The following is a 57072-nucleotide window of genomic DNA, read 5'->3' as shown; positions in this document are numbered from 1 at the left end:
TTGAAATCAAAACGAATTTTCCAGACAGTTATGTACTGGTGATGAATCCGACGGAGGATTTTGAAACAGCACGACGTTTCAGAATTGCACTCGGTGTCTCATCGCTAGAATGGCTCGCCCTAAACAGTAAACAGCTGCAGGGAATCGAGTTACATTTGAAGATCAACGTCGGGATGAATCGTTTTGGTGTCAGTTCGCTTCAAGAGGCGGAAGCTGTTCTTGCGCTTGCGCAAGCAGATTCGCTCGCTTTAACAGGTTTATATACACACTTTCCGCTTGCCGATGAGCCGGATGCGGATCACGATGGACAAGTCGAACGTTTCGTCGCCATTGCCGATGTGTTACGAAAGCGCCATACGTTTACGTATATGCACTCGGAAAACAGTGCGACGATCGTCAAACACGATCCGCGTCTCGCATTTTGTAACTATGTCCGCCCTGGCATCTTCTTATTCGGCTATTCACCGATTGAAAAGATGGACTGGCTCGTTCCTTCGCTACGGATGACGACGGAGGTCGTTGAAATTCGCGAAATTGGACCGGGTGAGCATGTGGGATACGGGACGAACTTTACGAGTACAGAACCGATGCGGATTGCTATCTTACCCGTCGGATATGGAGACGGTGTAGTCCGTGGGCGTGCCGCGTTGCCTGTTCATATTAAAGAAAAACCTTATCCGGTCATCAATAAATTATTCATGAGTCATACGTTCGTCGCTGTCGATGGGACGATTGAGGTCGGAGACGAGGTCGTGCTATACGGGGATGGCGTTGAAATTGACGATATCACCCGGACAGGAGCAGCGAACAATTCAGAGCAGATGTGTGCCCGGTCTTGGCGTTTGACGCATCAGTATCTATAAGGAGGAACTTATTATGTATGGAAGTCAATACCTGACAGAAGAAAACAATATGTTGCACATCGATGGTGTCGCAGCGACCGATCTTGCAGCACAGTACGGAACACCGTTGTATGTGATGGCAGAGCGGGAGCTGACGGATCGATTAGAGACCGTCCGGGAACACTTCCTTGATAAGTATCCGAACACGTATGCTTCCTTCGCCTCAAAAGCACTGACTGTCAGTGCCGTATATGAACAAGTCGTTCGTCATGGTCTTGGAATCGATGTCGTCACAGGCGGGGAACTCTTCATCGCCCGTCAATCCGGGGTTCCAGCAGAACGAATCTATTTCCATGGTTCGAATAAATCAACGGCTGATCTTCAGTATGCCGTCGAGGAAGGAGTCGGACGGATTGTCATCGATCACTTTGCAGAGATTGCACAACTGGAATCGATTGCGGCACAAGCCGGTCAAACGGTTCATGTCCTGATTCGGATCGTCCCACAAGTCATCGGTGGGGCACATGCAAAAATCCAGACAGGTGGTGTCGATACGAAATTCGGTTTCTCGACGCATGCGTCAGATTACTTGGACGCAATCGAAGCGATTTTAGCATCGGAACATCTGTCGTTACTCGGCATCCATTGTCATGTCGGTTCGCAAATCCAAGATCCGTCACTGTTCGAACAGACGGCTCGGACGATGATGGGCTTCGTCGAAACGATTCGTGCGCATCATGGCTTCACAGTCAGCGAAGTTAATGTTGGCGGTGGCTTCGGTATTGCCTATACACAGGACGATCATCCGCTTGATTTTGAAGCGACGATTGCACGCGTCATGGATGTCATCGAGACGGAAACGGAGCGACTCGGCATCGAACGTCCGCGCATCGGGATCGAGCCAGGGCGCTGGGTCGTTGCGAATGCAGGAACGACACTGTATACGGTCGGGGCAATCAAAGAGATCGAAGGCGTCCGAACATATCTTTCGGTCGATGGCGGAATGACAGATAACATTCGCCCAGCACTTTACGGTGCGGTGTATGAAACGGTCATCGCTAACCGGATGAGTGGCGAAACGACCGAAGTGACGGTCGTTGGAGCAGCTTGTGAATCAGGGGATCTCGTCGCTGAAAAAGCACAGTTGGTTACACCGAACGGTGGCGATACACTTGCTGTCTTTGGGACAGGAGCGTATAACTTTTCGATGGCAAGCAACTACAACCAGTTCTTACGTCCGGCACTCATTTTCGTTCGGGACGGGGAATCCCGTGAAGTCGTCCGTCGACAAACGTATGCGGATTTGATTCAGTGTGATCTTGGGATCAACGGTGTCCGATCAGAGTCATAAGAGGTGCGGGGTCAAACGAAAGGACAAAAAAACCGACGCTATCGCGCCGATTTCATGCATGCGATCTAAAGCGATTCTTCTCTTGAATAGAGAGGGATCGTTTTTTTTGTTGTGATCAGCAGATTCAGTTTGGAATTTTTAAGACTTGTCCAATGAGCAATAGGTTCGGATTCGTAATGTTGTTTGCCTGCATCAATGCTGTGACGGTGACACCATATCGTGTCGCAATCGAGTAAAGTGTATCACCGGCTTTAACCGTATAAGTCGTTGTTGGAATTTTCAAGACTTGACCGACGTTCAACAGATTCCAGTTCGTGATGTTATTCGCACTCGCGAGGGCAGAGACCGAGACGTTGTATTTGCGGGCGATGGAATAGAGTGTATCGCCAGCTTTGACGGTATACGTCGTACCGGTTGAAGTCGGTGACCGTAACAGTTCTGAAATCGTGACGAACGAATAGCCTTTTGCTTTTAGTTTTGAAATCATCGTCGGCAAGGCGGTCGGTGTTCCTTTCGCACCAGCACCGGTATGCATCAGAATAATCGATCCGGGAACGACTTTTGGTAATACACGATCCAAGATGGCTGTTGAAGAGATGCCTTTCCAATCCGTCGTATCAATATTCCATTGAATCGTTTTCGTATAACCTGCCGCCCCAACGGCACTCAATACGTTACTATTACTTGCACCGAACGGCGCTCGGAAAATTGGTTTCGTCGTTTTTCCGGTCAAGGACCGGATGAGAGATTCTGTTCGGGATAATTCACTCGTCATCTGGCTTGCTGTTAAGGTCGTAAAATCCGGATGCGAATACGAGTGATTGCCGATTTGGTGTGTAGGAGAGGCAGTTGTGATGTTCTTGATCGATTGAGGATGATTGTTTGCACCACTGCCTGTCAAAAAGAAAGTCGCTTTCACTTGGTTATTTTTCAAGATGCTTAAGATTTTTGCAATGTTCGTCCCATCTGAACCGTCATCAAACGTCAATGCGACGACTTTTTGTGTCGTCGTTCCTTTCGTGACGAACGTAGAGCTCGCCGCATTAACCTGTGAAGGAATCGAAAGTGGACTAAGGAGAAGTAATCCGATCATCATGATGGTAGGTTTCTTGATGTTCATCGTCTAGTACCTCCTTCATCAAAAACATGCTTTACAAGTACTCTTTATTAAGGTATTCCCTTTATTTTAAAAAAAGAACTAAGAAATTCCCGTTTTGCAAAGAAATAAAACTAAATTACAGAAAATTTGTTTAAACCGTAATCTTTTTGGGAAACCATAATATATGGAAATAGTAAAAAGGAGTGAGAAGGAATGATCGAATTCAAAAACGTCGGTAAGCAGTTTAAGGACAATGTCGTCTTGAAAGGCTTATCGCTCGAGATTCAAAAGGGTGAACTCGTTGTTTTCATCGGACCAAGTGGCTGTGGGAAAACGACGTCACTTAAGATGATCAATCGACTGATCGAACCTTCTTCAGGCACGATTTTGGTCAACGGGAAGGACATCATGAAGACGGACACGATCGAATTAAGACGTCATATGGGATATGTCATTCAGCAAACCGGCTTGTTCCCTCACATGACGGTCCGGGAAAACATTCAATTGATTGCTGGGCTTGAGGGGAAGAACCACGATGAGATGGATCAACGGACAGAACAACTGTTGACGATGGTCGGGCTTGATCCAAAGCAATTCATCGATCGTTATCCAAGCGAACTCAGTGGTGGGCAGCAACAGCGTGTTGGTTTCGCACGAGCTTTAATGAATGATCCTGATGTCATTTTGATGGATGAGCCGTTCAGTGCACTCGATCCCGTTACCCGTAACGATCTACAGGAAGAACTTTTTAACTTGCAGGAAGAAGTGAAAAAGACGATCGTTTTCGTCACCCATGATATGGATGAAGCGATCAAGTTAGCGGATCGGATATGTATCATGCGTGATGGGGAAATCGTCCAGTTCGATACTCCAGAAGAAATCTTGCGTCATCCAAAAGATGAATATGTCGAATCGTTCATCGGAAAAAATAAAATCTGGAGTAGTCCAGAATTCATCAAGGCAGAAGATATCATGATCGAGGACCCAGTTTCAATCAGTGGCAAACGGACGTTGTTGCAGGGAATTGAAATCATGCGTGGACGCAAAGTCGACAGCCTGTTGATCACCGATCGTGACCGCGTCTTACAAGGGCTGATTAAGTTGAAGAACATCCAGACGATTCCGGATAAGAGCCAACGGATTGAAGAAGTGATGGAGGGCGAAATCATCGCCGTCAATGAACACGATTCATTACTCGATGTTCTTGAAGTCATGAATCAGGAAGAGACTGGTTATCTACCAGTAACGGATGCAACAGGAAAACTCAGAGGGTTGATTACACGTAGTAGCTTACTTTCCGTCTTGAGTGAGCAATTCATTCATGAGGAGGAAGTCCAATGAACGGATTCTTTGATTATGTAAAAAATAATACCGATCAGATCGGTGATTTATTGCTAGAGCACTTACAGCTGACAGTCTTTGCCGTCGTCATCGCGGTCGTTCTCGGGATTCCGATCGGGATCCTGATCACCCGTTACCAAAAGTTCGCGAAACCTGTCCTTGCGCTGACGAGTGTCGTGCAAGCCGTTCCGAGTCTTGCCTTACTTGGTTTCTTGATTCCGTTCATTGGTATCGGATCGACACCAGCGATCATCATGGTCGTGCTTTATTCACTCTTGCCAATCGTTAAAAATACGTACACGGGTCTGTCGAGCATTCCAGGGGACACGCTCGAAGCAGCTAAAGGAATTGGTTTAACGGATCGGCAAATCCTCAGTAAGGTTCAGATTCCACTTGCCTTGCCGATCATGATGGCAGGGATTCGAATTTCAGCCGTTACAGCTGTTGGTTTAATGACGATCTCAGCATTCATCGGTGCCGGTGGTCTTGGTTACCTCGTCTTCTCAGGTATTCAAACAGTTGATAATAACCAGATTCTTGCCGGAGCAATTCCAGCCGGTATTTTAGCACTCGTCATCGACTTCGTCGTCAGTCGGATTGAATACTCCGTGGCGCCAAATGGGATTCCACTTGCAGATGGTCGGATCAAGAATAAGGCACGGAAGCGTCGTAAGGCGATGCCAGCTGGACGTAAGATCGCGATTGCAAGTATCGTCTTCTTATTAATCGGTGGAACGGTCGCTTACTCTTTCCTCAAGGAAGATAAGATCGTCATCGGATCGAAGAACTTTACGGAACAATTGATTCTCGGAAATATGTTAGCGGATTTAATCGAAGATAAAACGGATTTGGAAGTCGAACGTCAATTGAACCTCGGGGGGACGAAAGTCGCTTACGGGGCGCTTGAAAAAGGGGAAATTGACGCGTATGTCGAGTACACAGGTACTTTATTGATCGACGTGCTCAAGCAAGACGTTGAGACGGATCCGGAAACGGTCTATGCAAAAGTCGGGAAGATGATTCCTGAGAAAAGTCAGGTCGACGTCCTGGACCCAATCGGTTTCAACAATACGTATGCCCTTGCTATGACGAAAGAAGATATCGAAAAATATGACTTGAAGACGGTATCAGATATGTCAAAAGTCAGTGATCGTTTGATTCTCGGATCAACAATCGAATTTGCGAACCGAGAAGATGGTTATCTTGGTCTGAAGAAAAAGTATCCAGATATGAAGTTCCAAGATGTACAACCCGTCGATGGAGGACTCCGTTATACAGCACTGACAAATGGTCGAACGAACGTCATCGATAGCTTCTCAACAGATGGTTTGTTACAAAAATTCGATTTAACAGTGCTAGAAGACGATAAAAAATTCTTCCCACCATACTATGCGGTACCGCTTGTTCGTCAAGAAACACTTGAAGAACATCCGGAGCTGAAAAAAGTCCTCAACACGTTAAAAGATAAAATTACGGATGAGAAGATGCAAGAATTGAATTACAAAGCAGATGTCGAGAAACAGCGTCCTGAAAAAGTCGCGCGTGATTTCTTGATCGAAGAAGGATTAATTTCAAAATAAACAGATAGAGCCGAGGCGGGAATCCGCTTCGGCTCTTTTTGTATGCGCGCTGACGCGCTATATCGTTTTGGAAAATACGTAATCAAGTGATTAAATTATTTTTTGATGCGACTAGCGAGCCAAGCGCGAACAGTGCGTTGCTGAATCATACACGTTCTTCCTCTCGGTTTAATGTTCCAAGGCGGTGCTCGGCATCTTTAACGATACGTGCTTGGATCTCGACTGTCAACCAATCCGTTTCCGATTCGGGTAACGTCGGCAAACCGTAACTTGGGTTATTCGTAGATGAAAACAAATCAGACATGATGCGTTCTTCGTATACTGGAATCATATAAAATCCCCTCTCTGTGTCTTGATTCATCTCTTACACCTTTAGTGTACGAAAGAATTGTAAAGACGGAAGAGGGGAGGTGTTAAGAACCCGTGAACTTTGTAAACGTTCTCACAAACTTGTCAAATCCTCTGTGATGGCTTCACAACTGTCAGCATACTGCTGCCCTCGTTTCACGTATTTTCGGACTGTTCGTTCCATGATGAATCGATCATGGTCACTGATATCCCGGACGATTTTTGCAGGAACCCCCATGACCATCGCGCCGGCAGGTACCTTCATTTTTGGCGGCACAAGACTCCCTGCAGCAACGAATGCCCCTTCTCCGATTTCGGCTTCATCGAGGATCGTCGCCGACATTCCGATTAACGCTCCTTTTCGAATGATTCCGCCGTGAATCATCGCCATATGACCAATCGTCACTTCATCTTCAATGATGGTCGGATACCCTTCATACTGATGAATCATCGAACCATCTTGGATGTTGACGCGTTCCCCGATGTGAATCGGACCTTCATCTCCCCGGATGACCGTATTGAACCAGACAGATGAGTCTTTTCCGATCGTGACCTCTCCGATGACTTTAGATCCGTCCGCTAAATAAACGGATGGATCGATGTTTGGAACAAGTGAACCGACACTATATTTCATGCGTTTTTCCCCCTCAGACATTAAATCGATACTCTTTCATCTTGACGTTACAAAAAATAAATTGCAACAGCTTCCAAACTAATTGTAAGATGGTAAAAATACGCTTACAACAGGAGGAGACAGGATGGAACAAACAGTGCGTGAACGATTGATCGCGATTGCTGCAAAAAAAGAGAAAGCAGCCGTCGTCTATCAGAATATTTCAGTCATTGATGTCATGACACGTGAGACATATACAGCAGATGTAGCGATTGATTCAGGTTATATTGCTGCTGTCGGAGAGGGGTATGAGGGAATCGAGAATCGTCCGGGAGAAGGACTTTTCATCGCGCCAAGTTTCGTTGATGCCCACGTCCATATTGAATCATCGATGGTGCCACCGAGTGAGTATGAACAAGCGATTTTACCGTTAGGTGTCACGACGATCATCGCCGATCCGCATGAGATCGCGAATGTCAAAGGAGCAGAAGGATTATCCTTCATGCTAGACGATGCTGAAGGTCTCGCGCTTGATGTCCGGATGATGCTACCGAGCTGCGTACCGGCGACTTCGTTTGAACACGCGGGAGCATCACTTGATGCGGCGGCACTTGCACCGTTCGTCAATCATCCTGGTGTCCATGGTTTAGGAGAAGTCATGGATTATCCAGCGGTCGAACGAGCCGATCGCGATATGCTCCAAAAAATTAAACAGATCGAAGACGCAGGAAAACTGGTCGATGGTCATGCTGCGGGACTTGGACCACGCGAAATTAACATTTATGGTGTCGCCGGAATTCGAACGGATCATGAATCTGTCAGTAAGGAAGATGCGATCGCCCGAGCGCGTCGTGGTCTGTATGTCGAAGTGCGGGAAGGATCAGCTGCCCGAAACTTGAAGGAAGTACTCGATGCCGTGACAGAGAGCAACGCGAGCCGTTTCCTCTTCTGTACGGACGATAAACATTTGGATGATACGTTACGAGAAGGAACGATCGACTATAATATCCGCTATGCGATTCGTCATGGGATTAAACGTGAGACAGCGTATGCGATGGCATCGTTGCATGCGACGAACGCGTATCGTTTAGACGATCGTGGAGCTATCGTGCCGGGACGCCGGGCGGACTTCGTCCTGTTATCCGATGCCGATAACGTCGTGATTGACGAGGTTTATATTCAAGGTGAGTGTGTCGCACGAGCAGGAAAAACGACCCGAACAGTACGGCGCGCGCATGTTCCAGAATCGTTACGAGGTGCATTGAATACAAAACCGATTACGCCGGAAGTATTTGCGCTGCCACTTGAATCAGCACGGGCGCATGTGATCGGAGTCATTCCAAAAAGCATCGTCACGGAACATCTGGTTCTCGATGTTCCACTTCAAGACGGACATTTCGTGCCTGTACCGGAGCAGGATCTTTTGAAGATCGCTGTCATTGAACGGCATCACGGCACATCCTTCTCGGCAGTCGGTATCGTCAAAGGTTTCAAGATGAAACGCGGAGCGATTGCGGCGACTGTTGCCCATGATTCGCACAACCTCGTCATCGTTGGCGCGTCGGATGAGGAAATGCAACTGGCTGCGGAACGTCTCGTCCAAGCGGGTGGGGGAGTCATTGCCGTCAATGGGCAAGAGGTACTTGCTGAGTTACCGCTTGAAATCGCTGGACTGATGACGAATCGTCCCTTCCAAGAAGTTGGAGATACACTCGAAGCATTGAATGATGCCCTCGATGTGTTAGAGGCGGATCGTTCCTTTAATCCCTATTTGACGATGTCATTCCTTTGCTTACCGGTCATTCCGGAGTTAAAGCTGACCGACAGTGGATTATTCGACGTAAAACACTTTCAGCATATTTCAGTACAAGCAGATTGATGTCCGTCGCGAGTCTGAGTCTCATTCCGGGACTCAGACCGTTTTTCTGTCAATCAAGTTACGTTAAAATCAAAAAAAGTCACTTTACAAAACGGTTAGAAATCCTTAATGAAACTTAATAGTTTGGATATTGAATCATTTTGAAAAGCTTGTTATAGTAGGTTCTATATCATTTGTGAGAAACCTCACTTTCTATGAAACTTTTATCTAGAAGGATCGTAGAAAATAGTAGGACAACAAGATTAGAAAGGAGATCATCATTATGGATAAGACTTATTTTGAAGGGCATGAAGCTTTGATTGCCGATGTCTATCGTTCATTCACGCGTCAGTTCCATGCGTTACCAACACATCGACGAACGAAACGTCAGTTGCGAAATCTTGCATTCTCCGTCATTCGTCAAGCTCGACCGACGTATGAGGAACGCACCGTTCTTTATGCTTACTTCGCTGAATTCTTCCGAGCAGTTGAGGAAGGACAGGATGAAGAGATTGCTTTTTATAAACAAATTGCACAGTAAAGACCCCCGATGGCTCCGTCAGAAGGGGTCTTTGTTGTTTTCTGAGAATCACGTCTGGAAATAAAAAAACAAGTAGGGAACGAGGTCCGCTACTTGTTCATCAATGTTTTAAAGGGTTATTTTACTTCCATCCATTTAAAGCTCATATCGGCACCGAATGGGTGACGGTATAATTTATCAATGTTTGTACGTTGTAAGTAAGCTTCCCCTTTTTGGTAGATTGGTGCGATGGCATAGTCTTCTGTCAACAGCATTTTTTCAGCTTCTTGCATGTCCGACCAACGTTTCGCTTCATCTGCTTGTTGTTTTGCTCCCTTGATGAGATCATCGAATTTTTTGTTCGAGTATTCCATTCGGTTGAAGCTTCCATCCGTTAACCACATATCGAGGAACGTCATTGGATCCTGGTAGTCAGGTCCCCAACCAGCAGCAGAGATATCATAATCTCCCTTCGATTCGAGTTCGAGGAAGTTCTTGAACGGTTGTTGTTTGATTTTGATCGTCAAACCAGGCAGGTGCTTCTCAAGATCTCCTTTTAAGTACTCAGAAACCTTTTTGAAGGCATCTTCATCTCGTGAGAGCATGCTGAGTTCGACTGTCTTCACACCGAGTTCTTTCAAGCCAGCATCCCAAGCTTTTTTCGCAGCGTCAGCATCGTAGCTTTGTAGATCCGGATACTTCGCGCGGAAGTCTTCCCCATCTGGTGTAAACGTGAAGTCTTTCGCGACGATGAAGTTTGCAGGTTTTGATCCGTCATTTAGGATGACATCTGTAATCCCTTGTTTTTCAAAACCAAGCGCGAGCGCTTTTCGAATGTTTTTGTTTTTCAATGCTTTATTCTTTTGGTTAAAGCGAAGGAAGTTGATCCGAGCATCTGGACGCGTCTTGTAATCATCTGATTTTTCGTACTGCGAAACGAATTCAGACGTAATTGGTGCAAAATCGACTTCTTTCGCTTCGAACAGGTTGACGCCAGTTGAGATTTCTTTGACGACCTTGACATCGATTTTGTCCATCTTAACATTCGCTTTATCCCAGTAATCTGGATTTTTCTTGTATGTCCAACCAGCATTCGCTTGCCATTTATCGAGGACGAAAGGTCCGTTGAAGACCATTGTATCAACACTTGTCGCGAACTTATCGCCTTTATCTTCGACGAATGATTGTTTTAATGGTAAGTACGTCGGGAAACTCGTCAAACCAAGGAAGTAAGGTGCTGGAGCTTCAAGTTGGACTTCAAGTGTCTGATCGTCGACTTTCTTGACGCCCAGTTCATCAAGTTCAGCGTCTCCAGCCATGATTTTGTTGGCATTTTTTAAATCTTGTAGAATGTACGCGTATTCTGCTGCTGTCTCTGGATTGAGTGCACGTTTCCAAGCATAGATGAAATCATCTGCTGTGACGGCTGATCCATCTGACCACTTCGCATCTTTACGCAGTTTGAACGTATATGTTTTTTTATCGTCCGACACTTCAACGCTTTCTGCGATTCCAGGTGTCGGTTTGTTATCTCCATCAAGACGATACAGCCCTTCGAAGACGTTGTTCGTGACGATGATGGAAGTCGAGTCTGTCGTTTTCGTCGGATCTAACTGAGGTACATCCGTCGTCGAAACGAGTGTGACTTCCTTTTTCTTGTTTTTCGAATCTGATCCGCTTGTGTTTTCGTCATTTCCTTGCCCGCATGCAGCGACAGCAAGAAGCGCGATGCTGGAAAGTCCAGCAAAAGCGATTTTCGATGGTTTATTCATGGAACGATGACCCCCCGAGAGTTAGTGTTAAATATTTCAGAAAAATGTGAACATATTGTTAATTTAAGTGAAAGTGATTAAAAATGCAACATAAATTTTCTGACAATTCTCATTGATCAAGGTCTATATCCTCAAGTCCAAGCGATTTCAAATAGTCATAAAGTAGGAATAAGGTCAACGCATGAGGGGAATACATTCGTAACGTCAATCGAACGGGATCACCACGTAAACGCATATTCGTAATACGTACACCTTTACGCTCAAGAGCAAGAACGATGTCTGTCGGATCAAGTCCAGAAGGAAGTAAAAGATGCGCAACGAGGACATTTGCTTCGAACCGACTATTGTTGATACGACCCATCATCCGAGTTAAGCCTTCCAGTAAGAGGAAGAGAAAGAGAACGAGAAAAATCGACTCCCAGATGAAACCTGCACCGACAGCGATCCCAATCCCACTTGCACTCCAAATAATAGCGGCAGTCGTCAGTCCGCTGACGATATCATGTGGTCGACGTAAGATGACACCAGCGCCAATAAAACCGATTCCGGTTATGATTTGGGCGACGAGACGCATCGGATCCATCTGAACATTCGTCGCCATGTCGTGGTAGAGTAAGACCGATTTGATGGAAACGATGGTTAACAGACAACTGATCAGGGTAATTACGAGGCTAGTGCGTATACCAACCGGTTTATTTTTGATTTCACGCTCGAATCCGATGAAAATTCCAAGTGTGGCGGCTAATAGGAGTTTTAGGAGGTCTTCGAGCTGAAATACATGGATCCAGTTCATTCGTCTCAAATCCTTTCTTTACTTTAAAAGGTGATTTGTTATAATGACTTTTGTGTCTTTCGAATGAATATACGTAAGATGTAATAGATATACGAAAAAGGAAGTGTCTCATCATGAATCAGCAAAAAATCGGGTTCTTTGCGCTCGCTGCAATGGTCATCGGTTCCATGGTCGGTGGAGGAGCTTTTAACCTTCCTGGTGCAATGGCCCAAAGTGCAAGTGCAGGACCTATCCTCATTGGATGGAGTATCACGGGGATTGGGATGATCATGCTAGCGCTAGTATTCCAGCATCTCGCAAATAGTAAACCAGAGCTCGAAGGCGGCATCTATGCCTATGCGCGTGAAGGATTCGGACGTTTCGTCGGTTTTAACAGTGCTTGGGGATACTGGGTATCGGCGTGGATTGGAACGGTTGCGAATATCACGCTCGTGTTTAATGCGATTAGTTATTTCTTCCCGATTTTCGCAGCAGAAAATCGAATATTCCTCCTTTTGATGAGTGTGGTCGTCATTTGGGGATTGTTCTGGCTCGTCTCGAGCGGAATCAAGGAAGCGACGCTCGTCAATCTGATTACAACGATCGCAAAGCTTGTCCCAATCTTGATTTTCATTCTTCTAGTAGGAATTGCCTTTAATATCAAAACGTTTAATCTGGATATTTGGGGAGAGGGAACAGAACTCGGTTCGATCTTTGATCAAGTAAAAGGAACGATGCTCGTCACGCTATGGGCGTTCGTCGGTATTGAGGGTGCTGTCGTCTTATCAAGCCGTGCCAAAAACCGAAGTGATGTCGGGAAAGCGACAGTAACAGGACTTGTTGGCGTGTTAGTCATCTATATCTTGATTTCCGTTTTATCACTCGGAGTGCTTAGTCAAGAACAACTAGCTGGATTAAAAGAACCGACGATGGCATATGTATTAGAGGCAGCGATTGGACCAATCGGTGCGACGATCATCATGATCGGTTTGATTATCTCACTATCCGGTGCACTTCTCGGATGGACGATTCTCGCATCGGAGATTTCGTATCTCGTTGCAAAAGACGGCGCATTTCCGAAAGCATTCGCAAAAACGAACCGGAAAGGTGCTCCAGTCGGTGCGCTGTTGATTACACAAATCGCGACACAGGTCGTCGCAGGAATCGCGCTTTTCTCAGCGCAAACCTATCTTGTCCTGTCGAGTATCGCTGGGATTTGTGCGTTATTACCATATTTATTATCAGCGTTGTATAGCATTCGGATATCGCGCGAAGAGCGCAATCAGAAAATGTTGCTTTTCTCCATCATCGCATCTGCGTATTCGATTTGGCTCGTCTATGCGTCGGGTATCTGGTACATCGTCATCGCGGCATTAGTCTATGCTCCAGGGATTCTCGCGTATGCGTTAGCAGAGCGAGAACAGCAACGGACGGGCATGTCACGTTATGAGTGGATTGCCAGCATGGTCCTTGTTGTATTAGCAGGAGTAGCCGTTTACGGAATGGTCGTCGGGGAAATTCAATTGTAAGAAACGCTATGAAAAAGAAGTCACGGTGGTTTTCATCCACCGTGACTTCTTTTTTGATTAAGGTGTTAAAAATCTTTTTTCGACATCCTGTACGGATAGAGGTTCAGAGAAGATGAATCCTTGCATGTGCTGACACGATGTCGTTTTTAGATAATTTAACGCGTGTTCTGTCTCAACACCTTCAGCGACAAGATTCAACTCTAGATTGTGACCAAGTTGAATGATGGAATCGAGCAAGGCGTGGTCATTTGTCGCCAGACCATCAATGAATACTTTATCAATTTTTAATTCGTCGATTGGAAAAGCACTGAGATACTGCAAAGAAGAATAACCGGTACCGAAATCATCGATCGATAAACGGAAGCCGAGCGACTTGATGAGGTGCATGCGTTCGACTGTTCGTTGCGTCTGGAGAATCGCGATATTTTCCGTCATCTCCAAAGTAATCGAAGATGGCGATACCAATCGTTCTGTTACGATGTGTTGTAATGTACGAATGAAGGAGTCGCTTTGGAACTGATGCGGTGAGATATTGATTGCCATCGTCAGTTTAGGGTCAATTGTCTGTTGCCACTTCGCGAGCTGTTCACAAGCTTCAATGATGACCCAGTTATTAATTGGTGTGATTAGTGAAGCTTCCTCAGCGAGTGGGATGAACTCATCTGGTGGAATACTCCCGAGGGCCGTGTGATTCCAGCGTAATAAAGCTTCGAAGCCTTTAACGGCTTGTGTCTGAAGTTCAATGATTGGTTGATAAGCAAGATAAAGGGATTGATCTTCGAGTGCTGTGAAAAGGGAGCGCTCGAGTTGGATTTTCCGTGTGAATTGTGTATCCATCTCGTGCGTTAAATACTGAATCGTTCCAGTACCAATCGATTTTCCCGCATACAGAGCTGTTTCCGACCGGCGATATAAATCTTCAAGTGTTTTGGCTTCGGATGGATAGACAGTGATTCCGAATGTACAAGAAACAATCAATGAGTGACCATTGATATAATAAGGCCGTTGCAGTGCTTGTTGTAATTTCCGAGCATATTGGAAGAGCAGATTGCTCGAAGGCGCAGGTAGTAAGACACCGAATAGATCACTCGTCGGATGAAAAGCGAGTATGCCTGTCGTGTGTTGCAAAAGGCGTGTTGCCATTGCTTGAAGTAGTTGATCACCGACATGTGTTCCAAACGAATCGTTGATAACTTTAAAACGGTCGATATCGAACAAAATGAGTGCAATCGGATCATGCGACGCAGCAGAGCGGAATAAGGCTTCACCTTCGCGTAAAAATCCACGTTTATTCAATAGGTGTGTCATCTCGTGATGGTGCACTAAAAAATCAAGTTCTTCTTCAAGTGCTGTTGTTTCCGTGATGTCGTTCCCGATGAACAAATGTTGGAAGCGAACACCGTTCGCATCATAGATTGGAATGAGCGTCGCTTGTAGATGTTTTCGTTCGCCAGTTTGCGAAGTGAGGCTAAGGCGACCAGACCAGGCTTTTCGTTCACGAAGTTGTGCACGAATCTCCGAAACGACGGAACTGGATTTATCTAAAATGAGTGACCAAGGCTGGTTGAGAAGCATCTCAGAGCAATATCCTGTCACATCGATGAGTTGATCATTCACGTACGTGATCGTTCCTCGTGCATCGAAGACGGCGACAGAAGCAATCTGATCGAATGCATGACGCAAATCTATCAACCCTTGGAAGAGTGGTTTCATGTTCGTTTGTTGCTCAGCTGAAGGTAAACAGCAAACAAAGGCGGCAATAACGGTTCCTGTATCATCAAGTAAAGGAGATAAAAGAAGTGTTGACGTTACAGAAGTGCCCGTCTTATGCAACAAGGAGGCATTCGGTAATTGGACAGATTGACGGCGCTCCAAGAAGGCATGCCAAATCTGTTGGCTGAATGCTATGTCTTCCCGTTCGAGAAGTGGGACGATCTGGCCAACGATTTCCTGTTGTGTCCAGCCCCATTGCTGTGCGGCTAGCTCATTCCAAGAGCGGATGGTCAAGTCAGTATTCAATATGAAAGCGGGTAAAGGGAATTCTTGAATGACGACTTCATAGGAATCAATGGTCGAACGGTCCATTACGTGCGCACGCTCCTTTATAATGAAAAGAGATGACGGTTCACTTGTCTTGTCTTTTCCCAATATATTCAATTCTTACGCATTATAATCCTTTCGCTCGATTACTTTTTAGATGAAGATTCTTTGAAAGAATCTGCTATAATAATAATGAAAGCGTTTTCTGAAGAGTTATGAGGGGGAATTTCGATGAATCAAACAGAGAAAATCATTCAACAGACAGAACAGTTCGGAGCACATAACTACCATCCACTCCCGATCGTCATCTCAGAGGCGGAGAGTGTCTTCGTCACGGACCCTGAAGGACGTCGTTATATGGATATGTTGAGTGCCTATTCAGCCGTTAACCAGGGACATCGTCATCCAAAGATCATTGAGGCTCTAAAACGTCAGGCAGACAAGATTACATTGACATCACGTGCCTTTCACAATGATCAACTGGGCTTTTTCTATGAAAAAGTAGCACAATTGACGGGTAAAGACATGGTGTTACCGATGAACACGGGTGCGGAAGCTGTCGAGACAGCAGTGAAAGCAGCACGACGCTGGGCATATGAAGTCAAACAAATCCCAGGTGATGCTGAAATCATCGTTTGCGAAGGAAACTTCCACGGTCGGACGATGACAGCCGTCTCGATGTCGACGGAAGCAGAATACCAACGTGGATTTGGACCGCTTCTTCCTGGAATCAAGACGATTCCATACGGCGATCTTGAGGCATTAAAACAGGCGATCACTGAGAATACAGCGGCATTCATCTTGGAACCAATTCAAGGCGAGGCAGGCATCTTAATTCCTTACGATGGTTTCTTAAAAGACGCACAAGAAGTTTGTCGTGCGCAGAATGTTCTGCTCGTATCGGATGAGATTCAGTCTGGACTCGGTCGTTCCGGTAAATGGTTTGCTTCTGATTGGGACGAGGTAACACCAGACATGTACATTCTTGGTAAAGCATTGGGTGGTGGTGTATTCCCAATCTCGTGTGTTGCCGCGAATAAAGATGTCCTTTCTGTCTTCAATCCAGGTTCACACGGCTCGACGTTTGGTGGCAATCCACTTGCGTGTGCCGTCTCGATTGCTTCACTTGAAGTATTAGAAGACGAAAAGTTACCGGAACGTTCACTTGAACTCGGTACGTACTTCATGGAGAAATTAAAACAAATCAACAACCCGATGATCAAAGAAGTACGTGGTCGTGGATTATTCATTGGTGTTGAGTTGACAGAAGCAGCGCGACCATATTGCGAAGCGTTGAAAGAAAAAGGCTTACTCTGTAAAGAAACGCATGAGACAGTCATTCGCTTTGCACCACCGCTCGTCATTACAAAAGAAGAGTTGGACTGGGCATTCGAACGGATCGAACAAGTATTAGGTGTCTCCGTCGCGCAATAAATAAAAGAATAGAATCAGGTTGGACAACAGTGAACAGACCGTTCACTGTTGTTTTTGTTTAGGAAAGTGCCGATTTTAATTAAGGAAAAGTTTGAAAATCAGTGACAAGGGAACAATCAACTATCGCAAAAAAAACTTTTAAATGGGGGTAATGGTTATGTCAAACAACAGTGGTCTCAATAAAAAAGTGGATGGTCTCGTCGATAAAGTAGCAGGTAAAGCGAAAGAAGCGCTTGGGAAAGCAACAGGCGATAAATCAACAGAACGCGAAGGTAAAAAAGATCAAGTAAAAGGCGAAGCGAAGAAAACAGTCGGTAACGTCCAACAAAATTTCGAAGATACGAATCGTCGTTAAGACAGTTGTAAATGAATAGAAAAAACCGGACTAGAAGGTTACTCTAGTCCGGTTTTTAGTGTCTGCTATAATGAATTTTTATATCAATAAAAAAAGATAATGAATAATTTGTATAAAGGTCTAGTCATTTAGATATTTATATGGAATAATTAAAAACGTAAAAGCGTTTACATTGTTCTGTCATTATCGTTTTATTCAGGAAAGGGTGAAAGGTATGTTGCAGTTTCTACAACGAATTGGTAAAGCCTTGATGCTACCAATCGCAGTATTACCGGCTGCGGGGATCGTACTCCGGTTAGGTTCGGCGGATATGCTTGATATTCCGTTGATGGTAGCAGCAGGAGGGGCTATTTTTGATAACCTTCCACTGATTTTTGCCATTGGTGTCGCGATTGGTCTATCGATCGATGCGAGTGGGGCAGCGGGTCTTGCCGGGGCCATTGGGTATCTCGTCTTAAAGAATGGCGTCGACTCGATGAACAAGGATTATTCCAGCGCACAGATTCAGGCGAAGTATGATGCGATCGCTGCGATCGTCAATGATTCCTCGACCAAGGTCGACGGAGCGACACTTGGTTCGATCGCGAATCAGGCGACACTCGGTTCGACCGTTAATATGGCGGTATTCGGTGGAATCATCGCGGGTATCGTCGCAGGACTTCTATACAATCGGTTCTATAACATTAAGTTACCGGATTGGTTAGCATTCTTTGGTGGTCGTCGTTTCGTTCCAATCATTACATCAGCGGTCATGCTTGTACTTGCTTTCATCTTTGGTTATGTCTGGCCGTTCATCGAGCAAGGCATCAACGGTGCTGGTGAATGGATGGTTGGTCTTGGTGCAGGAGGCGCTGCTCTGTTTGGATTCTTTAACCGTCTCTTGATTCCTGTCGGCTTACACCACGTCTTAAATAATATTTTCTGGTTCGTCTTCGGTTCATATGAAAAAGCAGATGGTACGGTCGCGAACGGTGACATCGCGCGCTTCTTCGCTGGAGATCCGACAGCTGGGATTTATCAAGCGGGCTTCTTCCCAATCATGATGTTCGCCTTACCGGCTGCAGCTTTTGCGATTGTCATGGCTGCGCGTAAGGAAAATCGAAAAGCAGTTGCTGGAGCGATGATTGGTCTTGGACTGACGTCCTTCTTGACAGGTATCACGGAACCAATCGAGTTCTCGTTCATGTTCTTATCACCTGTTTTATATGTCATTCATGCGGTTTTAACAGGTCTATCGATGGCCATCGTTAACTTACTAGGTATTTTACATGGCTTCTCCTTCTCGGCTGGTTTCATTGATTATGCCTTGAACTTCGGTATTGCCACAAAACCATTACTTCTCATCCCGGTTGGTCTCGCGTTCGCGGTCGTCTACTACTTCCTGTTCTACTTCATGATCACGAAATTTGATCTGAAGACACCAGGTCGTGAAGATGAATCGCTCGTCACAGACAAGGGAGTCGTTCTAACAGATTCAGACGATAAATATGAGCAACAAGCAGCTCAAATTTTTGCCGGATTGAAAGGAACAGAAAATGTCACGTCGATTGATAACTGTGCGACACGTTTACGTCTTCAAGTCAAAGATCCAAGCATCATTGACGAAGCGGCGATTAAAGCGGCTGGAGCAAAAGGTGTCATGAAGATGGGCGCGACCAGCGTGCAAATCATCATTGGAACAGACGTCGAATTCGTTGCGGATGCGATGAAGCGACAGAAGTAAAGAAAAAACGACCTTTCCTGAACTCAGGAAAGGTCGTTTTGTTGTACGTTCGCAACAGGTGCTGTTTTGCTTGAGCGATAGATTGGATAAAAAATTCCGATCAAGATGATGACGATCCCAATCCATTGGGAACTCATCAGATGTTCTCCTAAAATTAAGACGGAACAGATGACTGCTGTCGGTAGTTCAGCCGCTCCGAGCAAAGAAACGCTTGCTGGAGACAGATGAGGGGCGCCTGCAGCAAATAAGAGCGGTGGTAAAATCAATGCGAACAGACCGAGCGGAATCGCGTATAACAGAAGTCCATTTTCGAAGTTCGCAGACGACAAGAATGTCGTCGGTGGATACATGGTCATGACGAAAGCAAGACCACCTGTCATCATATAAAAACTTTTCTTGATGACGGGTAAATGATTGGCGATGCGTCCACTAGCGAGTAAGAAAATGGAAAAGCTGACAGCTGCTCCAAGACCGAATAATGTTCCACGTAAATCGAGTGGACTCGAGTAAGCGGCACTCGCAAGAATGGCTCCGCCAATTAGTAGAATCGCGGACAGAAAGTGCGCACGACTGGGTAAACGTCTGAATGCGAGCGCATCGATGATGACACCAATCCAAGTGAATTGGAATAAGAGAATGATCGCAACGGATGCGGATACAGTCTGAAGACTTTGATAGTACAGATAACCGGTTGTACCACTTGAGATACCGATCAGCATGAGCAGACCAGCTGTCTTGAGATCGAGACGAAGATTTTTCGTAAATAAGGCAAGTCCGAAAATCATGAGCCACCCGAAGAAAAATTGACTACCTGAAACGGCTGCTGAGTTGAATCCAGCGGCATAAGCGAGTTTGACGATCGTTGAGAGGACACCATAACTGATAGCGCCAATCAGAACGAATAAGGTTGCTTTTGAACGATGCATGAATAAATTCCCTCCATTTTTAATAAAAACCACACAAAAAAGGTTGCAACAGGGCCTTGTCCAGGTTTTTTGGACAGGGTTTGGTTGCAACCTGTGTGATTTATTGAGTTGATGTGTCGAGCAAACGATACAGCCGGGTTTTCGTTTGATTATACTGAACGGTCAGCGCATTCCACTTCTTTAATGACGCGGTAGCTTTCCGTGTTAAACGATTTAAATCCGCTGTTGACTCATCAATCTTAACGAAATCCGGTTTTTTCGTCAAGCGTGAAAGCACTTTCTTTTCAGCGTCCATCGCTTGTCGATACGTTTTCGAGAACGTTTGAAATGTCTGCTCGCGTTCCTTGATGATTGTCACTAAGGCAGTTCCTTCTGTTTTTGCTTTACCATCAAGTTTGTTGACAGCATCTTTCAATTCTTCAAGATCGAGTGCAGCGTACGTTTCCTTACGTAACGTTTCTTCTTGTTTCAATAAAGCAAGCCGTTCGTCATTTAAGGCTTCTAATTCCTCTCGTTCATTTTGAGAGCGTTTGATTTCTTCAGCACCTGCATCAAGAACGGCTTGGTACGTATTAACTGAAATTTCATCCTTACGAGCACGTTGATCAGCTAGCGTGAATGCCTTCTCTTCACCTTTCACTTGTTGCTCTAGCTGTTCATGAAGAGAGGCTGGTGAATCGTTGGAACAGGCAGCGAGTCCAAAGCTCGACAGGAACAGTACTGCTACGAATGTTTTTTTCATCTGGATAGTAACTCCTTATAAATTCGAGTGTTGCGCGAAGTTGTACGGAATATGGAAATCTTCATCATAAATCGCGAATTGATAGCCTTTTTTCTGAAGTCCGGCAACAATGGCTGGAAGTGCTTTGATGGCTTGTGGTTGTTCATGTAAGAGAATGATTTCAAACGGACGCTCTGCTCGCCGAATGACCGTATTCGCTACTTCTTTTGCACTATCTTTGTAATACCAGTCCATTGAATCGATTGACCAGTCCCACACGCGGAAGTCTGCTGAATGAATGGCAGATGCCATTTTTTTCGTGATGCCTGGATCAGAGCCATAAGGTGGTCGTGTCAAATGTGGTGTTAGCTTCGTCAACTCATGGATTTTCTTCTGAACACTTTGCATCTCTGAGACATACTTTCCTTTTTCGTACAATGTATCGTAATCGTGTGTTTCCCCGTGTAATCCGATATAGTGTCCAGCTTTAGCAGCAGCTTTGACTTCTTGCGGAAAAGCATCTATTTGTGTTCCGAGATAAAAGAAAGTGGCACGAGTCTGAAGTTGATCCAATGTTTGAAGTAAGTCCGGTGTTAATGCGGATGGACCATCCTCGAATGTTAAATAAGCGACTTTTTTCGTCACACCATTCCATTTTTCCACGCGTGCTTTTTCCATATTGACGACAGGGACTTCAGTAATGGATTTACCTGTCGTAATGGATTGTTGTTCAGGAGTAAATACGTATCGGTAAGCGACATATCCCCCAACTCCGAGAAAAACAAGGGTGAGAAGTAAGAAAAACCGAGGGAAAAACTTTCTTTTTTTTGTACGCGGTCGTGGACCGAGTTCGCTAGCATGGCTTGAGGTAAATGGATCCATCGTTGTCTGTCGCTCCTTTTGTCAAAAATATCATATACAGATAATGTAACATTCTGACTGTTTCTTTTGTAACAAACAGATGACAAAAAGATGACGGAAAATCGATTTTTCTAAAAAATATCGATTTATTTAGAAAGAGTTTGCAAGAAATAAAAAAACAACCACTAAGTAAGTGATTGTTTCATGTATTATTTAGTGTTCTGTTACAGCACACTCATCGCATTCCGTTTGATAGGATTCACATTGTTCATCCATCTCTTTTCCGCAATGGGCACACGTTTTGACGGGAAGCTCACGATAGAATGCAGCAGATGCTTCTTGGTAAAGGGGTTGTTCCATGTGTTTTTCCTCCTTCAAAAATAAACGCAATGGTCTTTTTTCTTGTTTTTATTGTATTAGTACAGAAGTTTAATGTCAACTATTGTTTTATAACAGTAAATTCGTTTGAAGTATTGATAGAGGACAATAAAAAAGAGACATGCTACGATATCTAAGTAATCTGATAATAATAAGGGGGATTTACACATGACACAGGCAACACTTGATACAATGCGTGTCTTAACAGAAAGACGTTCGGTTCGTCATTACGACGAAACGTTCAAACTTTCAAAACAGGAAGTGGAAGAACTATTAGAATGGACGACAGCGGCGCCGAGTGCTTGGAATTTGCAACACTGGCATTTCACGGTCTTCCATTCAGAAGAATCGAAGCAACAGCTTGCACCGATCGCATACAATCAGCCGGCTATCACTTCGGCTTCAGCAGTCATTGCGATCTTAGGTGATGTTCAAGCTAATCGAAACTACAATCCGGTGTACGGTCCAGCAGTAGAAGCAGGTGGCATGACAGAGGATTTATTTGATTCGATCAAGGCACAGGTAGAAGGCGCTTATCAAAGTGAAGCCTATGGGCGCGATGCGGCAATGTCGAATGCGAGCCTTGCTGCGATGCAATTGATGCTTGCGGCAGAAGCGCGTGGATTATCAACACTCGCAATGGGTGGATTCGATCATCAACGTTTTGCGGAAACGTTCATCACCGAGTCACGGTATGTACCGGTCATGTTGATTGCTGTCGGAAAAGCGGTTGAAGATGCGAAAAAGCGTCCGGCACTACGTTTACCGATTGATCAAGTATCGACCTTCCTGTAAGTCATTCAAAATGGAGGAAGCGGGGTTCAATTCCTCCATTTTAATTTTTTTATTTTTTTTCAGAAAAAGACTTGTCAGCCTTTTAGTTTCTTGATATATTAATACATGTCCTAGCAAGTACATAATGTACTGCAAACATGATTCTGTAGCTCAGCTGGGAGAGCGCTACCTTGACAGGGTAGAGGTCGCTGGTTCGAGCCCAGTCAGAATCATACCGAAAGCCCGCTTTTCCTTTATAGGAAAAGCGGGCTTTTTTTATTATTTCTTTATCTCATCCTCTGTGACCCATTTATGGTTTTTCACCATCTCTCCACCGTCCGTCGGTTCATAGTTCACCATGTAGACCGTCGTTTCCTTTACTTCATCAATCGTCGCTTTTGCTCCATCCATACCTTTCATATGATCCGCTTTGACAGTTGTTTCATCACCAACTTGCAGTGGCTTAGTTGGAACAGGATCGAGTTCTTCCTGAATGACCCATTTATGATTTTTCACCATCTTTCCACCAGTAGTCGGTTTGTAACTGATCGCATAGACGACGGTGTCGTAAGCTCCCGCAATCGTTGCTTTAGCTCCGTCCATACCGTCCATATGATCCGTCGTCAACGTGATGTTGCTTCCTTTCGGATAAGTCGGATCACTGGCTTCCTTTAAACCGGATGGTAGCTTTCCGTCGCTCGAATGCATCATATCTCCATGAGACATATCGTGTGAGTCACTATTACTTCCATCGTTATTGGTGGATCCACATGCACCGAGCCAAAGCGTAGAACTAAGAGCAAGTGCGGTTAATGTCAATGATTTTTTCATATAAAACCCTCCTGAAGTCACTAGTCTTCTTTACTATACCCAGCGTATATGCAAATCGTGTGCAGATGAGGTGACAGTTTCGTTTGCCTGCGTCGATCGCGTTTTTTTTAGCTATACTAAAAGTGGAGAGAAAAAGGAGGAATCGTCATGCGTCGTATTTCATACTCAGTCGGAGGGATCGTGCTTGCGGCATTTTTAATTTGTGGCAGTGTGTTGTTTGGGACATTGTATTATCAGTTGTCTCAAACACGAACGCAGGAAGTAGTAGACGGTTTACTGAACCGAGGAAATACACACCGTGATGTCCTTGTCGATTCCTACGACCAAACGACGATGCGCCATGTCAGCATGATGGAAGCAGATTCATCGTTTACTGTGGTGATCACTGATGCAGATGGAAAACAACTCGAAGCGTCACGACCTTTGTCGAATGAGATGAAGAGCATGTTAGAGCATACGGATTTTGATTACCGTCAACAAGGAAAAATCGTGACGATGCGTGACTTTTTAATGACGGACAGTCCCATCACCATTGACGGGGAACATCGTGGTCATGTATTCATGTTCGCTTCTAAAGCAATCGTAGATCACGTACTTGATCCGTTGAAACAGCAGTTTCTCCAAGTGGGTCTGCTAGCGCTTTTATTAGCAGGTGCGGCAAGCATTTGGACGACCCGACTCATTTCTCGTCCGTTGATTCAGATGGAAAAAGCGACAGCACGCCTATTGGATGGGGAAGGTGGAGAGTTGCCGATTGATCGAAAAGATGAACTGGGACAATTGGCGCGTTCGATTCAGCAATTAAAACAAGATCTCGATTTTTTGAATCGGGAACGATCCGAATTTTTAGCAACCGTATCTCATGAACTACGAACACCATTGACATATATAAAGGGATACGCGGATATTCTCGAACGCCAAACGTTGACGCCGGATGAGCAACAACGCTACATTACGATCATTCGAGAAGAAAGTCAGCAAATGAATGAATGGATTGAGCAATTGTTTTGGCTAGCACGAATTGACGCCAATGCTTTTATGATGGAGCGAAAACCTGTCGATGTCGAAGACTTGATTCATCAAGTGATACGATTGATGCGTCCAGACATCGAACAAGAAAATGTTTCGTTCGAGATAGAAGGTGAGCGATTAGAAGTGATGGGTGACGCTCAGCAGCTCCGTCAGATGATCGTGAATATCATTGAAAATGCACGGCGACATACGACGTCGGGAAAAATTATCGTTCGTTATGGTGTCAACGCAGTAGGGGCTTTCATTCAAATCGAAGATACAGGAGAAGGGATCGCTGCAGAATCTTTACCTCATGTAACGAAACGGCTCTACCGAACGGAAGCATCTCGTTCTCGAAAACATGGAGGAACTGGAATCGGACTCTCCATCGTTGAAGCAATTGCTCAGACACATGGAGCAGAATTGAACATCAAGAGTCAACTTGGACATGGAACACAAGTGACACTGCAGTGGAAGGAGAAATAAAATGCCGCATGTATTGATCGTAGATGATGAACCAAGAATGCTTGAACTGCTCAAACTGTATATTCAGCCGTATGGGTACACGTGTCAGCTTGTGGATTCTGCGAAACAAGCTCTTGAGCTCTGCCGTCAGCACGTATTCGACCTGATTTTATTAGATGTCATGATGCCGGATATGGATGGCTGGACATGTTGTCGTCTCATTCGAGAACATTCTAACATCCCGATCTTGATGGTTACGGCTCGGAATCAACGGGAAGACATCATTCGGACACGGGAAGTGGGGGCGAATGATTACATATCAAAACCGATTCAAGAAGGGGAACTGATCGGGCGAATGGAAGTTTTATTACAGCAACAGTATGATGGTCTATCCTATGACCGGGAAAGCTATCGTTGTAGTTACCTCCAACAAAAGATTTCGTTAACGAAAACGGAATTTGAGTTGTTAGGTGTATTTTTAGATTCTCCACGACGTGTTTGGACACGGGATCAGCTGACAACAATATTATGGGGAGCGGAAGCGTCTGTAGACGAGCGGACGATCGACTCGCATATCAGACATTTAAGAGAAAAACTACGTGTTTGCGGTTTTCCGATTGAACAGCATCTCGAAACAGTTCGCGGAATCGGATACCGCTGGACACACCAATAAAGGGGAAAATCAAAACATGACGACACTCTATTTCGTACGGCACGCACACTCGACATATTCACCAGATGAACGGAAGCGGCCACTTTCCGATGCAGGACAGGCAGATGCGATACGTTTACTTGAAACGTTTCAAGAAATTCCAATCGACAGGTTCTACAGCAGTCCGTATCAACGGGCAATCGAGACGATTGCACCGCTCGCGAAGGCACGTCAACAACCAATCATTGAGGTAGAGGAACTACGAGAGCGATTGTTAGCACCGGGAGAGCTTGACGATTTTCAAGCAGCGGTCACATATGTATGGCAACATCCGAATGAAAATCCGTATGGAGGCGAAACGAACAACGAAGCGTCACAACGCATTCGGCAATTCATCGACGAACTAGTGGAGAAGCATCCTGACGAAACAGTCGTTCTTGGAACACACGGAAACATCATGGTGTTACTCTTAGAAACATTTGATCCGACGTTTGATTACGCATTTTGGAAATCCTTACCGATGCCAGCCGTATGTCGAATGGATGTGAGATCAGGAGAAAAAGCGGACATTCATGTCGTACCACTTTTGACGAATACAAAGTAAAAAAAGAGACGGAACTGATGAGTGAATCAGTTTCCGTCTCTTTTGTAATTGGAGAAATGTTAAGGCGTAGGAACGGCACCTTCATGTTTTCGGATCAAATCCGCTGTTAATTGACCAGACAAGGTGACCATCGGTACACCGCCGCCTGGGTGTGTCGAACCACCGACGAAATAAAGTCCTTCGTACAAGTCACTCTTCGATGGAATCTTGAATCCACCATTTTTCTTCCGATCGGCTGCGACACCATAAATCGATCCACCGTTTGGACCGTATAATTCCTTCAAATCTTCTGGGGTGAAGCGATATTCAAACTCGATTGATTCACGAAGTCCGTGAAGTCCCATCCGCTCCAGTTTATCGAGAACGACTTCGCGGTACGCATCCCAGTCGACCTCACCTTTTTGAAGTGTTAGCGGTGGAACATGCGTTAAGACGAATAAGTTATCCTTCCCTTCAGGAGCTTGGGAAGCGTCGGATTTTGACGAGACACCAACGTAAATCGTCGGATCCTCAGGAGGGGTACCTTCTTTGAACATTTGGGCGAATTCACGCTCTGGATTTTCCGAGAAAAAGAAATTATGATGCGCTAGCCCGCGATACTCGCGATTTACACCGAGCAGCAGGACAAGACCTGAAACGGAAGGAGCGAACGACGCCTGTAATTTTTTGGCCTGCTTCCGGGCTTTTTTCTCCGGTACGATCCGTTCATAAGTCGGAATGACCTCGAGATTTGAGACGACGATATCGGCTGCATGAAACGTTCCGTTTGATAAGACGCCAACCGCTTTTTTATTTTCAAGGACGATTTGTTCAACGGGTGAGTTGAGATGAACCGTGACACGGAGCTCATCAAGCAACCGTTTCATGGCACGCGCGATTTGGTACATGCCGCCTTTGACATAATAGATGCCGAGTCCCATTTGAACGTAAATCATCTGATTGAAGACAGCAGGTGCTTGATAAGGGTTGGAACCAACATACATGACCATATAGTTGAACAGCTGTTCGAGATATGGATCATTAAGATGTTTCTTTGTTCCGGTCGCGACGGTATTCATAGGATCCATCTTTAATAAATCAGACATCGTATGGTATTTTTTTAAGTCCTTTAAATCTTCGAGACTGTATTTATAAAAACTATCGAGGCACAAGTCGTACATTTGTTTGGAGTACCGGAACAATTCGACGAAATCAGCTCGTGACGAGACTTGTTCGACTTCTTCAAGCATTCCAGGTAAGTCACCTTTGACATCGATTTTTGTTCCATCCTCAAAGAATGTACGCCATTGCGGTTCAATGCGCTCGATTTCTAAGTAATCATCCAAGTTACGATGAACGCTTGAGAAGAGTTGTTCGAGCACCCAAGGCATCGTTAAGATGGAAGGACCGGTATCGAAAGTAAATCCCTTTCCACTACGTTGATTCAGTTTCCCTCCGACGTTTGCATTCTTTTCAAGCATCGTGACTGCATAACCATCTCCAGCCAAACGAATGGCGGCAGACATACCAGCAAGACCTGCTCCAATGACAATTGCGCGTTTCTTCAAATGAATCACTTCTCCTTTTAGTAGATGAATGGAATCAATCGCTTTCGTTTCGCAGCCCATACCGTATAGGCAGGTCCAAAACCTTTCGTTAACATCGCTTCCTCGATTCGAATCCGGTAAAGCAAGAAAAAGAACATCAGAAGTCCAGAGAGAACAAAAAGTCCGGACTGACCGGTGAAGAGGGGGAAGCTCATCGTAATCAATAACAATCCACTATATAATGGGTGACGTAAAAAGCGGTAAGGACCACTGCTGACGAGCTGATCACCAGATGCCACGACGACATGACGTGTGAATTGTTGTTTTAAGTGAAGAATTCCCCACAGACGTAAGGAAACGCCACACCACAACAGAATGCATGAAGAGATGCGCATGAATGTAGAAACTCCCTCATTCGCAAAGAGGAAAGCGCAGACGATCGTTCCGCTTAGGACAAGGAAAATCAAATAAAAACTAACTTGTTCTGCTGCGCCTGACTTGGACTCAGAGCGATTCCGGAAACGAATCATCTCACCGATCCAACAGATGCTACCGATACTGAAGATCCATTCCCAAAGTGACACGTACGCTACTCCTTTCTGCATCAGAATCATGTTTCGAAAACGCATACATCGTTATTTACCCATTGTAATTCGTCCTTAAGCTACATTTAGAAAACTTCAGAAATACTTCATTTTCATGACAAGCATTCCGAAAGAACCCTGTTTGAAAAAAAGAATGGTATTCTAATCTAAAATATGGATGCAGGTTAGAACATGCATAAAGGAGATATACGATTCATGAAATACATCACGACATTCATCACGACGTTGACATTAACAGCGGCCTGTACGTCAGTGTATATACCAACGGTCGAAGCATCGACTTCTACTTATCGGCAAGCAAAGACATCCCTTCATTTGCGTAAGGGAGCATCGATTGATCAACCGAGTCTTGCCGTCATTCCGACGGGGATCTATGTGACGGAACTTTCAAAAGTCGGTACGTGGTCAAAAGTACAATATGGTACGAAGATTGGTTATGCGAGTACGAAGTATCTACTAACGGATGAACAAATCGGTGGAAAACGGATCGGTAAGACCCTCATCGCGAATAAGAACTTAGCGCTCCGCTCGACGTACGCTCCTGGTGAGAATCAACAAGCAAGAGCAGCGTTTGAGAAAATGCGTGTAGCGGCTAAAAAAGCGGGGATTACGCTCGTTGCGTTTAGTACATATCGCTCCTATGCCTATCAAAAAACGTTGTTTGATAAATACGTTGCGCGTGATGGATATGAGAAGGCGAGTACGTATAGTGCGGAACCTGGGAAAAGTGAACACCAAACAGGTCTTGCGTTTGATATCGGAGGCGCTGATTCAACAAAATACGCCACGTTTAGCTTTTCAAAAACAAAAGAGGCAAAATGGTTGTTTGCGAATGCTCACCGCTACGGTTTCCATCTCCGCTATCCATCTGGTAAAGAATCTTGGACGGGTTATACATATGAGAGCTGGCACTATCGGTATGTCGGAGCAACGCTTGCCGCTCGTCTAAAACTCAGTGGATTGACGATGGAGGAGTATTTCCACCTCGCACCATGGAAACCAGTAAAGGTTTCGACTCCTTAAAAACATGGTAAATAGAGGATGTTGGCTTAGTCGGTTATTCGTCTCAGGTGAAAGAGGTGGAACGAATGGCAAAAAAAGATGCGAAACATCACATCATGACGTTTACGTTCAAAGAAGAAGCGACATCCTATCAAGTGTTCAGTGAATTGAAGAAATATCATGCGCGAGGTCAAGTCGATTTCGAACAGATTGCCGTCATCAAGCGAAATGAGAATGGTGCTTTTTCGTTTGAAGATGCTGTGGACCTAAGTGGATCGAATCGCGCCGTCAAAGGTTCATTGATCGGAATGGCCGTTGGTATCTTAGGTGGACCATTCGGCATCTTACTTGGTTCGATGACGGGTATGCTGATTGGTGGATCAAAAGACATGAAGGAAAATCAAGAAATCCAAGAAACATTCAAACGAACACTCGGTGTCATTCCGCCTGGACAAACAGGAATCATCGCGATCGGTGAAGAGTTTGAGCCATCCGTCCTCGACGGATTAGTGGCGCAACATGATGGTACGTTGGAACGAACGGATGAACAGTTAGAGTCGTAAGGTCTTATAGAATGAAAAGGAGCCTATCGCTTGGATCGCGATAGGCTCCTTTTCATGTGCATTTACTTAGTCGTACGTTCTTTTTTTGCTTTTTTGAAGAAGAACAATTCATAGACGACAGGAACGATGATGAGTGTTAACAACGTAGAGGTCGTTAATCCACCGATGACCGTCAAGGCAAGACCTTTTGAGATCAATGTTCCTGAAGAAGTGGTTAATGCGAGTGGTACCAATGCCATGATTGTTGCAAATGCGGTCATCAGGATTGGGCGTAATCGCGTTTTACCAGCTTCAATTAATGATTCGCGAATCGGCATACCACGTCCGACGTTTTGACCGATGCGGTCGACGAGAACGATTGCGTTCGTGGTGACGATTCCGATCAACATCAGGAAGCCGATCATGACACTGACAGACAATGGTTCATTCGCAAGGAAGAGCGTGACGAGTGAACCGATTGGAACAAAGATCAGAGAAGACAAGATGATGAATGGAATCCGAGCTTTTCCGAACGTAATCAACATTGTCAGGTAAACAAGTCCGATGGCAACGACGATCGCAATTCCAAGTGATTGGAAGATTTCAACCGTATCGTCATTTCCGCCACCACTTGTCAATGAGACACCGTCTGGTAAATCGATTTTTTCGACGTCAGCTTTTACGGCATTCGATACGTTTTGAACGTCGTCTCCTTTGACTTGTCCAGATACGCGAGCATATACTTTTCCGTCGAGTTTCTGAATCGATGTGAAAGTCTCGACTTCATTGACGTTCGCGACATCTTTCAAAGCGACAGGACCGTTTGCTGAGAAGAGTTGGACGTCTTCGAGATCTTCTTTCGAGACGAGCCCTTCTTCATAAGATAATTGTACGTCTTGATCCTTATTGTCAAGATTGAGCGTTCCGACCGTGACAGGCTTCGTTTGATCGTTGACGGTACCGAGAATCTGGAAGCCAGATAGTCCGCGATCACTTGCTTTCTCAGGATCGATTTCTACAAGATACTGCTTTTGTTTTTCGCTGAAGTTGTTCGTGATATATTTCAAATCATTATTTTTCGACATGTTATCCTCGACGAGTTTTGCCGCCTCTTGAAGAGCTTCGAGGTCGTTCGAGAACAAGTCGACATCGACGTTGTTATTCGACGGAGGACCACCTGTTGATAGTTCAGCCACACTGATTTTGACATCGACGTTTTCATCTTGAGCGATGTCTTCCATCTGTGTTTCAAGTGACTTGATCGTTTTTTCGACGTTTACACCGTCTTTTAGATTCAAGAAGTAACTTGCTTTATTATCGAGACGTAAGCCTGTCGTGAAGTCACGCGCTCCGACAGAAGTCGTCACGTCAGCAATGGCTTTTTCTTTATCAAACATTTTTTCCATCTCAAACGAGACGTCACTTGTTTTTTCAAGTGATGTAGCAGCAGGAAGTTCAAGCGATGCCGTCAAGGTCTTCGATGCTTCGTTCGGAATGAACGTAAAGCCGAGACGCGGTACGATCGCTAGGGAACCACCGAGAAGGACAAACGATACGACCAAGATGATCGCCTTGTGCGAGAGTGATTTTTCAATCAGCTTGCCATACCACCGTTGAAGAACTCCTTCTTTTTCTTCCGCTGGTACCTTCTTGAATGCAAACTTCGCGAGAATCGGTACGATCGTGATTGCCACAAGTAGTGAAGCAAGTAATGAGAAAATAATCGTCAAAGCGAACGGTAAGAAGAACTTACCAGTAATGCCACCGACAAATCCAATCGGCAGGAAGACGACGACGGTCGTCAGCGTCGATGACGTGATTGCTTTTAGAATCTCTTTTGTCGATTGTTCGATGATCTCATCCGTCATACCGGATTCGGATTTTCGGACGCGTCGGAAGATGTTCTCGATGACAACGATACTATCATCGACGACACGACCGACTGCAACAGCCATCCCACCAAGTGTCATGATGTTCAGGGAGATATCTTGCCAGTTCAAGAAGATAGCAGCGATGAGTAATGATAATGGAATCGAGACGATGGCGATGATCGTCGCGCGGAGGTTCCGTAAGAACAAGAGTACAGCGAGTGATGCGAAGAGTGCACCAAGTAATCCTTCTTTGACGAGTGTCGCAACGGACTCCTCGATATCCTTCGCTGAATCGATTCCAATCGTATAGTCGACTTGATCGTCATATTTATTGAGGATCTTCGTGACTTCATCTGCGATTTCGACTGTATTGGCATCTTGTTTTTTCGTGATTGCCATCGATAAGGAATCTTTTAAGTCGTAACGTGTTTTTTCACTTTGTTGCGAGACGGCTTCGATTTTTGCGATATCCTCTAGGCGAATCGGTTCTGCAGGTTCAGACGCCTGATCTGCAGCTGCTCCACCTGTTGTACTTGGTGGACCTTGCGTTGCACCTTGTGGTGGACCGCCAGCAGATGAACCACCTGTTTGACCGTTACTTGATGAACTAGTCGCACCTGCAGCAGGTGTCAATTGTAGATTTTTTAGTTTATCTAGATTTTCTAGTTTTTCCTCAACGCGAATCGGAATTTTCGAATCGTTTTCTGATAGCTGACCAGATGGGAACGAGACATACTTTCCATTGATTTGTTCCTTGATGCTCGAGAGCGAGAGACCCGCTTCCGTCGCTTTCTCCTTATCGACGGTGATTTGAACGAGATCATCCTTATAGCCACCAACGGAGACGCTGTTGATTCCTGGAATCTTATTAAGTTCAGGTTCGATATCTTCCTTTAGGATTTTTTCGATGTCTTTACCATCCTTACTAAAGAAAGAGATGTTATAGATCGGGAACGATCCAAAGGACAGACGATTCAATTTCGTCGTTGCTTCCTCCGGTAGATTCGCATCTTGGATTGCAGCATCGATTTGTTGTTCGACCTTATCCATATCGGTATCGAACGGGAATTCGATGTTTAAGATACCGATACTTTCATAAGAAGAACTCGTTAGCTTGGTAGCCCCTTCAATTCCTTTAAGGGAAGTTTCAAGCTTTGAGACAACTTGTTTATCGACATCGTCAGGAGATGCACCAGGGTAAACCGCTTCGATTGAAATCTGAGGAAACTCGATTTCTGGGAACTGATCGACTTTTAATTGTGAGAAGGAATACACGCCTCCTAAAATCAATAGGATTGCAATGATGAAGACAGCAACCGAGTTCTTCAAACTAAATCGGGTTAAAAAGTTCATATGAACGCTCCTTTCTTTTATATGTGCTTATTTACATAGTAGAGGACACTCATAGAACCCGCAACTTTAAAACTGTTTTTATTTAAAAAGATCTTTTTGAAAAAAGATGAATTTTTTTGTTAAAAAGGCTTTACACTTTTCGATATGCTGCTATAATAAAAACATACCCAGTAACAACACAGCATGATTCTGTAGCTCAGCTGGGAGAGCGCTACCTTGACAGGGTAGAGGTCGCTGGTTCGAGCCCAGTCAGAATCATACCGAAATCGTTCCTTTTCGAAGGAGCGATTTTTTTGCGTTAAAAAACTATTCCCGAAATCAATCAGGAATAGTTGGAAGGGAGGTAAATTGTTTTATTGAATTTCGAGGTGAAGATCGCCACGCTTCGTCCACCCTGCGACGGTCGTCAATCGATAGAAGACGAGCGTCAAGACGCCAGGTAGAACGACACCAGTCAAGAAGAAGACGAGGAACGCCTGAGGACCTTGGTTGACGAAGATATTGAGTGGGGCAATCATCGAATTTAATCCAAGTCCTGCGAGTTCGTACGGTACTTTCAAAGAGAGAAGAAGCGTCGCGACAGGAGCTGAAATCATCGCTGCGAGAAACGGTGCAACGACAAGACGTGGATTTTTAACGATATTCGGGAATTGTACTTTAGGTGTTACAAAGAATGAAGCAATCAAACCACCTGGATCCGTCTGACGATATGCCATCAACGTAAAGCCGACGAATTGAGCGGAACAGCCAATGAGCGCAGCGGCACTTGCTACAGGATCAAGTTGCAAAGCGATAGCCAGTGCAGCGGACGAAGCAGGAGACATCAATAAGACACTAAAGATGAGTGCAATGACAAGAGATGTAGCAATAGGAGAAGACTCGACTGAAGCCGTGATCATGGCACTGAATTTTGTAAGGAGTGGTGTCGTGACGGCAGCAGCACCGATTCCAGTCACGCCACCAGCAAGGACAGCACTCATCGGGATCACCATCATGTCAAATTTCGTTTTTCCAGTCATGCGTTTTCCGACGTATACAGCGACAGCAGCTGCGAGTAACGCACTGATTGGCTGACCGGGTACAAGAACGAGTCCAGAAGCAGTCGATTGAAGAGCGGCACCACCAATCGTCGCTGCGATCATTGCGCTGAACAGGACAAGTGTGTTTCCTCCGAGCTGAAAGGCAATACCGGCACCAAGCGCAGGGGCGAGTAGGACTTTTGCGACACCACCAATCGTCAGTAGCATTTGGATATGTAGAAGATTTCCGAGCGTCTCAATCAGGAGTCCGACACCGAGTGTTACAAGAACGGCATTTGCCATTCCAGCTGATACTTTTACCATTCGATCCATCGCATATTCTTTCAACGTTGTCATCCTCTCTATCTATCTCTATTTTTTGCCATGAAAAAAGCCTATCCGTTTTTGGGATAGGCGCCACTCATTCTGTGCGGGCGCCTCATTCGATGCATCGAAAGAAGGGCCCAAAAATCATTTCCGTTTCATCATCGGAAAAGTTTTCGGTCCCTCATGCATAGAATAATCAGTCGTCCAACTTGGTTAAATGGCTGTTGCGTCGGAATCATTCGATCGTGCCCCTCTCTGTGAATTTTTCTAAGCCTAACACGCTCTTGAATAATAATCAATATTTTCTGACAATTTATTTTTTCCTGAAATCTGACAGGAATTCACGGTATCATCGGGAAATCCTAATTTAACAACAATGGAGGCGTTTACATGAAAGTGATGCTTTTTACAGATATTCATGGCAATGCATCAGCATTACGTGCGGTATTGTCCTATCTTAATCAACAACCAGATATCGATGCCGTCTATTGTCTCGGTGATCTTGTCGGCATTGGACCAGAGCATAATGAAGTCATTGATCTATTGAAGCAACGACCTGATATTCAAACGATTTCTGGGAATCATGATGAATGTGTCCTTGCTTTAATCCATGGGGAGAACTATCCCGATAGTTACCGCCATGCGAAAGAGCACCACCAATGGATTGCGGATACGTTGACGCAAGAAAATCAAAAGTATTTGGAACGATTACCGCGTGTCTTAAATATCATGCATCAGGAACAAACGATGCACCTGACGCACTATGCTTATGCCGACCAGACGAAGAAGATTGGTGAAGAGCCGTTAAAGCAAGCGGTGGATGGAACGAAAGAAAACTTATCCGTCCTGTTTGCTGGAAGTGAGGCGCGGATCATTGGATTCGGTCATCATCATCCAGCGCAACAAGTCGAGACAGAGCAAACGCTCTTTATTAATCCAGGTGCACTTGGATGTCAGGAAACAGCTATTGCTCCAGTAGCAATTATCGATTGGAAGAAGGATCAAGTCCGTTCAGAAATCCTGAAGCTTCCATATGATGATCGACCATTTTTAGACGTCCTCAATACGACGGAGATGCCGGAACGTGAGTTGATGCGCCGTCTCTTCTTCGGTAGTAGGACATGAAAAAACCTTCATGAGTAGTTCATGAAGGAAGTCGATTAAGCAGATAGCTTCGTCGTAATTGAGATGAGGCACACGACAATCAGTAACACGATACCGATGTTTCGTTTCAATGGATGGCGTGACCAGTAAAAGAATAGCGCAAGGACAGGGGCCACAAAAAAGGCAACGATGAGACTGATCAATGTTGCAAGAAATAATACAAACATCCAAAGCTTGCTAGTAGTCCGATATACCTGCCACATGTCGTAGAGCGACATGAGTGTATAGGCGAGTAACACGAAGATGATTCCGGTCGATAAACTCAAAGCGATCATCACTCCATTCCCTATTTAGTATAAGGGAAAGAGTGAGAATGATTACACGACTTGAAGTAAAAAACATGACGAATCGATGAACGTACGATTAGACGCTGTAGCGAAAAAAGAAAGGAGAGGGCATCTATGTCAGACATCTATCGCCGTTTTTTTCTATTTCCGGATATTTTGATCATGCTCGTACTACTGATTGGAATAAGTAGTTATACCATTGCTCAGCCGTTTCATTGGTCGATTTTACTGTTCTTTTGTCTTGGACTGATCGTCTTTAGTTTCAGTGAATACCTGACGCATCGTTTTTTGTTCCATTTACCACCGCCTAAAAATATGCTTGGACGAAAGTTGTTGAAGCGACTTCATTACGATCATCATGCGCATCCGAATGAACTGCATCTGTTGTTTTTACCGGTCTGGTATTCCTTGCCGAATCTTGGTTTCTTTGCGGCTCTGACCTATCTTCTGACGCAATCTGTCGTTTCGACAGCTGCAGCCGCGAGTGGATTGATCGTCATGTTGCTTGTGTATGAATGGAAACATTACGTGGCACACGTTCCGCTGAAACCCAGAACACGCTTTGGAAAATGGATGAAAAAGACGCATCTATTACATCATTTCAAAAATGAACACTATTGGTTTGGTGTATCAAATCCGATGGGGGACTGGTTGTTTGGCACTTTGAAAGATGAGAAAACAGTTACTTCTAGTCAAACGGCACGGAATTTAGAAAAAAATCGAGAATATGAAAAACCGCCAATCAGCTGATCGGCGGTTTTTTGATTCATAAAATGCGTAGCATGGCACGACGAATCGTATCTAATTCCAACGGTCGAGCAATCAATGGCCATTCGGCAATTAACGCAATGTACGTCCGGAAAATCAGAAAGGCGGTGACATCGACTGGTACGTCACGATCATCTTGTCCAAGGCGAGTCTCGAGTAGCGTTTTAAGATATTCGACGACATGCCGTTCGATCCGTGTCCGTAGTTCTTGCATTTCTTGTAATTTAAGATTACGTGTTTCTTCGATGATTTGAAGAATGAACAAATGTTGTTGCTGATGATAGACGATAGCGTCGATCATTGCTTGTTTATTTTCTTCTACCGTCGCATGTTCGACGTAAGCGCGTTCTGCTTCTTCTTTCATTTCTTGCAGCACACGTGTTACGAGCGATTCGAACAGGTTGAGTTTACTTTCAAACAGTTGATAGACAGTCGGTTTTCCGACGTGAGCGCGTCGGGCGACACGCTCGATCGTCGTACCTTTATAACCAAGTTCAGAAAAGCAAGCCATCGCTGAGTCTAGTATCAGTGTTTCTTTATCAGACTGTGTCATGTTGTTTTCGTCTCACTTTCGTTGAGAGTAAAATCCGCTTGGCTCCGAGCCCTCCAACGAAGCTGATGATCAATGCGACGACTAAGATAGTCGCAAGGACTTGACTGTTTGAGATGAGGGCGTCTGTCACACCAAGTCCAAGCGCTTCGCGGAATCCGCCGACTGAATACGTCATTGGTAAGAACGTATGGATGGCTTGGAAGAAGCTTGGCGTCATCTCGACTGGGAACGTACCACCACTACCACCGATTTGTAATAGGAGTAGTAGGAAGGCAAGGAACTGTCCGACGCGACCGAGTAGCATCGCGAGCGTGAACAGAATCGTAATGAACGTCATCCCTGTTAAGGCAGCAAATCCATAAAGCGCAGGAACACTCGCGACATCAGCATCGAGGACATAGACGATGGCTGTAGCCGCTGCGACACCTTGTAAGGCTCCAATCGGTAAGATGAGTGATAATTTACCGACAAGGAAGCGCCATGTCAGACTTTCACCATGTTCTGGACGAATCTGGTAGACAGACGAGAACATCAAGGCGCCTGCGAATAAGGCGATACTAAGGATGTAAGCTGATAAACCAGAACCGTAGTTGTTGACCGTCGAATAGTCATGTTCTTTTAAGACGACAGGTTCTGCCAGCATATTATCCCGCTCTTTCGTCGGCTTGACGGTTGCGTCTTTAGCTCCTTTGCTGAGCTCGTCTTTCAATGTTTTAGCCCCATCTTCAAGTTTAGTATTGGCATCCGCGATTTTTGAAGCCCCATCGGTCGTTTTGCCGATTCCGTCTGTAATCGTAGTTGAACCAGATGCCAATTGACCTAACCCGTTATTTAACGCGCTAGCTCCTGTTTGGAGTTGATGTGTGCCATCTGAAAGCTGATTAGCCCCATCAGCCAGTTGTGCACCACCTGTTGCGGCTTTATGCACACCAGCAGTGTATTGACCAAGTTTTTCATTGAATGTTTGTTGACCGCTTGCTAATTGTTGTGCGCCAGATTCGACTTGTTTCGCACCGTCAACGAGTTTCACTTGACCGGCGTTCAGTTGTGATACAGCTGATTCGACTTGTTGACCACCTGCAGCGAGTTGACCGATTTTCTTCGTTGCTTCTGTTGCTTGAGCAAGACTCTGATCAATTGCACCTTCTTGGGCAGCAAGGTTTTGAATATTTTCTTCTAATGAACCAATAGAACCGAGCAATGTTTGTTTTTCTTCATCCGATAACTGTTCAGAAGCAGAAATGACTTCTTTTAGTTGTGCGACGTTTGCTTCAAGTGCTTCACGACGCGCTCGTAAATCTTGTTTCGCTTTTTCAGCATCTTGATTGAGTTGTGTTAAAAAGGCGTTGGCAGCTTGTGCTTTTTCATCCAATTGATTTAATCCATCCGTCAATTGAGGGATTTTTTCATTAAGCTGGGCCGTACCTGCAGCCAATTGCTCTGCTCCTTGACGGACTTGTGTCGAGCCACCACTGAGTTTCGTTGCTCCGTCTTCGAGTTGTGCAGCACCGGCTTGTAATTTGCCACCATTTTCGTCTAGCGTGTTCAACCCAGAAGACAACTCACCCGTTTTTTGGGCGAAGAGGGCAGTCTTTTCGTCAAGTGTCGTGACGCCATCACTGAGTTTTTTAGAACCTTGATTTGCTTCCCCGAGTTTTTCGGACAGTGTCAGACTGCCATCCGCAAGTTTTCCAAGGTTCGTTGCCAGTGTTTTCGCACCATCCGCTGTTTTGTGGTTGCCATCTTCTAGTTTAGAAGAACCGTCCGATGCCTTTTCCATACCGTTTGCGATTTTCTTTAACGCACCGAAGATCGCACTACTATATTGTTTCGTCACGGATTTTCGGATCTTTTCGTTTAATTGTTTTGCAGCCGTACTCGAAATTTGTGTCCCCGAGTAGTTTTTGGCTGGATTCAAGTAATACTCCAACTCAATCTTCTTCGGATGATCATCGAGTAGTGTCGTTGCATTTTTAGAGAAGTTCTTCGGGATGACGACCGTCATATAGATTTTGCCGTCACGTAGTTCTTTTTCGGCTTTGTCCTTAGATAAGAACTGCCAATCAAAATCATCATTTTTTTTGAGTTTGTCGACGAATTGATCCCCGATGTCGACTTTCTCTCCTTTAAACTTCGTCGCCTTGTCTTCGTTGACGATAGCGACCTTAATATCTTCTGTTTGACCGTATGGGTCCCAGAATGCAGATAAGAAGATGGAGTTGTAGAGAAATGGTACGAGGATGAGGGCGAGAATGACGACAATCATCATCGGACTCTTCAATTTCTTCCATTCTGAGCGAAACATAAATACAAATCCCCTTTCTAAAACTCAAAACTTATTTGAGTTTTAGGTTTTGATGAGATTTACTTTACTCTCTTCATTAAAAAAAATCAATCGATAATTCTAATTTCACATAAAAAAGACGACTCGCAGGGAGCCGTCTTGGAAAAAACGAGTTAAGGAAGCAAAAGTAGTTTTCCTGTACTGCGTCGACTTTCTAAAAAGTCATGTGCTGCTTTGCCATCAGATAATCTGAATGTTGTAGGAGAAGACAGGGTGAGATGATTGGATAGAATCCAATCAAATAATTCACCGGATCTACGGATTCGTTCTTCAGAAGATGTTAATACGTTCCAAAGGTCACCACCCGTCAATGTTTTGGATGTATCCATCAAGAAGCGAGGGTCGACAGATACGGGATCGCCGCCTGCCATACCATAAAAGACAACCGTTCCATGGACTTTTGTCACATGGAAACTATCCATTAAGGTAGAACCAATGGATTCGTAGACCACATCAACCCCTTTACCAGAAGTTTGCGCGAGCACATGCTCGACCCAGTTCTCAGAATATAAATAGACAGATTCACAGCCCGCAGTTTTAGCGATCTGTGCTTTCTCAGGAGAAGACGTCAATCCAATCGGAGTTGCTCCAAGTAAACGAATGAGCTGTGTCAACAACTGACCAACGCCACCGGCAGCTGCATGCACTAAGACGACATCTCCCGGTTGGACATGATAGCTATCTCGAGTTAAATAATGCGCTGTTAACCCTTGTAATAAGACAGAAGCTGCTGTTTCGTATGAGATACCATCAGGAAGCGGAATCAATTTATCGACGGGTGCTGCGACGTACTCAGCGTTCGCAAGCGGAACGTCCGCAAAAGCAACTCGTTGACCTACGTGGAACGTTGAAACAGCTGTACCGACCGCAGTGATGATGCCTGAACCTTCGTAACCTAAAATATAGGGAGGCTCACCTTCTAAATGATAGTTTCCTTTTCGGCGATAGATGTCTGCAAAATTCAGACCGATCGCTTTCATTTCAATCAGAACTTCCTGTTCAGTAATTGTTGGCGTTGGTACGTCTTCGAAGCGTAATACATCAGAACCTCCGAATTCGTGGAAAGTTAATGCCTTCATCTCAACACATCCTTCTTTTAAATCTGCTTTTAGTATAAGGCAGAACATCTGAAAATGATGGCCAGATGCGTTACACTAGAAAAAAAGATGAAAGAAGGGACAGTATGAAGCGTGTCTTAATGGGAGGAATTCGTTTTTATCAAAAAGTCATCTCTCCCATGAAACCAGCTACATGTCGATTCTATCCAACGTGCTCCCATTACGGTATGGAGGCGATAGAACGTCATGGTGCGGTAAAAGGTAGTTATTTGACGACGCGTCGATTGTTACGGTGCCAACCGTTCCACCCAGGTGGTCTTGACTTCGTTCCAGAACCCGATCAATTTAGTTGGAAAGCACCGCTGCAACGGGAAAATCCACGAGAGAAGGCGGAAGAAACGAAGGAGTAAGTCATATGAAGGTTCTCTCTTGTTTAATGAAGTAAGAACAAAAAAGGGAAGTATGTTACCGGACATTACCGATAACATACTTCCCTTTTTGTTCTACTTACAGACCATCAAAGTTTGCCCGTTAAAAACTGTGCTTCGCCAAGACCGAAGCTCCAGTCGGCCGCATCATTTTCGACGATTGAAACCATCAAATCAGTCGGTGCGAGTCCGCAGTTTGCTTGTAAGCGTTCGGCGAGTAATTGGTAGAGACGTTGTTTTTTCTCTTCCGTCCGCGTTTTACTCGTCACACTGATAAGAACGATATCTTTACTCCGTTCAAATCCGAGACCTGTATCTTGAATGACCATCTCATGCGTTTTATGCGTATGCACGATTTGATAGCGATCGCGCTCCGGCACATCAAATGCTTCGACCATCGCATCGTGTGCGGTGTCGAGTAACGTTTTTAACTCTTCTTCTGAACGTCCTTCAATGACGTCGAATCGTAATAACGGCATGTGAAATCACTCCTTAACAAAATTATGTAGAGTAGGGGAGTACCCTACTCTTATATTACTCAAAGAATGGTTTGTATTGACGACGATCGTGCATGACAGACAACCATTGGACAGTCGAGAATTCTTCAAGTACCCACTCGCCGTTAAAGCGACCGAGCCCTGAATCTTTTTCACCACCAAATGGCATATGCGGCTCATCATTGACTGATTGGTCGTTGATGTGAATCATACCTGTCTCGACTTCAAGTGCAAAAGCAGTCGCGCGTTCGATAGAAGAACCATGGACAGCACCACTCAATCCGTATGGAAGTGAGTTTGCGATTTCGAGTGCCTCTTCATCCGTATCGAACGGGATGATGACAGCGACCGGTCCGAAGATTTCATTTTTAGCGAGTGGCATATCATTCGTAACACCAGTCACGACAGTAGGTGCGATGACGTTATCTTTTGCTTCGCCGCCGACACGAACGGTTGCACCCGCAGCTTTTGTTTTCTCGAGATCTTCAAGAATCCGTTCAACTTGTGATTGGTTGATGAGCGGTCCGACTTGTGTCCGATCATGTGATGGATCACCGTATTGTAGCTCTTTTACACGAGCGACGTATTTTTCGACGAATTCATCATGAATCGAAGAAGCGACGAGAATTCGGTTCGTCGACATACAAATTTGACCTTGGTGATAGAACTTACTGTAGACAGCAGATTCGACCGCACGATCGAGATCAGCATCATCAAGTACGACGAAGACGTTGTTTCCGCCAAGTTCAAGCGCTGTTTTCTTCAGGTGTTTACCAGCAAGTTCACCGATATGACGACCAACTTCAGTTGATCCTGTGAATGAAATCAAGCGTGGTACAGGATGTTCGACGATAGCATCACCGATTTCTGAACCGCGACCGACGATGACATTCAAGACACCTCTTGGCAATCCAGCTTTTTCAAATAGACTAGCAAAAATCAATCCGCCTGAAACAGGTGTGTCCGTAGCTGGTTTAACAACGACTGCGTTCCCGATAGCAATGGCAGTAGCGATCGACCGTACAGCTAAGTGGAACGGGAAGTTCCATGGGCTGATGACACCGATGACGCCAAGTGCTTTACGGTAAATCCGGTTTTCCTTGCCTGGTATAACCGATGGACGAATTTCACCGTGCATCCGAAGTGGGAATGTCGCAGCTTCCTTGACGATCAAGACAGAAGCAAGGAATTCACCTTCCGCTTTGATGCGTGTACTTCCGGACTCTTTAATCAACCATTCGATAATCGTTTCTTTCTCCTCGTACAAGACTTTCAAGAAGTTTTCGATGAGACCTTGACGTTTTAAGGCAGGAACTTTTGCCCAGTCTTTTTGAGCGACTTGAGCCGCTTCATATGCGTCATCTAAATCTTGTTGATTCGCTGCAGAGATCGTGAAGAGTTCTTCACCCGTAAAAGGATTCGTGTTCGTCATGTTGCTGTCACTTGCGCCTGTGCGCCACTGACCGTCAATATAAATCTTCGTGAAATCTGTATGCAATGTTGCTTCGTTTTGTTGAGCCATATCATTTCATCTCCCATTCGTTTTCATAACAATTAAGTTATTCACGTTATGAAAAGAAGTAAAACACATCCGTGCACTTCGACCAAATTTATTGCTCAAAATCAGATAAGGAATGCTGGTTTTAAAGAGCTCTGAATCAGGAAAACAATCAATATAGTGCTATAAAAAGGAGGCATTTTATTTTGAAGAAGCTGAAAGTCCTGTCTCGAGAAATCAATTGGTGGTGGCCACTACTTTATGGGCTCATCGGTATAGGACTGACCGGGATCGTTATTTGGATCGATTCTTATGTATCGAAGTGGTTTCCCGTCACTTGGAAGACAACACTTGATTTAGCACAAGCGATTCATAGCTCAGTCTTCACAGGACTGCTCGCTATGATGACATTCACTTTCTCAACCATTTTGGTCGTCCTAACAACGTATTCTTCACAATTTTCACCGCGCACATTACCTAATTTTATTGAAAACCGACAAGTGCAACATATTTTTGGTATCTTCATTGGTGCTGTCAGTTATTCTATCACGATGCTTTTTTTCCTTCGACCTGCTTTGAAAATGAGCATCGTTTCTTCTGCTGTGGCCGTAATAGTCGTATTGATTTCGATTGCCGCTTTTGTAGCATTCATTCATATCGTTAGTCAGTCGATTCGCGTGACGACATTACTTGATCGATTACACGAAGAAGGGAACGAATTGTTAAAACGTCAAATCGAACATCTAGAATCAGGAGAACAGAAGATTACTGAAAGAAAGATGACGACAAATTATCCACATCTTATTCAGGCAACACGAACCGGATATATTCAAGCAGTCGATTATGATGCTTTTGATCAGAAAGACCGCGTGTATATTGATCGAACGGTCGGCTCATTCGTAACAGAGGGAGAAGCCATCGGACGGGCAACTTGCCGGGATATCAATGAAAGTATCTTGATTGGGCCGACGAAATCTTCAGAACAGGATTTTGCATTCGTTCTTGAAAAATTAAGTGAAGTTGCTTTACGTGCTATTTCTCCAGGGATCAATGATCCAAATACAGCAAGACATGCGATTCGGATCATTGGTGACTTAATGCGACAGTATGCCGTAATACCAGATGGTGTGCTGGTTGTTGGCGAGGACAAGCAGCACGTCATCGTCCGGGAAACTTACCAACAATTGTTGTACACGACGTTTTATCAACTACGACATTATGGAGCAGAGGATATTTCGGTTCTCGCGACGATGCTCGAATCGCTTGGAACAATGAAGCGGCAATCCTTACCTGCTCACTATGAAACGATTCAACGGTTCATTCCATATATCTGTTCGGAAGTGCGTTTTGAAACAATGAACGACTGGGATCGAGATTTTTTAAAAAATCAAATCCATCGGGCGTTGAATGAAACTTTTGTCTCCCCTTCATCGTAATAAGGGCAAGAGAATCAAAAGAAGGGAGGGATAGAAAGTGACAATCTTGTTATGGAGTCTGATCGTCGTCTGTTTTCTAGTCGCTTTTGCAGGTCTCGTTTATCCGATCATCCCAAGTGCACCGATTTTAGTAGTGGGCTTTTTGATTTATGGATTCGGATTCGGGTTCTCTGAATTATCGATTAGTTTTTGGGTGATTCAAGCGATATTCATCATTCTCTTATTCACACTCGATTATCTCGTTAGCGCCTACACCGTCGATCGACGGGGAGGCTCACAAGCAGCTAAGATTGCGACGACAGTCGGATTGATTGCGGGACCATTTATTTTGCCAGGAATCGGATTATTAATTTTCCCGTTCGTCTTTGCCATCTTGACGGAAAAAATCATTAGTAAAAAGACATGGCAAACCTCGGTTTCAGTCGGGATCGGAACAGTCCTTGGTATCTTATCAAGTGCATTGTTAAAGGGAATCGCGATGTTACTCATGATCGTGATCTTTATTCTCTATGTCGTCTGATGAATTGAAATGATGTCTTCAAGTACACATTTTATGAAAGTTCCGTTATAGTATGAATATGAAAAAGTAGGGAAGCTTTGAAAGTTTGAAGCTTCTTTTTGCTGTAAACCACCAGATGCCTCGGCATCTGGCTTTATATTAATGGAGGTGAATCCCCTTTTTTCGGGGAAACGATTGGACAGTACACACTCAATGGAGACATTCGACACGACGACGATCATCATTCGACTACTCGTCATTGCACTACTCATCGTCTTAACAGCTTTTTTTGTAGCTGCCGAATTTTCGGTCGTCAAAATGCGAATGTCTCGAATCGATCAGTTGATTACAGAAGGAAGCAAGACTGCGAAAGTGGCGAAGAGGCTACTTGAGAATTTGGATTATTATTTATCGGCCTGTCAACTTGGAATTACCGTGACAGCGCTTGGTCTCGGATGGTTAGGAGAATCAACGGTAGGTGCGATTCTCGGTATGTTGTTCGAAGAAATTGATATTCCGAACTCCGTCTCGACGATCATTTCGTTCGTTCTTGCATTCTCGATTGTAACGTTTCTTCATGTCGTACTTGGAGAGCTTGCTCCAAAGTCTTTGGCGATTCAAAAAACGGAAGCCATCACGATGCTACTCGCGCCACCACTTTATTGGTTCGGTAAAATCATGAAACCTTTCATCTGGACATTGAACGGTTCAGCACGAATCATCCTTCGGTTATTTGGTGTCGAGCCAGCGGGACACGAAGAAGTCCATTCTGAAGAAGAGATTAAAATCATCATGACACAGAGTTATAAGAGTGGAGAAATCAACCAGACTGAGCTTTCTTACATGCAGAACATCTTCTCGTTCGATGAGCGGATCGCGAAAGATATCATGTTACCGCGGACGGACTTAATCACGATCTCGAACGATGCATCGATGGAGGACATCATTCGTCTCGTTGAAGAGTATCAGTTCACACGTTACCCAGTAGCGGAAGAAGGAGATAAGGATAAAATCCTTGGATTCATCAATGCAAAACAATTATTTACGGATCATATGGCTAACAAAGGAAAAGCATTAAGCTATTACATCCACAACTTGCCGATTGTATCCGAGTATTCACCGCTTCAAGACGCTATGTTGAAAATGCAGGTGGAACGGACGCCAATGGCACTCGTCATTGATGAGTATGGTGGTACAGCCGGTGTGATTACGATGGAAGACATATTGGAAGAAATCGTTGGAGAAATCCGAGATGAATTCGATAAGGATGAGAAAGCAGATATCGAACAAATTCATGAGCGATTATACCGGATCTCAGGCCGTGTCTTGATTGATGACCTAAATGAACGCTTTAACCTAGGAATCGAAGAAGAAGACATCGATACGATTGGTGGCTGGGTCATGGCACAGGATACGGAAGTGTCGAGTGGCCAAGAATTCCGCTATCAGGAATACACGATCAAAGTCATGGAAGTCGATAATCATCAAGTCAAATCAATTTATCTTCAATTGCCTGATCGAGAAGAAACTGCAACAGAAGAGATCGGATAAGAAATAGAATGTGCAGGACGATGGACTTCGAGTTCATCGTCTTTTTTTGTCTACTAAAAAATGAATCAGCTAAGGTGATAGACACCTCTTGTGTTTATCTCCCTCACTGACGGGTATTACTGTCTATGTGGCAAAAAAGCATTTTTTAATTCAACAGGAAAAGGGGTTTTTTATTATGTCAAACGTCATTCTTACTTCACGTGCATCTGCAGTCGGTGGTCGCGACGGGAAAGTTGCTTCAGACGATAACGTCATTAATCTCGATTTAGTCATGCCAGGAACAAAAGGCAAAGAAGACATTCCGACATCAAACCCGGAACAGTTATTCGCAGCAGGATATGCCGCTTGTTTTGATGGTGCCTATAATTTAATGGCGCGCCAAGCAAAAAAACGAGTCGAGACGCGGACGAATTCAGAAGTCAGCCTCTTACAGGACGAAGCGGATAACGGTGTAAAAATTGCAGCGAAACTCGTCGTCGAGGTCGTTGGCGTATCGCAAGAAGAAGCCGAAGACTTACTAGAGAAGACACACAACTTCTGCCCGTACTCGAAAGCGACACGTGGCAACATTGATGTCGATCTTTCTGTTAAAGTCGTCGATTCATTATAAGTATAAGCGACGGATCATAAGGAGGGTTTTCCATGGCACCGAAAGAAACCGATCGTCCAAATGAAGAGTTTGAAGATGAACGGGATCGTCTGTCGGATAAAGAACGGAAACTGACAGAGGAGCAGCAAAAGGAAATCCTAAAAGGAAAAGACGAAATGCCAGATGATACGGTTTCTCCACGAGATCGCGGAGAAGATCCAATCTAAATCAAACAACTTGGGGGATGAATCACATGTCTAAAAAAGTAGCCGTTGTACTCGCCGATCATTTTGAAGATGTAGAATTCACAGGACCGGTTGATGCATTAAAAGAAGCAGGGCATGAAATCACTGTCATTGGTGCCAAAAAAGGTGCAGAACTCGTTGGGAAACAGGAAGAGGCAAAAGTAAATGTTGATCTCTCGATTGATGAGACTTCAGCAGCAGACTACGATGCTCTCCTGATTCCAGGCGGATTTTCACCGGATCTATTACGGGAAGACGAGCGTTTCGTCTCATTCGTTGAAGAATTCGATATGTCGAAAAAACCGATTTTCTCGATCTGCCATGGACCACAATTGATGATTAATGCAAAAATCGTCAAAGGAAGAAAAATGACAGGTTATAAATCGATTCGAATCGATTTAGAAAATGCTGGTGTGGACTTTGCAGATGAAGAAGTCGTCGTCGACGATAATTTCGTCTCAAGTCGTCAACCAGATGACATTCCTGCGTTCAATCGGGAAATCGTAGCTAAACTCGGCTAATACCATGAAACGAAAAATCAGCACTGCGCTATCGCAGTGCTGATTTTTTATAGATTTTCTGGATAATCACAGAGTTCTGTAATGACGCCGTGTGAATGCCGGGGATTCATATAAATCAGTCGTCGCCCGAACGGCGTCGTTCGATACGTATCTTCTAAAAATGTTAAGCCTTGTTGTTTTGCTTCTTCAATCGCTTGATCTAAATTCTCTACACGATAAGCAATGTGGTGGACACCTTTCCCACGTTGTTTCAAAAAACGAGCGATCGGACTATCCGGACTTGTTGGCGTTAACAACTCGATGTGCGCATCATCGAACTCGATGACCGCAATATTGGAAGCGACACCAGGCGCAGGATTCGAGTACTCTTTTGTTAAAGTTCCTCCAAGTACGTTTGTATAAAATGAAATGGCTTCCTGCATGTCGCGAACGGCAATTCCAGTGTGGTCTAATTTCATATGATATCCTCCTTCTGTTCGCTTCAGTTTCCCAAAAACACTCCAAAGTTGCAACGATGAGTTACCTTCCAAATGTTTCTATTACATAGAAGAGGGAAGATTTATTTAAAATGAAATATCACTGAAATATTATGGAAGAGGAATGAATGCTATAATCAAAAACGTTCTTATAAAAAAGAAAAACTATTACAGAATTTAAATTTAACTTAAACACTCTACGATAAATCATAAAACATACACTACAGAAAAAGAGGGAATACTACATGAAAAAAACGTTCGCGTCGCTCATCGTTTCCGCACTGGTTCTTTCATCAGCACCTCATTTTGCAGCAGCTGACGATTTAAGTGAACAGAAAGCCAAAAACGAACAACAGCAACAAGACAATGCTAAAAAGCAAAAAAACTTAGAGTCTTCTGTTAATCAAGAAGGTCAAAAAATCTCTAAAACACAACAAGAAGTCAATCGACTAGACGAAGCGTTGAACGAAAAAATCTTTGCTGTCGAAACAAAAGATCGTCAAATCAAAGCAACAGAACGTGAAATCGTTGAACTTGGAAAAGAAATCGAGAAATATAAAGCGAAACTAAAACGCCAAGAAAAATTACTTGGTGATCGTCTTCGTGTCATGCAAGAGAATGATGGAAACTCGATTAAATGGGAGGAAGTCATCTTTGGCGCTAAAAACGTTGGTGACCTCGTAAGCCGTGTCATGGCAGGGAAATCCATTTCAAAACAAGATGATAAAATGATCACGGATTATCAAAATACTCAAAAGCAATTAGCGGATGCGCAACAAGAAGTAAAAGAAAAGAAAGCGCAGTTGGTCGTTGAGAAACAAGAATTAAAACGTCAACAAGCGGATCTTGAATCACAATTAAAAGAGCGGAACAAACGCTTAAAAGAACTACGTAAGAAAAAAGAAAAGTTCGAAACACAATTGATGGATGCAAAAGAAGTCCAACAAATTTTGATTGCGCAAGAAAAAGCGATTGCAGCTGAAAAAGCAGCGCGTGAACGTGAAGCTCGAATCGAAAAAGAACGTCAAGCTCAGGCTGCACGTGAAGCGAAAGCAAGAGCAGAGGCTGAAGCAGCGCAAGCAGCAGCACAAAAAGCAGCAGAAGAGCAAGCCGCTAAAGAAGCAGCAGCTCAGCAAGCAGCACAAGAGAAGGCAGCGCAGTCAGCAAAACCTTCTGGTTCGACGAAACAATCTGCACCAAAACCATCTACACCAGCACCAGCTGCACCTGCTCCAGCGCCGTCAGCTCCTGCGACACCTAAACCGTCACCATCATCAGGCGGACTCTTCATTCATCCAACTGCTGGTGCTGTGACACAAGGGTATGGTTCTGCAGGCGGAGAGAACGGTTATACGTTCCATAACGGGATTGACTTCGGTGGTCCAGTTGGCACGCCAATCGTGGCAGCTGCAACTGGTACAGTCATTACAGCATCAGGTGGCGGACCTTACGGAAATCACATCATGATCGCTCACCAATTGAACGGGAAGACCTATACGACAGTCTATGCACATATGAGTTCATTGAACGCTAGTGCAGGTCAACGTGTCAGCCAAGGTCAACAAATCGGTACACGTGGTAGCACAGGAAACTCAACAGGTCCACACTTACACTTCGAAATTCACGTTGGTGGATACAGCTACAGTGCAACAGGTCCAGCTAACTCAGTCAATCCAATGTCGATGTTTTAATCGTAAAGAATCGTTGCATATGCAACGGTTCTTTTTTTTGTCATTTTCAAAAAACAAATCATATATTACAAAAAACCGTTTTCATTTGAAATGTAAATGAAATTTTTTTGAAACGATTACGGTGCTATAATCTATTTCAGATATGAGAGAAACTTGAATACTATAATAAAATATGAAAAAACATAAGTGAGGAAAACGATATATGCTAAAAAAACTAATTTCTACCATTGTTTTAGGAGCATTACTTATAACAGGAACGCAACCGATCGCAGCAGCGACCATTAAAGAAAAAAAGGCTGAAAATGCCGCTGAACAACGTAAACTTGAAAAAGCGATCAAAAAACAAGAAGCTAAAATCTCAAAAGAGCAACGTCAAATCAATCAAATTGACGCAGCAATCAACGAAAAGATTTTCCAAGTCTCTGAAAAAAATAAACAAATCGAACAGTTGAACGTTCGAATCGATGAGTTAAAGGCAGACATCGTCCGTTACGAAGAAATGTTACAGAAACAGGAAGAACTACTCGGTGATCGTTTGCGTGTTTTCCAAGAGAACGATGGAAACTCGATTAAATGGGAAGAAGTCATTTTTGGATCGAAGGATTTAGGTGATTTATTCAGCCGTGTCATGGCGGGGAAAAAAATCGCTGAGCAAGACGATAAAATGATTTCGGATTACATCGCAACGCAACAAAAATTAGCAGAAGCAAAACAAGCGCTCGTTGAGAAAAAAGCGGAGCAAATGCAAGAAAAGAAAGTATTGCTTGAACAAAAGAAAGCGTTAAAGCTTCAAATGAAAGAACGTAGTGCCACGCTGAAGAAATTACGAAAAGGGAAGACCAAGTTCACGACAGAACTGTTAGACGCAAAAGAACTTCAAGCGACTCTCGAAGCGCAAGAACGTGCAATTGCGGCAGCGAAGGCAGCCGCTAAAGCAGCGGCTGAAAAAGCAGCAGCGGAGAAAGCGGTAGCCGAAAAAGCCGCTAAAGCGAATGCTCAAACAGCAAAACAAGTAGGTAAGAGTTCGGAGTCAACTGATTCTGTTGCCCCGCCCGTTGTTTCGAGTGGAGGGAAATTCGTTCGACCATCTTCTGGTGGAGTGTCGCAAGGATTCGGACCAGCAAGCGGCGCGAACGGTTATACGTTCCACAACGGTGTTGATTTCAGTGGTTCGGTCGGGTCTCCAATCGTCGCTGCAGCAGCTGGAACGGTCATTACAGCATCAGGTGGTGGACCTTACGGCAATCATGTCATGATTTCTCACTTCCTCGATGGACAAGTGTACACGACTGTCTACGCACATATGAGTTCATTATCGGTTCGTGCAGGACAAACGGTCTCTCAAGGTCAACAAGTCGGGACACTTGGTAGTACAGGGAATTCAACAGGACCACACTTACATTTCGAACTACATGTCGGAGGCTATCAATACAGTGCTTCTTCTCCTCTGAATGCAGTCAATCCATTGGCATATCTGTAATCAAAACGGGCTTCGGCTCGTTTTTTTTTCTTCTCTATGCTACAGTTAAGGCGAAACGAATACTTGAGCAACTAGGGGAGCTGGAGGAATCCGGCTGAGAGGAAAACCAATCTGTTTTCGACCCTATTACCTGAACTGGATAATACCAGCGTAGGAAAGTTGAGCCGAACGGATACCGGAATGCGTGTATAACGCTTTCGTATAGCGTCGACTGCTTTTTTACAGCGGTCGACGCTTTTTTTTGTCGGTCACGACTCCCTTACATTGCTCGATGGGAAGGTGAAAAGAACATGAAACATGTACTGACGATTGCAGGATCCGACTCCGGTGGTGGAGCTGGGATTCAAGCAGATTTAAAAACCTTTTCGGCTTTAGGGGTTTATGGAATGAGCGTCCTGACAGCCGTCACGGCGCAAAATACGTTGGGTGTTCAAGCGGTGGAAGAGTTATCCCCAGAAATCGTAGATGCCCAGTTAACGTCGATTTTTTCAGACATTCGTGTCGATGCGATCAAAATCGGGATGGTCTCGAATGCGCAGACGATTCGTGTCATTGCTACACATCTCCGCAAACAGACAGTTCCTATCATATTAGATCCCGTCATGGTCGCTAAAGGTGGTCATGCCCTATTGCGGACGGAAGCTGAACAAGCATTGATTTCAGAACTTCTGCCGCTTGCGACACTCGTTACACCGAATTTACCGGAAGCGGAGCGGTTAACAGGACGATCAGTGACCAATCTAGAGGAAATGCGACTGGCGATGCATCAATTGGCTACACAGACAGGGGCAGTATTACTAAAAGGTGGACATCTCTCAGGAGCTGCAACGGATTTGTTGTTTGATGGGGAAGTGGAACATCGTTTCACATCGGAACGGTTAGACAATCAACATACTCATGGAACTGGTTGTACCTTATCTGCAGCGATTGCAGCACGGATGGCGCTTGGAGAAGATTTAACAGATAGTGTACGACAGGCGAAAAACTATGTCACGGAGGCAATTCGTCATGGATTTGCTCTCGGACAAGGTATTGGACCGACACATCATTTTCACTCACTTTGGAGGGATACACATGTTTACGACCATTCTTGAACACAAACCACTCATTCACCATCTGACGAACACGGTTACGATCAACGACTGCGCGAACGTCACACTCGCTGTTGGAGCATCACCCGTCATGGCGGAAGACATTCGTGAAGTAGAAGAGATGGTTAGACTCGCGCAAGCTCTTGTCTTAAACATTGGTACGATCGATGCAGACATGCAAGCAGCTCAACGACTCGCAGCACGTGAAGCGGGACGTTTGAATGTCCCGATCGTTCTTGATCCAGTTGGAGCAGGGGCAACGACATTACGTACTGCCTTTTCTAAAGAACTCATTGATCTCGGGTGTACGGTCATTAAAGGAAATGCTTCTGAAATCAAGACGTTACTTGGGGAAGATGGGCGAACTAAGGGAGTCGATGCTGCGGGAGATGCAATGATGGATCGAGAAAGCATTCGTGCATTTGCTCGCAAACACCAATCTGTCCTCGTCGTGACAGGTCCGAACGACTACATCACAGATGGAACGCGTGAAATGGAATTACATGTAGGAACACCACGTTTGGGAGACATCACGGGTACGGGCTGCATGACGGCCTCCTTGATTGCGAGCTTCCTCGGTGCAGGATATACGACATTTGAGGCGGCTGTCCACGGGACATTCGTCATGGGAAAAGCAGGAGAACAAGCAGCCTCCGCGCAAGGTCTTGGTGATTTTAAACGAGAGTTGTTCAATGCCATCAGCCTCATGACGGTGCAAGATCTGGTGGAGGTGACAGAACGTGTCAATTGATTACTCCATCTATGCAGTGACGGATCGTCGGTACCATCCTGGAGTCGCGATCGAGACGGTCGTTGAGGAAGCCATTTTAGGTGGTGCAACGATCGTGCAATTACGGGAAAAAACAGCGCAAGGAAAGGAATTCTTCGATCAGGCAGTTCGGTTGAAAGCACTCACGGATCGACACGACATTCCTTTGATCATCAATGATCGGATTGATATCGCGTTACTCGTCGGAGCTGGTTTGCATATCGGACAAGAAGACATTCCTTTAACCGCAGCACGTCGCCTTTTACCAGATGCCGTGATTGGTGTGTCGGTAGCAACCGTTGCACAAGCGATTGAAGCAGAACGAGACGGAGCATCTTATTTAGGCGTGGGGTCTCTATTTGCGACGTCATCCAAAGCGGACGCTGATTCCATGTCGCATACGATGCTTCAGGCGATTCGGGAAGCTGTACGATTACCTCTAATCGGTATTGGTGGAATCACAGCAACGAATGTCTCCTCTCTGCCCATCCCGCTAGAAGGGTATGCCGTCATCTCAGAAATTTTCGCTAAAGAAGATCGGCAACTCGCTGCGCAGCAAATGACAGATGCTGTGCGTGAATGGCATCAATCACTTCAGAACAGGGTATAATCCGTTCAGAGGTGATTGTATTGAAATGGCAGACGATCCGTTTTCGCGGCTATTGGATTCGATATCGGTTAGAACCACAAATCATTCGAGTCGATAATCAGGGGATCTACCATCTAGGAAAAGTCTTATTTCCACATCCTAATCGTATATCTTATGAGATGGCCCTTTTATTGAAAGAAAAGTATGAAAGACGCTACAAACGTCCGTTGTATATTAAAACGAGCTCGATTGCGACGGAAATTTGGGGACATACTCATTTAGATATTTATTACCGGGCACTTCTTCGTCTACCGATTCCGACTCGGCTTCGTCAACGTTATACGAACCGATTAGAAAGCACGAAAATCATTGACATCGGCGTACGCGCTGTCGATCAAAATCGAATTGTCTGGGATATCGGAGATTACGTAGGAGGATGGTTCGTGTTTTGGCTCATTCGCAGACGAATGCGCTGAACTTGCAATGTCCCGTTTCTCATGGTGCAATATAAGTAGAAACGAGGTGACGGACATGGACATTCCCCGTTGTGAAACGATTGCGATTGATGAACAACGTGCGTCTGAAATCGGACATATCGTTGATACGATTCCGACGCTTGAAATCGGAAAGCTATTTAAGATTCTTTCGGATGCGACACGACTGCGAATCGTTTATGCGCTGACGATCGAAGAAGAACTATGCGTTTGTGATGTCTCGGCCTCTGTCGACTGTTCGATTGCGACAGCGTCGCATCATCTTCGATCTTTGTTGAAACAAGGACTCGTCAAGTTTCGAAAAGATGGTAAAGTCGTCTATTATTCCTTGGATGACCATCATGTGTCATCGCTTGTACATATGGCGATGGAACATGTACAAGAGGGAAAAGCAATGCCTGAATGAGTCTTTAGAATAAACGAAAAGCGCAGCTTTAGCTGCGCTTTTCGTTTATTCTAAAGACGATTGTTCTGATCCTTTTGGAGCGAAGTGGTGGAAGAAAAAGACCGTGGCACTAATCAATAAAAAGGACAGGATGGAGAGACCAAGACACATCCATTTATATGTAGCGATTAAAGTATCTGATTGTTGTAATTTGGCTTGAAGCGTTTTATACAAATCATCTTTCACACGGGATAAGTCTTCGAGAATCGTTTGAGTCGTCTGAGTCGATTGTCTAGCAAGACGTTTTGCGGCTGTTGGACTTTGACGTTCATAGACGACAAACACACGTTCAATTTCAGACTCCCAGACATTGTTGCGGCGAAGGAGATCCTTAATCGTCCCTGGAGTAGTCGACGATTGGTTCAGACTATTGCGCAAATCATGGATTTTAGACGTTGAAAAGTAATATTGTTCGATATAACGATTATCTTCATACAATAAGAGACCACGAACCGCATTGGCACGATCTCGATTGTGTTCGACCAACTGATCTACCTGATTGATTAACGGTATATCATGATCCTTCATTTGCTCGGTCATCGTTGCAATCGTCCGATAACCGGATAAAGCATAGATGATCGGGATAGAGGCGAATAAGCTGATCAAGAAAATCAGCAGAATACGCTGACGCCAAAGAGAGTGCATGCAATCATTCCTTTAAATAAAAGACATGTCATAAGCTTAACTACTATCGTAAAAAAAGTGAAGCCTGTCTATTTTTTGAATAGGGATAATGACTGAAAAAGTGAATAATACTAATAAAAAAGCAGGAAAGATGATGCAATACGAGAAGCTGTTTTAAGAAGATGAAAAAAGCACAGCTAAGCTGCGCTTGGTGTTAAAACGAATACGAATGTTCCTTGTAATTGCCGAAGACAGTATGGATTTCTGAGAATGTAACGAATGCATTCGGCTCGACAGAAGAGACGATTTCTTGCAAACGGACGATTTCATTATTTTGAACGACGACATAGACCATTTTTTTCGTTCGGTTGGAGTATCCTCCACGTGCATCGAGAATCGTGACACCACGACCGAGTTCTTTTGTAATGACTTCATTGATTTCATCTGCTTTCTCACAAATGATGATACATTGCTTAGAAGCAGAATAGAAACTGTAAACCGTCTGAAGGGCTTTGGCGCGAACAAAGCTCATGATGAGAGCATACATAACGTGTTTAAGATCGAATACCCACCATACAAGGATGTAAATGACAAGATCTTGCATCAGAAATATACGAGGAAGTGGCCAGTTATGAAAACGAGCAAAGAAAAACTTTCCAAGAATATCAAGCCCTCCAGTTGAAGCACCACCGAAGAAGATCAATGCCATTGCAAGACCAGAGACTAGACCAGCAAAGATGGAAGCGACGAGCGGATCGTTTAGAGATTCCGGAACGATTTGAGTCGGGATCCAGTCAATTAAAAAGGAAGAAGCAATGACAATAATTCCAGATAAGAACATGAATCGTTTGCGTAGGAAACGGAAACCTAAAAGGAAGAGGGGAATGTTTAAGAGCAATTGCGTTAATCCGATTGGCGTGTGGAAGAGCTCTTGAATAATGAGCGTGATCCCCATGATACCGCCTGATCCGATATCATTTGGAGATAGTAGTAGGCTGATGTAAAGGGAATACAGCAACGTACCAATGATTAAGAAACTGATTTTTTCAACTCTCTTTTTCTGTGGGTGTGTTGTAGTCATGGCAATATGATGAGTGACCTCATGCTCCTCCTTCTGTGAGTATCTGCATGCAAGAGTACGCTCATATGCATAAAATTTCAACCCTTCTTATGAAAAAAGATGAAAAAGGGTATGTTTTTTTAGGAAGGTGATGAAAATGAAGAAAATGTTATGGATTCTTGGTTGTATCTGCTTAGGAATACTAGTTGGGATTCGTCTTTTCGAACAACCCAATGAAAAAAATCAATCATCCATTTGGCATGATGGTGA

Annotated in this window: 57 protein-coding genes, 2 tRNA genes and 1 riboswitch (2 of these 60 only partly in view); of the genes, 35 read left to right on the top strand and 24 right to left on the bottom strand. The window is 44.6% G+C overall.

The genetic code is table 11. The features are described from left to right. A protein-coding gene (gene alr / locus KNQ09_RS15460; RefSeq protein ID WP_214858947.1) for an alanine racemase crosses the window boundary here: on the top strand, positions 1–863 show its 3' portion. The gene continues 196 nt to the left of window position 1, outside the view; 863 of the gene's 1059 nt are visible here — the last part of the coding sequence; the start codon falls outside the window, past its left edge; the stop codon is at positions 861–863. 13 nt (positions 864–876) lie between these two features. Continuing rightward, entirely contained in the window at positions 877–2193 is a 1317-nt protein-coding gene (gene lysA / locus KNQ09_RS15455; RefSeq protein ID WP_214858946.1) for a diaminopimelate decarboxylase, read from the top strand. A gap of 124 nt (positions 2194–2317) precedes the next feature. On the opposite strand, the gene KNQ09_RS15450 is transcribed toward lysA, so the two are convergent. Then, positions 2318–3313 (bottom strand): LysM peptidoglycan-binding domain-containing protein, encoded by a 996-nt coding sequence (locus tag KNQ09_RS15450; RefSeq protein ID WP_214858945.1) that lies wholly within the window; start codon positions 3311–3313, stop codon positions 2318–2320. Between the two features lie 192 nt (positions 3314–3505). Between KNQ09_RS15450 and KNQ09_RS15445 the strand changes: the two genes are divergently transcribed. Together KNQ09_RS15445 and KNQ09_RS15440 are read left to right on the top strand one after the other, a co-directional pair. Beyond that, a complete protein-coding gene (locus KNQ09_RS15445; RefSeq protein ID WP_029340778.1) occupies positions 3506–4633 on the top strand; it encodes an ABC transporter ATP-binding protein in 1128 nt (375 codons plus the stop codon). After that, positions 4630–6213: an ABC transporter permease/substrate-binding protein gene (locus KNQ09_RS15440; RefSeq protein WP_029340779.1), complete on the top strand. Its 1584-nt coding sequence runs from the start codon at positions 4630–4632 to the stop codon at positions 6211–6213. Before KNQ09_RS15445 ends, KNQ09_RS15440 begins: the two co-directional genes overlap by 4 nt. Before the next feature lie 145 nt (positions 6214–6358). Here KNQ09_RS15440 and KNQ09_RS15435 read toward each other — a convergent pair whose 3' ends face one another. Together KNQ09_RS15435 and KNQ09_RS15430 are read right to left on the bottom strand one after the other, a co-directional pair. Next, positions 6359–6544, bottom strand: a complete 186-nt coding sequence (locus tag KNQ09_RS15435) for a hypothetical protein (protein WP_050678068.1) — start codon at positions 6542–6544, stop codon at positions 6359–6361. Positions 6545–6655: 111 nt separating this feature from the next. Next, the gene (locus KNQ09_RS15430) at positions 6656–7195 is read right to left on the bottom strand and encodes a gamma carbonic anhydrase family protein (protein ID WP_214858944.1); all 540 of its coding nucleotides are present in this window, start codon (positions 7193–7195) and stop codon (positions 6656–6658) included. 124 nt (positions 7196–7319) lie between these two features. Between KNQ09_RS15430 and ade the strand changes: the two genes are divergently transcribed. Both ade and KNQ09_RS15420 read left to right on the top strand, forming a co-directional pair. Then, entirely contained in the window at positions 7320–9053 is a 1734-nt protein-coding gene (gene ade / locus KNQ09_RS15425; RefSeq protein ID WP_214858943.1) for an adenine deaminase, read from the top strand. 262 nt (positions 9054–9315) lie between these two features. Beyond that, on the top strand, positions 9316–9573 hold the full coding sequence (locus KNQ09_RS15420) for a hypothetical protein (RefSeq protein ID WP_023467133.1): 258 nt from the start codon (positions 9316–9318) through the stop codon (positions 9571–9573). 116 nt (positions 9574–9689) lie between these two features. Here the strand turns inward: KNQ09_RS15420 and KNQ09_RS15415 are convergent, their stop codons facing one another. Then, positions 9690–11324 carry a peptide ABC transporter substrate-binding protein gene (locus tag KNQ09_RS15415; RefSeq protein ID WP_050678072.1) on the bottom strand — a complete coding sequence of 545 codons (1635 nt, stop codon included), beginning with the start codon at positions 11322–11324 and terminating at the stop codon, positions 9690–9692. A 109-nt stretch (positions 11325–11433) separates the two neighbouring features. Continuing rightward, positions 11434–12117: an MgtC/SapB family protein gene (locus KNQ09_RS15410; RefSeq protein WP_195865866.1), complete on the bottom strand. Its 684-nt coding sequence runs from the start codon at positions 12115–12117 to the stop codon at positions 11434–11436. Between the two features lie 110 nt (positions 12118–12227). Between KNQ09_RS15410 and KNQ09_RS15405 the strand changes: the two genes are divergently transcribed. Beyond that, positions 12228–13625 (top strand): basic amino acid/polyamine antiporter, encoded by a 1398-nt coding sequence (locus KNQ09_RS15405; RefSeq protein ID WP_214858962.1) that lies wholly within the window; start codon positions 12228–12230, stop codon positions 13623–13625. Between the two features lie 57 nt (positions 13626–13682). On the opposite strand, the gene KNQ09_RS15400 is transcribed toward KNQ09_RS15405, so the two are convergent. Then, the gene (locus KNQ09_RS15400) at positions 13683–15710 is read right to left on the bottom strand and encodes a putative bifunctional diguanylate cyclase/phosphodiesterase (RefSeq protein ID WP_214858942.1); all 2028 of its coding nucleotides are present in this window, start codon (positions 15708–15710) and stop codon (positions 13683–13685) included. A 186-nt stretch (positions 15711–15896) separates the two neighbouring features. Between KNQ09_RS15400 and KNQ09_RS15395 the strand changes: the two genes are divergently transcribed. The 3 genes from KNQ09_RS15395 to nagE all read left to right on the top strand — a co-directional run bounded on the left by KNQ09_RS15395 (position 15897) and on the right by nagE (position 19177). Next, positions 15897–17099, top strand: coding sequence for an ornithine--oxo-acid transaminase (locus KNQ09_RS15395; RefSeq protein ID WP_214858941.1), 1203 nt, complete (start codon positions 15897–15899; stop codon positions 17097–17099). Positions 17100–17256: 157 nt separating this feature from the next. Beyond that, positions 17257–17454, top strand: a complete 198-nt coding sequence (locus KNQ09_RS15390) for a CsbD family protein (RefSeq protein WP_023467139.1) — start codon at positions 17257–17259, stop codon at positions 17452–17454. A gap of 214 nt (positions 17455–17668) precedes the next feature. Continuing rightward, positions 17669–19177, top strand: coding sequence for an N-acetylglucosamine-specific PTS transporter subunit IIBC (gene nagE / locus KNQ09_RS15385; RefSeq protein WP_214858940.1), 1509 nt, complete (start codon positions 17669–17671; stop codon positions 19175–19177). A gap of 23 nt (positions 19178–19200) precedes the next feature. Here nagE and KNQ09_RS15380 read toward each other — a convergent pair whose 3' ends face one another. The 4 genes from KNQ09_RS15380 to yhfH all read right to left on the bottom strand — a co-directional run bounded on the left by KNQ09_RS15380 (position 19201) and on the right by yhfH (position 22045). Beyond that, a complete protein-coding gene (locus KNQ09_RS15380; protein ID WP_050678077.1) occupies positions 19201–20103 on the bottom strand; it encodes an EamA family transporter in 903 nt (300 codons plus the stop codon). A gap of 100 nt (positions 20104–20203) precedes the next feature. After that, complete coding sequence (locus tag KNQ09_RS15375) at positions 20204–20845, bottom strand: YkyA family protein (protein ID WP_023467142.1); 642 nt, start codon at positions 20843–20845, stop codon at positions 20204–20206. 15 nt (positions 20846–20860) lie between these two features. Then, a complete protein-coding gene (locus KNQ09_RS15370) occupies positions 20861–21502 on the bottom strand; it encodes a polysaccharide deacetylase family protein (RefSeq protein ID WP_251138224.1) in 642 nt (213 codons plus the stop codon). 396 nt (positions 21503–21898) lie between these two features. Further along, positions 21899–22045: a protein YhfH gene (gene yhfH, locus KNQ09_RS15365; protein WP_064505459.1), complete on the bottom strand. Its 147-nt coding sequence runs from the start codon at positions 22043–22045 to the stop codon at positions 21899–21901. 186 nt (positions 22046–22231) lie between these two features. Here yhfH and KNQ09_RS15360 point away from each other — a divergent pair, with 186 nt between their 5' ends. Both KNQ09_RS15360 and KNQ09_RS15355 read left to right on the top strand, forming a co-directional pair. Beyond that, positions 22232–22858, top strand: coding sequence for a nitroreductase family protein (locus KNQ09_RS15360; protein WP_214858938.1), 627 nt, complete (start codon positions 22232–22234; stop codon positions 22856–22858). Between the two features lie 139 nt (positions 22859–22997). Continuing rightward, positions 22998–23070: transfer RNA gene (locus KNQ09_RS15355), tRNA-Val, on the top strand. A 46-nt stretch (positions 23071–23116) separates the two neighbouring features. On the opposite strand, the gene KNQ09_RS15350 is transcribed toward KNQ09_RS15355, so the two are convergent. Further along, positions 23117–23668 (bottom strand): YdhK family protein, encoded by a 552-nt coding sequence (locus KNQ09_RS15350; protein ID WP_214858937.1) that lies wholly within the window; start codon positions 23666–23668, stop codon positions 23117–23119. Positions 23669–23815: 147 nt separating this feature from the next. On the opposite strand from KNQ09_RS15350, the gene KNQ09_RS15345 reads away from it, so the two are divergent. From KNQ09_RS15345 to KNQ09_RS15335, 3 genes are read left to right on the top strand one after another with little or no spacing between them, the layout of a single operon-like run. Further along, positions 23816–25165 (top strand): HAMP domain-containing sensor histidine kinase, encoded by a 1350-nt coding sequence (locus KNQ09_RS15345; protein ID WP_214858936.1) that lies wholly within the window; start codon positions 23816–23818, stop codon positions 25163–25165. Between the two features lies 1 nt (position 25166). Further along, positions 25167–25817, top strand: a complete 651-nt coding sequence (locus KNQ09_RS15340; protein WP_214858935.1) for a response regulator transcription factor — start codon at positions 25167–25169, stop codon at positions 25815–25817. A 16-nt stretch (positions 25818–25833) separates the two neighbouring features. Then, positions 25834–26400, top strand: a complete 567-nt coding sequence (locus KNQ09_RS15335; RefSeq protein WP_214858934.1) for a histidine phosphatase family protein — start codon at positions 25834–25836, stop codon at positions 26398–26400. Positions 26401–26459: 59 nt separating this feature from the next. On the opposite strand, the gene KNQ09_RS15330 is transcribed toward KNQ09_RS15335, so the two are convergent. Together KNQ09_RS15330 and KNQ09_RS15325 are read right to left on the bottom strand one after the other, a co-directional pair. Continuing rightward, the gene (locus KNQ09_RS15330; protein WP_214858933.1) at positions 26460–28007 is read right to left on the bottom strand and encodes a phytoene desaturase family protein; all 1548 of its coding nucleotides are present in this window, start codon (positions 28005–28007) and stop codon (positions 26460–26462) included. After that, positions 27965–28510, bottom strand: a complete 546-nt coding sequence (locus KNQ09_RS15325; RefSeq protein WP_050678085.1) for a methyltransferase family protein — start codon at positions 28508–28510, stop codon at positions 27965–27967. Before KNQ09_RS15325 ends, KNQ09_RS15330 begins: the two co-directional genes overlap by 43 nt. A gap of 216 nt (positions 28511–28726) precedes the next feature. On the opposite strand from KNQ09_RS15325, the gene KNQ09_RS15320 reads away from it, so the two are divergent. Together KNQ09_RS15320 and KNQ09_RS15315 are read left to right on the top strand one after the other, a co-directional pair. Beyond that, positions 28727–29554, top strand: coding sequence for a M15 family metallopeptidase (locus tag KNQ09_RS15320; RefSeq protein WP_214858932.1), 828 nt, complete (start codon positions 28727–28729; stop codon positions 29552–29554). Positions 29555–29619: 65 nt separating this feature from the next. Next, entirely contained in the window at positions 29620–30096 is a 477-nt protein-coding gene (locus tag KNQ09_RS15315; protein WP_023467153.1) for a hypothetical protein, read from the top strand. Between the two features lie 62 nt (positions 30097–30158). Here KNQ09_RS15315 and KNQ09_RS15310 read toward each other — a convergent pair whose 3' ends face one another. Then, a complete protein-coding gene (locus tag KNQ09_RS15310) occupies positions 30159–33299 on the bottom strand; it encodes an efflux RND transporter permease subunit (protein ID WP_214858931.1) in 3141 nt (1046 codons plus the stop codon). Between the two features lie 185 nt (positions 33300–33484). Between KNQ09_RS15310 and KNQ09_RS15305 the strand changes: the two genes are divergently transcribed. Then, positions 33485–33557, top strand: a tRNA-Val gene (locus tag KNQ09_RS15305). Between the two features lie 95 nt (positions 33558–33652). Here the strand turns inward: KNQ09_RS15305 and KNQ09_RS15300 are convergent. Then, positions 33653–34675, bottom strand: a complete 1023-nt coding sequence (locus KNQ09_RS15300) for a PTS sugar transporter subunit IIC (RefSeq protein ID WP_029340800.1) — start codon at positions 34673–34675, stop codon at positions 33653–33655. Between the two features lie 360 nt (positions 34676–35035). On the opposite strand from KNQ09_RS15300, the gene KNQ09_RS15295 reads away from it, so the two are divergent. Beyond that, entirely contained in the window at positions 35036–35770 is a 735-nt protein-coding gene (locus KNQ09_RS15295; RefSeq protein WP_214858930.1) for a metallophosphoesterase family protein, read from the top strand. A gap of 35 nt (positions 35771–35805) precedes the next feature. On the opposite strand, the gene KNQ09_RS15290 is transcribed toward KNQ09_RS15295, so the two are convergent. Beyond that, the gene (locus KNQ09_RS15290) at positions 35806–36084 is read right to left on the bottom strand and encodes a hypothetical protein (protein WP_050678090.1); all 279 of its coding nucleotides are present in this window, start codon (positions 36082–36084) and stop codon (positions 35806–35808) included. A 126-nt stretch (positions 36085–36210) separates the two neighbouring features. Here KNQ09_RS15290 and KNQ09_RS15285 point away from each other — a divergent pair, with 126 nt between their 5' ends. Further along, on the top strand, positions 36211–36846 hold the full coding sequence (locus tag KNQ09_RS15285) for a sterol desaturase family protein (protein ID WP_064300847.1): 636 nt from the start codon (positions 36211–36213) through the stop codon (positions 36844–36846). A gap of 16 nt (positions 36847–36862) precedes the next feature. On the opposite strand, the gene KNQ09_RS15280 is transcribed toward KNQ09_RS15285, so the two are convergent. The 3 genes from KNQ09_RS15280 to KNQ09_RS15270 all read right to left on the bottom strand — a co-directional run bounded on the left by KNQ09_RS15280 (position 36863) and on the right by KNQ09_RS15270 (position 40840). Beyond that, a complete protein-coding gene (locus KNQ09_RS15280; protein WP_029340803.1) occupies positions 36863–37417 on the bottom strand; it encodes a TetR/AcrR family transcriptional regulator in 555 nt (184 codons plus the stop codon). Beyond that, positions 37404–39722 (bottom strand): YhgE/Pip domain-containing protein, encoded by a 2319-nt coding sequence (locus KNQ09_RS15275; protein ID WP_214858929.1) that lies wholly within the window; start codon positions 39720–39722, stop codon positions 37404–37406. The genes KNQ09_RS15280 and KNQ09_RS15275 overlap by 14 nt, the downstream gene beginning before the upstream one ends. Before the next feature lie 152 nt (positions 39723–39874). Further along, positions 39875–40840, bottom strand: a complete 966-nt coding sequence (locus KNQ09_RS15270) for a quinone oxidoreductase family protein (RefSeq protein WP_214858928.1) — start codon at positions 40838–40840, stop codon at positions 39875–39877. A 104-nt stretch (positions 40841–40944) separates the two neighbouring features. On the opposite strand from KNQ09_RS15270, the gene yidD reads away from it, so the two are divergent. After that, positions 40945–41229: a membrane protein insertion efficiency factor YidD gene (yidD, locus tag KNQ09_RS15265; protein ID WP_023467166.1), complete on the top strand. Its 285-nt coding sequence runs from the start codon at positions 40945–40947 to the stop codon at positions 41227–41229. 107 nt (positions 41230–41336) lie between these two features. Here the strand turns inward: yidD and KNQ09_RS15260 are convergent, their stop codons facing one another. Continuing rightward, positions 41337–41726, bottom strand: coding sequence for a tautomerase family protein (locus KNQ09_RS15260; RefSeq protein WP_064300844.1), 390 nt, complete (start codon positions 41724–41726; stop codon positions 41337–41339). A gap of 55 nt (positions 41727–41781) precedes the next feature. Then, a complete protein-coding gene (locus tag KNQ09_RS15255; RefSeq protein WP_082874259.1) occupies positions 41782–43266 on the bottom strand; it encodes an aldehyde dehydrogenase family protein in 1485 nt (494 codons plus the stop codon). A gap of 182 nt (positions 43267–43448) precedes the next feature. On the opposite strand from KNQ09_RS15255, the gene KNQ09_RS15250 reads away from it, so the two are divergent. The 6 genes from KNQ09_RS15250 (at position 43449) to KNQ09_RS15225 (ending at position 48083) form a co-directional block, all read left to right on the top strand. Further along, complete coding sequence (locus KNQ09_RS15250) at positions 43449–44678, top strand: DUF2254 domain-containing protein (protein WP_214858927.1); 1230 nt, start codon at positions 43449–43451, stop codon at positions 44676–44678. A gap of 37 nt (positions 44679–44715) precedes the next feature. After that, positions 44716–45198: a DUF456 domain-containing protein gene (locus KNQ09_RS15245; RefSeq protein WP_023467174.1), complete on the top strand. Its 483-nt coding sequence runs from the start codon at positions 44716–44718 to the stop codon at positions 45196–45198. Between the two features lie 192 nt (positions 45199–45390). Continuing rightward, a complete protein-coding gene (locus KNQ09_RS15240) occupies positions 45391–46728 on the top strand; it encodes a hemolysin family protein (RefSeq protein WP_047395079.1) in 1338 nt (445 codons plus the stop codon). A gap of 175 nt (positions 46729–46903) precedes the next feature. Beyond that, positions 46904–47338 carry an organic hydroperoxide resistance protein gene (locus KNQ09_RS15235; protein ID WP_023467178.1) on the top strand — a complete coding sequence of 145 codons (435 nt, stop codon included), beginning with the start codon at positions 46904–46906 and terminating at the stop codon, positions 47336–47338. Positions 47339–47370: 32 nt separating this feature from the next. Continuing rightward, positions 47371–47544, top strand: a complete 174-nt coding sequence (locus KNQ09_RS15230; protein WP_023467179.1) for a hypothetical protein — start codon at positions 47371–47373, stop codon at positions 47542–47544. A gap of 26 nt (positions 47545–47570) precedes the next feature. After that, positions 47571–48083 (top strand): type 1 glutamine amidotransferase domain-containing protein, encoded by a 513-nt coding sequence (locus KNQ09_RS15225; RefSeq protein ID WP_029340809.1) that lies wholly within the window; start codon positions 47571–47573, stop codon positions 48081–48083. A 47-nt stretch (positions 48084–48130) separates the two neighbouring features. Here the strand turns inward: KNQ09_RS15225 and mce are convergent, their stop codons facing one another. Then, complete coding sequence (mce, locus tag KNQ09_RS15220; RefSeq protein ID WP_214858926.1) at positions 48131–48541, bottom strand: methylmalonyl-CoA epimerase; 411 nt, start codon at positions 48539–48541, stop codon at positions 48131–48133. A 263-nt stretch (positions 48542–48804) separates the two neighbouring features. Here mce and KNQ09_RS15215 point away from each other — a divergent pair, with 263 nt between their 5' ends. The 7 genes from KNQ09_RS15215 to KNQ09_RS15185 all read left to right on the top strand — a co-directional run bounded on the left by KNQ09_RS15215 (position 48805) and on the right by KNQ09_RS15185 (position 55079). Further along, positions 48805–50250, top strand: a complete 1446-nt coding sequence (locus KNQ09_RS15215; protein ID WP_214858925.1) for a murein hydrolase activator EnvC family protein — start codon at positions 48805–48807, stop codon at positions 50248–50250. A 202-nt stretch (positions 50251–50452) separates the two neighbouring features. After that, entirely contained in the window at positions 50453–51730 is a 1278-nt protein-coding gene (locus tag KNQ09_RS15210; protein ID WP_214858924.1) for a murein hydrolase activator EnvC family protein, read from the top strand. A gap of 63 nt (positions 51731–51793) precedes the next feature. Then, positions 51794–51904: riboswitch (TPP riboswitch) on the top strand. A gap of 116 nt (positions 51905–52020) precedes the next feature. Continuing rightward, a complete protein-coding gene (gene thiD / locus KNQ09_RS15205) occupies positions 52021–52824 on the top strand; it encodes a bifunctional hydroxymethylpyrimidine kinase/phosphomethylpyrimidine kinase (protein WP_214858923.1) in 804 nt (267 codons plus the stop codon). Then, entirely contained in the window at positions 52805–53572 is a 768-nt protein-coding gene (gene thiM, locus KNQ09_RS15200; RefSeq protein WP_214858922.1) for a hydroxyethylthiazole kinase, read from the top strand. Before thiD ends, thiM begins: the two co-directional genes overlap by 20 nt. Further along, positions 53562–54200 (top strand): thiamine phosphate synthase, encoded by a 639-nt coding sequence (gene thiE, locus KNQ09_RS15195; RefSeq protein ID WP_058703752.1) that lies wholly within the window; start codon positions 53562–53564, stop codon positions 54198–54200. Before thiM ends, thiE begins: the two co-directional genes overlap by 11 nt. Before the next feature lie 206 nt (positions 54201–54406). After that, positions 54407–54655, top strand: a complete 249-nt coding sequence (locus KNQ09_RS17490) for a hypothetical protein (protein WP_231681771.1) — start codon at positions 54407–54409, stop codon at positions 54653–54655. Between the two features lie 55 nt (positions 54656–54710). Beyond that, a complete protein-coding gene (locus tag KNQ09_RS15185) occupies positions 54711–55079 on the top strand; it encodes an ArsR/SmtB family transcription factor (protein WP_050678101.1) in 369 nt (122 codons plus the stop codon). Between the two features lie 45 nt (positions 55080–55124). On the opposite strand, the gene KNQ09_RS15180 is transcribed toward KNQ09_RS15185, so the two are convergent. Then, complete coding sequence (locus tag KNQ09_RS15180; protein ID WP_214858921.1) at positions 55125–55763, bottom strand: CHASE3 domain-containing protein; 639 nt, start codon at positions 55761–55763, stop codon at positions 55125–55127. 193 nt (positions 55764–55956) lie between these two features. Continuing rightward, positions 55957–56823: a YitT family protein gene (locus KNQ09_RS15175; RefSeq protein ID WP_029340819.1), complete on the bottom strand. Its 867-nt coding sequence runs from the start codon at positions 56821–56823 to the stop codon at positions 55957–55959. 136 nt (positions 56824–56959) lie between these two features. Between KNQ09_RS15175 and KNQ09_RS15170 the strand changes: the two genes are divergently transcribed. Then, positions 56960–57072 carry the beginning of a hypothetical protein gene (locus tag KNQ09_RS15170; RefSeq protein WP_214858920.1) on the top strand. It continues 490 nt past the right edge of the window, so only the first 113 of its 603 coding nucleotides appear in the window; it begins with the start codon at positions 56960–56962; its stop codon lies off the right edge, out of view.

It is taken from the genome of Exiguobacterium sp. s191 (assembly GCF_018618955.1).
Taxonomy (GTDB): Bacteria; Bacillota; Bacilli; order Exiguobacteriales; family Exiguobacteriaceae; genus Exiguobacterium_A; species Exiguobacterium_A abrahamii.
This window is presented reverse-complemented; position numbering and strand designations above follow the sequence as displayed.

Excerpts from the sequence above, each read along its gene's own strand:
- lysA (WP_214858946.1), top strand. The coding sequence starts at position 877 with ATGTATGGAAGTCAATACCTGACAGAAGAAAACAATATGTTGCACATC.
- KNQ09_RS15450 (WP_214858945.1), bottom strand. The coding sequence starts at position 3,313 with ATGAACATCAAGAAACCTACCATCATGATGATCGGATTACTTCTCCTT.
- KNQ09_RS15445 (WP_029340778.1), top strand. The coding sequence starts at position 3,506 with ATGATCGAATTCAAAAACGTCGGTAAGCAGTTTAAGGACAATGTCGTC.
- KNQ09_RS15440 (WP_029340779.1), top strand. The coding sequence starts at position 4,630 with ATGAACGGATTCTTTGATTATGTAAAAAATAATACCGATCAGATCGGT.
- KNQ09_RS15435 (WP_050678068.1), bottom strand. The coding sequence starts at position 6,544 with ATGATTCCAGTATACGAAGAACGCATCATGTCTGATTTGTTTTCATCT.
- KNQ09_RS15430 (WP_214858944.1), bottom strand. The coding sequence starts at position 7,195 with ATGAAATATAGTGTCGGTTCACTTGTTCCAAACATCGATCCATCCGTT.
- ade (WP_214858943.1), top strand. The coding sequence starts at position 7,320 with ATGGAACAAACAGTGCGTGAACGATTGATCGCGATTGCTGCAAAAAAA.
- KNQ09_RS15420 (WP_023467133.1), top strand. The coding sequence starts at position 9,316 with ATGGATAAGACTTATTTTGAAGGGCATGAAGCTTTGATTGCCGATGTC.
- KNQ09_RS15415 (WP_050678072.1), bottom strand. The coding sequence starts at position 11,324 with ATGAATAAACCATCGAAAATCGCTTTTGCTGGACTTTCCAGCATCGCG.
- KNQ09_RS15410 (WP_195865866.1), bottom strand. The coding sequence starts at position 12,117 with ATGAACTGGATCCATGTATTTCAGCTCGAAGACCTCCTAAAACTCCTA.
- KNQ09_RS15400 (WP_214858942.1), bottom strand. The coding sequence starts at position 15,710 with ATGGACCGTTCGACCATTGATTCCTATGAAGTCGTCATTCAAGAATTC.
- KNQ09_RS15395 (WP_214858941.1), top strand. The coding sequence starts at position 15,897 with ATGAATCAAACAGAGAAAATCATTCAACAGACAGAACAGTTCGGAGCA.
- KNQ09_RS15390 (WP_023467139.1), top strand. The coding sequence starts at position 17,257 with ATGTCAAACAACAGTGGTCTCAATAAAAAAGTGGATGGTCTCGTCGAT.
- nagE (WP_214858940.1), top strand. The coding sequence starts at position 17,669 with ATGTTGCAGTTTCTACAACGAATTGGTAAAGCCTTGATGCTACCAATC.
- KNQ09_RS15380 (WP_050678077.1), bottom strand. The coding sequence starts at position 20,103 with ATGCATCGTTCAAAAGCAACCTTATTCGTTCTGATTGGCGCTATCAGT.
- KNQ09_RS15375 (WP_023467142.1), bottom strand. The coding sequence starts at position 20,845 with ATGAAAAAAACATTCGTAGCAGTACTGTTCCTGTCGAGCTTTGGACTC.
- KNQ09_RS15370 (WP_251138224.1), bottom strand. The coding sequence starts at position 21,502 with ATGGAAAAAGCACGCGTGGAAAAATGGAATGGTGTGACGAAAAAAGTC.
- yhfH (WP_064505459.1), bottom strand. The coding sequence starts at position 22,045 with ATGGAACAACCCCTTTACCAAGAAGCATCTGCTGCATTCTATCGTGAG.
- KNQ09_RS15360 (WP_214858938.1), top strand. The coding sequence starts at position 22,232 with ATGACACAGGCAACACTTGATACAATGCGTGTCTTAACAGAAAGACGT.
- KNQ09_RS15350 (WP_214858937.1), bottom strand. The coding sequence starts at position 23,668 with ATGAAAAAATCATTGACATTAACCGCACTTGCTCTTAGTTCTACGCTT.
- KNQ09_RS15345 (WP_214858936.1), top strand. The coding sequence starts at position 23,816 with ATGCGTCGTATTTCATACTCAGTCGGAGGGATCGTGCTTGCGGCATTT.
- KNQ09_RS15340 (WP_214858935.1), top strand. The coding sequence starts at position 25,167 with ATGCCGCATGTATTGATCGTAGATGATGAACCAAGAATGCTTGAACTG.
- KNQ09_RS15335 (WP_214858934.1), top strand. The coding sequence starts at position 25,834 with ATGACGACACTCTATTTCGTACGGCACGCACACTCGACATATTCACCA.
- KNQ09_RS15330 (WP_214858933.1), bottom strand. The coding sequence starts at position 28,007 with ATGGGCTGCGAAACGAAAGCGATTGATTCCATTCATCTACTAAAAGGA.
- KNQ09_RS15320 (WP_214858932.1), top strand. The coding sequence starts at position 28,727 with ATGAAATACATCACGACATTCATCACGACGTTGACATTAACAGCGGCC.
- KNQ09_RS15315 (WP_023467153.1), top strand. The coding sequence starts at position 29,620 with ATGGCAAAAAAAGATGCGAAACATCACATCATGACGTTTACGTTCAAA.
- KNQ09_RS15310 (WP_214858931.1), bottom strand. The coding sequence starts at position 33,299 with ATGAACTTTTTAACCCGATTTAGTTTGAAGAACTCGGTTGCTGTCTTC.
- KNQ09_RS15300 (WP_029340800.1), bottom strand. The coding sequence starts at position 34,675 with ATGACAACGTTGAAAGAATATGCGATGGATCGAATGGTAAAAGTATCA.
- KNQ09_RS15295 (WP_214858930.1), top strand. The coding sequence starts at position 35,036 with ATGAAAGTGATGCTTTTTACAGATATTCATGGCAATGCATCAGCATTA.
- KNQ09_RS15290 (WP_050678090.1), bottom strand. The coding sequence starts at position 36,084 with ATGATCGCTTTGAGTTTATCGACCGGAATCATCTTCGTGTTACTCGCC.
- KNQ09_RS15285 (WP_064300847.1), top strand. The coding sequence starts at position 36,211 with ATGTCAGACATCTATCGCCGTTTTTTTCTATTTCCGGATATTTTGATC.
- KNQ09_RS15280 (WP_029340803.1), bottom strand. The coding sequence starts at position 37,417 with ATGACACAGTCTGATAAAGAAACACTGATACTAGACTCAGCGATGGCT.
- KNQ09_RS15275 (WP_214858929.1), bottom strand. The coding sequence starts at position 39,722 with ATGTTTCGCTCAGAATGGAAGAAATTGAAGAGTCCGATGATGATTGTC.
- KNQ09_RS15270 (WP_214858928.1), bottom strand. The coding sequence starts at position 40,840 with ATGAAGGCATTAACTTTCCACGAATTCGGAGGTTCTGATGTATTACGC.
- yidD (WP_023467166.1), top strand. The coding sequence starts at position 40,945 with ATGAAGCGTGTCTTAATGGGAGGAATTCGTTTTTATCAAAAAGTCATC.
- KNQ09_RS15260 (WP_064300844.1), bottom strand. The coding sequence starts at position 41,726 with ATGCCGTTATTACGATTCGACGTCATTGAAGGACGTTCAGAAGAAGAG.
- KNQ09_RS15255 (WP_082874259.1), bottom strand. The coding sequence starts at position 43,266 with ATGGCTCAACAAAACGAAGCAACATTGCATACAGATTTCACGAAGATT.
- KNQ09_RS15240 (WP_047395079.1), top strand. The coding sequence starts at position 45,391 with ATGGAGACATTCGACACGACGACGATCATCATTCGACTACTCGTCATT.
- KNQ09_RS15235 (WP_023467178.1), top strand. The coding sequence starts at position 46,904 with ATGTCAAACGTCATTCTTACTTCACGTGCATCTGCAGTCGGTGGTCGC.
- KNQ09_RS15230 (WP_023467179.1), top strand. The coding sequence starts at position 47,371 with ATGGCACCGAAAGAAACCGATCGTCCAAATGAAGAGTTTGAAGATGAA.
- KNQ09_RS15225 (WP_029340809.1), top strand. The coding sequence starts at position 47,571 with ATGTCTAAAAAAGTAGCCGTTGTACTCGCCGATCATTTTGAAGATGTA.
- mce (WP_214858926.1), bottom strand. The coding sequence starts at position 48,541 with ATGAAATTAGACCACACTGGAATTGCCGTTCGCGACATGCAGGAAGCC.
- KNQ09_RS15215 (WP_214858925.1), top strand. The coding sequence starts at position 48,805 with ATGAAAAAAACGTTCGCGTCGCTCATCGTTTCCGCACTGGTTCTTTCA.
- KNQ09_RS15210 (WP_214858924.1), top strand. The coding sequence starts at position 50,453 with ATGCTAAAAAAACTAATTTCTACCATTGTTTTAGGAGCATTACTTATA.
- thiD (WP_214858923.1), top strand. The coding sequence starts at position 52,021 with ATGAAACATGTACTGACGATTGCAGGATCCGACTCCGGTGGTGGAGCT.
- thiM (WP_214858922.1), top strand. The coding sequence starts at position 52,805 with ATGTTTACGACCATTCTTGAACACAAACCACTCATTCACCATCTGACG.
- KNQ09_RS15185 (WP_050678101.1), top strand. The coding sequence starts at position 54,711 with ATGGACATTCCCCGTTGTGAAACGATTGCGATTGATGAACAACGTGCG.
- KNQ09_RS15180 (WP_214858921.1), bottom strand. The coding sequence starts at position 55,763 with ATGCACTCTCTTTGGCGTCAGCGTATTCTGCTGATTTTCTTGATCAGC.
- KNQ09_RS15175 (WP_029340819.1), bottom strand. The coding sequence starts at position 56,823 with ATGACTACAACACACCCACAGAAAAAGAGAGTTGAAAAAATCAGTTTC.